Raw genomic sequence first — 57671 nt, 5'->3', positions numbered from 1 at the left:
GCCGCTTGTGGTTCGAGGGCAACGCGTACTTGAGTAAACTCTTTTAATAATGACAGTGATGGCTTGCTGCTTAAAATCCAACGTAGTACGTCGGTATCAAACATGTTCCAGCTGCTTTCAGGTAATACACGAATACCTTGCTTAGGACGAGAAGAAATTAATCCTTTAGCAGAGAGCATTTTTACCGCTTCGCGGGTGGCGCTGCGACTTACATCATATTTTATACATAAATCGGCTTCAGAAGGCAGGCCTTCGCTTACAGGGTAAACACCACGCACAATAGCAAAACCCAAATCGTGGGTTAATTGTTGTGTTAAATTTTGACGGGGTTGGCTTTTCATTGCGCAGGATTCCGAGTTGATATATTGCTTTATTATATATCATATATCATATTAATGTACTCAAGGATATGATATAAACTTTTAATTAGCTAAATATTTTAACACAGCAATAACAGCTTAGTTTGGCTCTTTATAGTGTAAGTATAAGTTTATAAAGAGTTTAAATGAAATTGAAAATGCGCTGTATGGAGAGTTGAATTTGAACACCCTCGCTCAATATCATAGTCTTTCTGGTAAAGTTATTTTTATTACTGGTGGTGCATCAGGCATCGGCAGAGCAATGGTTAAGTCCTTTGTAAACCAAAATGCAAAAGTAGCATTTATAGATATTGATGATAAGGCAGCGCAATCGCTTATTCGTGATTTACCCAATGCAAAACTATGGTATAGGCAAGTTGATGTAACTGACTCTCATGCACTTCAGCAATCACTTGTGGATGCATGCGCCGCTTTTGGTGCTATTAATGTACTAGTTAATAATGTAGCGAACGACCGCCGGCAAGCGAGCGAAGACGTTACCGTGCAAGATTGGGATCAGTGCTTACAAATAAACTTAAACCCTGCATTTTTTGCCTCTCAAGTTGCTATGTCTTTTATGAAAGGCGATGGAGCCGGCAGTATCATTAATTTTAGCTCTATTAACGCGATTATGGGCCAGCCACAAATGGCAGGCTATGTAACCGCAAAAGCAGGGCTAATTGGTATGACTAAGGCATTGGCTCGCGATTACGGCGAGTTTGGTATTCGCGTTAACGCTATTTTGCCAGGGTGGGTGGCCACCGACCGTCAACTAGCAAGCTGGTTTACCGAAGAAGAGCAAGTTAAGTGGATGGAAGCCATGGCGCTTAAAAAATTAGTAACACCTGAAGATGTTGCTAATTTGGCACTCTTTTTAGCCGCCGATGAAAGCAGTATGATCACCGGGCAGAGTATTAAAATCGACGGTGGGAGGCTTTAAAGCTTGGCTAATTCATCTCTTTTTATTGCTGTTGACTGGGGCACGAGCCATTTACGTGCTTATTTGTGCGAAGTACAAGCGCAATCAACACTTAAATTATTAGCACAACGTGATGGCCCTGGCGTTGTTAAGGCGAATCAAAATTTTGAGCAAACCCTAATCGACACCATTGCAGTGTGGAAGCAAGAATATGGCAGTTTACCTATATATATTGCAGGGCAAATTACCTCAAGCATCGGCTGGCACGAAACGCCTTATTTAGAATGCCCAATTAATCCCGAAGGGCTACTTAATGCTGCGGTTAGCTTTGATTGCGATGGGCATACAATTAAAGCGCTACCAGGCACAAAGTGTACGCTGCAAAATAGCTTATTTGATGTAATGCGCGGCGAAGAGCTGCAAATTTTAGGGTTTTTAAAACAAAATCCAGAGTATCAACAAGGTAAAATATTATTATGTTTACCTGGTACACATACTAAATGGGTGCTTATAAACAACGGCGAAATCATTTGCTTTAAAACAGCCATGACCGGCGAGTTATATGATTTGTTATGTCATCAAAGTGTTTTAATTCCTAACGACTGTGCAGAAGGTGAGTTTGACTTTAAAGCATTTGAGCAAGGCTGTGAGCTAACTTTAGGTAGTGATAGCGGTAACTTGGCACATGGTATTTTTAGTGTGCGTACACGCCAGCTTTCAAAGGAGTTAACGCCAGTACAAGCCAAAGCCTATTTGTCGGGTGTATTAATTGGCAGCGATGTACGAGCAGCTCGCCATGCTAGCGAATGGCAATTATTGAGTGATACACAAGTTGTAGTGATTGGCACAAAGCAGCTGAATAAGTGTTTTACTACGGCGCTTAATCAAATAGGTGTGAAGTGTGTTGAGTTTGATATTAAAACAGCGACGCTTAGCGGTTTTAATTATTTATTTAATTTAGAGTCAAAAAATAAACCCCTCTATAAAAATTAAATTATAAAGGGGTTAACAGGAAGCTATTATAACTTAATAGTTAAGCGCTTTTAGCTGCTTGGTTATGCTCAATGTAATCATTGAGCGCAGCAACTTGTGCCTCATTAAAACGTAGTCCTAATTTGCTGCGGCGCCATAAAATATTGTATGCGTTTTCTGCCCACTCTTCATTTAGCAAGTAATCTACTTCTGCTGCAAATAAACCATGGCCAAAATCTTGGCCTAAATCACTCAACCCAGTTGCACTACCTAATATATTTTTAGCACGAGTACCATAAGTGCGTACAAAGCGTTTAAGTGTTATTTCAGGTAGCCATTCATATTTTGCTTTTAGCTCTGATTTAAGTGCTTCTACAGAGCTAAAATCACCACCAGGGAGCGAGCTATGCTTGGTCCACGCTTTGCTCATTTGTGGGTAAAAGTCTTCAAGCTTATTAACCGCAGCTTCGGCAAGTTTGCGATAAGTTGTAATTTTTCCACCAAACACACTCAATAGAGGTGCTTGCTTAGCATCACTCGAAAGCTCTAATTTATAATCGCGAGTAACGGCTTGTGCATTAACTGATTCGTCATCAAGTAATGGGCGTACGCCTGAAAAGGTATGTACTATGTCTTCGCGTTTAATCGGTTGTTTAAAGTAGGTATTAGTAATATCAATTAAGTAATCAATTTCTTCATCACTAATTTTAACGTCTTGTGCTTCACCTGTGTGTTCTACATCGGTTGTGCCAATAAGTGAGAAGTCATCTTCAAACGGAATAACAAACACAATACGCTGATCTTTATTTTGTAAAATATAAGCTTGTTTCTCATCGTGAATGCGAGGCACTACAATGTGGCTACCTTTTACAAGGCGAATATTTTGTGGTGATTTTTCTGTTAGGGCTTCATCAAATAATTTAGCTACCCAAGGACCCGCAGCATTAACAATGCCTTTGGCAGAAATGGTGTATTTAGCTTTGCTCTTTTGCTGCTCAAGCGTTACCTGCCATTTACCTTGCTCACGTTTAGCATTTACACACTTAGTTTGTGTGGTAATAACGGCGCCTTTTTCCTGCGCTGCAAGGGCGTTTAAAACGACTAAGCGAGAATCGTCAACCCAGCCATCAGAGTATTCAAACCCTTTGGTAATAGAGGGTTCTAAAACACTATTTTCGCCAAATTTAATGCTTCGAGAACCCGCTAGTGTTTCGCGTTTCGCTAGGTTGTCATACATAAACAAACCAATGCGAATCATCCACGCAGGGCGTAAATGCTTTTGATGCGGCAATCTAAAGGTTAGCGGCCACATAATATGAGGTGCGTTTTTAAGTAGCACTTCTCGCTCTGCTAGGGCTTCTTTTACTAATCTAAATTCGTAATGCTCAAGGTAGCGCAGACCACCGTGGATCAGCTTAGAACTGTTTGAAGATGTTGCACAGGCAAGGTCTGATTGTTCGCACAAGAGTACTTTTAATCCTCTGCCTGCTGCATCAGCTGCTATTCCAGTGCCGTTTACACCGCCACCGATGACTAGTAAGTCATATTCGTTATCTGCTAATTCCACCGAGCTAACCTTTTTATTTGTAATATAAATAAGATATAAGCATCATAAAGCTGCTGTTTTCATTTGACAATAGAAAACCCAGATTTTTATTCGTTAATTTTGACGCCAATCCATTTTCAATTTAAAGCAGTAAAGCATGCTTTTTAAATCTAGCATTTAGCTAAGTTAAAAAAGCAAAGTGGTTAAAGTATTGGCCTTAACCACGTAGTATTTACTATGGGCAGTTTTTATTCGTTAAGCATACTTGAGCTACGCAGTGCTGCCATTTTGCGTATAGGTCGTTACGCTCGTCGGCACTCATGGTTGGCTCAAAACGACGGTCGCATGTCCACATTTTAGATAACTGCTCAGTCGACTCATACACACCTGTTTGTAAGCCTGCTAAATATGCTACGCCTAAAGAAGTGGTTTCGGTCACAGTTGGGCGCTCAACTGTTGCGCCTAAAATGTTTGATAAAAAGGTCATAACCCAATTATTTTTTACCATACCGCCATCTACACGAAGCACACTTGGGCGAAGACCATCACGCTCCATCGCTTTTTGTAAATCTTTGGTCTGGTAACCAACTGATTGCAGCGCTGCGGCAACTATGGTGCTAATACCCGAATCGCGTGTTAGCCCTAAAATAGCGCCACGTGCATTAGGGTCCCAATAAGGAGCACCTAAACCCGTAAACGAAGGCACTAAAAATACACCATGATCGAGGGGGACATCTTTAACCATCGACTCACTTTCGCCAGCATGGCTAAGTAGCTTTAAGCCTTCAACAATCCACTGCATCGTTGCGCCAGCCATAAATATACTGCCTTCAATGGCGTAAGTTGGCTTGCCGTTTAATCTATAAGCAACAGTGGTCAGTAAGCGGTTTTCTGAGGTCAGTGCTTTTTCGCCAGTGTTAAGCATTAAAAAACAGCCAGTACCGTAAGTACTTTTAGCCATGCCTTGTTCAAAACATGCGTGGCCAACAAGCGCAGCTTGTTGATCGCCTGCAATACCACATACGCGAATTGGCGCGCCAAAAATATCAGCGCTGGTTGAACCAAACTCGTCAGCTGAATCCATTACTTCTGGCAGCATAGATTCTGGAATATCGAATAACTCTAGAAGCTCTTGATCCCACTGCTGGGTGTGAATATTAAATAACATGGTGCGCGATGCATTGGTTGCATCGGTGCGGTGCTCTTTGCCGCCTGTTAGCTGCCAAAGTAGGTAAGTGTCAACCGTACCGAAGGCGAGCTCACCTGCAAGGGCTTGTTCGCGTGCGCCTTCAACGTTATCTAAAATCCAACGAATTTTAGTGGCCGAAAAATAAGGGTCGAGCAATAAGCCTGTTTTATCGCTTATCGTTTGGCAAAGCTCATCAGTTGTTAGGCTTTCGCAATAGTCACTGGTGCGACGGTCTTGCCATACAATAGCGTTATAAATTGTTTTGCCTGTTTTTTTGTTCCACACCAAAGTGGTTTCGCGTTGGTTGGTGATGCCAATGGCAATAATTTCTTCAGGCTTTACATCGTTTTTAGTTAACACTTCGCGACTAGTGCTAAGCACTGTTTGCCAAATATCGTTAGGGTCGTGTTCTACCCAACCATTTTGTGGAAAATGCTGCGAAAATTCTTGTTGTGCTGTACCAAAAACGTCTGCATCTTTTGTAAACAAGATGGCCCGAGAGCTTGTGGTTCCTTGATCAATTGAGAGTATGTATTTGGACATGATATTTGTGTTATTTATCTTATCTTATATATGACTAGATTGCCTTTAACCGAAGTTAATGGCAATGGTTTTTTCTTAAAATAGCAGATTAAAAAATAAACACGCTAATATTTTCTGGTAACTCCTTTATATAAAAGGCGTTTTATTTTTGCATTATTTTAAGGGCGTATGCGGCTATTGATTAAAACAGCCGCTTAAAGTTTATTATTACTTGGTGTGAGGTTTAGCTTGTTGCCAATCCATACCGGTAGAAAAGCGATTATCAAACCCGCGCCACTGTGGCAGCGGCTTACCATCAACAACAGCTTGGTCGCCGTTTTGTGGTAAATCTAAGTATTTACACTCGCTGGCTATGCCTTTTACGTGGCAATCCATCATGGCAAGTACAAAGTGTTTGTTGATTTCGTTTAGTGTACGCATAGACCACGAAGGCTCGTAGTAATGGCCTATATCTAGCTCACTGCTGCTTTGTGCAATAGCAGGGGCTGGGTGTGGTGCAATATTGTGGCGTGCATTTTTGTAAGTAAGCATGTACTTATCTTTGCTGCCTGTTTGTTCATAAAGACTTTTAATGCCTTCGTAGCCTGAAATGTCATCTAGGTTACCGGCTACATAAAGCGAAGGTACTTTAATATTTTCCATTGCTTTGGCATCAAATATAGCGTGCTGTCCGCCCCATGGTGCAAAGGCCACCATCGCTTTTATACGCGGGTCTACTTTTGGGTTTTGGTATTGCCCACCAGCGCAGCTGTTTAGCAATTGCTGTACTTGTTTAATTTGAGCTGGGTCTTTCATACCCGTAAACATAGCTGTAGTTTGCTCATTAAAAGCGTAACAACCACCTATTGTATTTACAGCGCCATAGCCACCCATTGAGTAACCAATTACGCCTGCGCTTTTGTTGTCTACTTGCTTGCTTGCAAAGTTGTTTTGCTCATTAAAGTAATTAATAACAAACTGCTGATCGCGTGAGCGATTTATAAGCGTGCTAAAAAAGCCAGAGAACGGCGCATTTTTAAAATCAACATCGGCGTTGGTTGAGTCAGTATGATCAATAGCTACCACAATGTAACCGTTCGACGCTAAATGCTCGCCAAGGTAGTACATAATTGTACGGTAACCGGTATAACCGTGCGAAAGCACTATCACAGGGTAGTGCTCTTTATTATTAATGGCGACATCACGCATTGCATCGGCTTGCAGAGTAAACTCTTTACCTGAGCGAGTTTGATCGGTGTAGCTGGTAAGTGGCGCTTTTGCTGTATTTGCAGCCGGATACCACACCTCTACTTTTAAAGGACGATCTTTTTGACCTTGGGTAGCGGGGTCAAATTGCGCAGGGTTAACTAAATCAAGTGTTTTCACACCTACATTGTAGCCACCTTTAGCTGCAAGTTCTGGGAGTACTTCGCTAGTGATTGGCGGATATAGCTGCTCTGGTTTATTAGATTCAGCAACAGCTACACTGACAGATAAACTGCACGTAGCAAGTAATATGGCTTTTGAAAGCGCCTTGAGTGTGTGTGTCATTGTGTGTCCTTGTTGTGTATTTTTATTTTTTAATTAGTCAGTTCAGCCGACTCGACGGCATTGCTATATTGCAGTTGCCATTGTGCTCGCAAGGTATCCATTATATTCATAACTCGTAAGCTAGTACTTAGTGGCAACACGCTGCTTTGGGTTTGTTTTTGTAATATACACTGCGTGACATGTGCAATTTCAAACTTAAAGTTTTCATCGTCGCTAAAGTTGTATTCAAAGTATTTAGGGTCTTGGCCACTTATATGTAGCTTTAGTGTTTTTGCACCTACAAACTGAGGTATTCGAATATAGCCAAGCTCACCATTAATACATGCTTCTGTTGGGCCATTTTGCTGCAGTGCGCTGGCAAGAGATGCAAATTGCCCGTTACCGTAATCAACTATAGCAGTGCTTCGCTCATCAACGCCGGTTGTGCTTTTATGTACAAAGGATTTGATATGTTCAGGGGCTTTATTAAATACCACATCAGCAATCGAAATAGGGTAAATACCTAAATCGAGCAGGGCGCCACCCGCTGTTACAGGATTCATTAATCGGTGAGTGTCGGCAAAGCTGCCAGGTAAACTAAAGTTGGCATTAACACTGTGCACATTACCAATAACACCTTCACTTAGGAGCTGTTGTAATTTTACTATAGCTGGTAAAAACCGCATCCAAACACCTTCCATTAAAAAGCAGTTTTGTTGCTTGGCAAGCTTAGTGAGGCTTTGTAACTGCTCAGCATTAACGGTAATTGGTTTTTCGCTTAGCACGTGCTTATTGTGTGTTAAGCATTGAGCGATAGTTTTAAAGTGTTGATCGTGCGTATTGGCAATATATACGGCATCTATATTTGGGCACTGCATAAGAGCTTGATAGCTCTCATAGCCTTGAATATTGTACGGTGTGGCAAATCTTTTAGCGCGCTGCATACTCGTTGATGCAGCGCCAATGAGCTGTGCATCACTGCAATGCGCAATGCTTTTAGCAAAGGTGTGAGCTATATTGCCACACCCAATAATTCCCCAATTAACCTTTGCCATGCTTATTCCTTAAGTTTATTTAAAAAGACGTAATTTGTAATCCTGAACCCGCTGAACATACGTAAATATCAGCATTTAGGCTAAAACGCTCAAAGTAATGCTTTTCTACCGCAGCTTTAATTAGTGGTACTTCCGCATCGCGACACAAACATACAATTGCGCCACCAAAACCACCCCCTGTCATACGTACTGCGCCGCGATCGCCCATCGCTTCTTTACAAATTTCTACTAGGCCATCGGTTGCAGGTACGGTTACTTCAAAATCGTGTTTAAGTGATTGGTGCGATGCTGCCATTAGCGTACGAAGTGCATCCATATCATTATTTTGTAGTGCAGTTGTTGCTGCAATTACACGGTCGTTTTCGCTAATTACGTGGTGTGCACGTTTATATTCGTTTTCGCTTAATGTTGCTTTTACTGCTTGCAGGCCAGCCATGGTGGCTTGGCGAAGTGTTTCTACACCCATTTTTACAGCAGCTTGTTCGCAGTCAATGCGGCGCTGGTTGTACTCGCTATCAACCAACTTACGCGGGTAGTTAGAGTTAACAATAACAATATTTAAATCATCAGGAACTTTAACTGATTTGGTTGCTAAGTTTTCACAGTCGATTAATAGTGCATGACCGTTCTCGCCTTTAGCTGAAATAAGCTGATCCATAATGCCGCATTGGCAATGCATAAAGTCATTTTCGGCTTCTTGGCCAAATAGCGCAATTTGCTCTGGCGGTAAACCAAGCTGTGCAATATGGTTAAACATACCGCCAACTGCAACTTCTAGTGCTGCCGATGATGACAAGCCACTACCTTGCGGTAAGTTACTGTCAATTAGTAGATCGGCGCCACGCAGTGTGTAGCCCGCTCTTTTAAGAGCATAAGTCACAGCACGAATGTAGTTACCCCATTGCGACTGGCCTTCAGTGATTTCTTCATCAACACTAAAGCTGTCTTTTTCGCCTGGGTAATTTAAAGAATGCACAGTAATAATATTGTCGTCGCGCTCTTTAAACATTACTTGGGTACGAAACTCTAACGAACACGGTAAAACAAAACCGTCGTTGTAGTCGGTAAATTCGCCAATGAGGTTTACACGCCCCGGTGCTGCAGCAATACCTTGAGCAGGCGCGCCATACAGTGACAAAAATTGTTGTTGGAATTCGTTAAGCTTCATCTGTGTGTCCTGCTGTATCTTTATAGTGTGTTGTACTGGCTGCTTTTAAAATAGAAGCAGCGGTTTCTGCGCTTAAATCGCGTTGGCTTTCGCCTAGCATTTCGTAGCCTACCATGTGTTTTTTAACAGTAGCAGAGCGAAGTAGCGGCGGATAAAAGTGTGCATGCAAACGCCAATGTTGCTCATCAGAGCTTCTATTAGCAGGTGCATTGTGCCATCCCATTGAGTATGGGAAGCTGCAATTAAATACGTTGTCGTACTTAGTGGTTAATACTTTAAGTGCCTGAGCCAAAGAGTCGGTTTGCGCATCGTTTAGCTGGCTAAAGTTTTGAATGTTATCTTTAGTTACTAGCATTGTTTCAAACGGCCACGCTGCCCAAAATGGCACAACAACAAGCCAATGTTCGTTTTCAAATACAACACGTGTTTGATCTGCTTGCTCTTTTTGCGCGTAATCGGCAAGCATGGCTGTGCCATGCTTTTTATAATAGGCAAGCTGCTGGTTATCTTCGGCTTCTATTTCGGTTGATAAATGCGAGTGAGCCCATACTTGGCCGTGAGGATGAGGTTGCGAACAACCCATGATCTCGCCTTTATTTTCAAAAACTTGTACACATTCGTACTGCTGTGCAAGCTCTGTATAATTTTGTTTCCAGGTTTTTACTACTTCGTGCAATGCGTTTTGGCTAAGCTCTGGTAGTGTTTTATTATGCTCTGGAGAAAAACAAATTACGCGGCATTCGCCACTGGCTTCGTCGGCAATAAATAAATCGCTGTCTGACTCTAAGCTTTGTAATTGCTCGCTGGCATTAGGCGTTAATGCGCCAAAGTCATTTCTAAATACGTGTGTGTATTTGTAATCAGGGTTACTGTCGCCATTTGCACGGGTATTACTTGGGCAAAGTGGGCAGCTGTCATCGTGTTTTGGTAATACGTTTTCGTTAACGGCTTCTGTTGCGCCTAACCATGGGCGGTTATTACGATGTGGTGACACTAATACCCAACGACCCGTTAGCGGATTTTTACGTCTGTGAGTACTTTCTAATAAAGCCATGTTAACTCTCCAACCCACTTGGGTAATTAGTTTGCCAGCGCCATGTGTCGTTTGTCATGTCGCTAAGTGTTAGTTCTGCGTGCCAGTTAAGTGTGTTTTGCGCTTTTGTGGCATCGGCGTAGTTACAGGCAATATCACCTGCTCGGCGCGGCGCAATCTTATACGGAATATCTTTATTGGCTGATGCGCTAAATGCGTTGATCATATCAAGCACAGAATAACCTTGCCCTGTGCCTAAGTTGTAAGCATGAAAGGCGGTATCTGTTTTATGCTGCATAAATGCCGCAACATGACCTTTAGCTAAATCTAAAACATGAATATAGTCGCGCACGCCTGTGCCATCTTCGGTGTCGTAGTCGTCACCAAAAATATTGACCACGTCACGTTTACCTACTGCAGTTTGAGCAATAAAAGGCATTAAGTTATTAGGAATACCATTAGGGCTTTCACCTAATAAACCACTTGGGTGTGCACCTACTGGGTTAAAGTAACGAAGCGCAATACCCATAAATTGACTGTTGGCATTACATACGTCTTGCATGGCTTGTTCAACCATGACTTTAGTCCAACCATAAGGATTAGTTGCGCGTATAGGATGCTTTTCGTCAATAGGGAGGTAGTCTGGCTCACCGTATACTGTAGCCGATGAGCTAAATATAATATGGTTAACGCCTGCCTCTTGCATGTTTTGTAGCATGCTTAATGTGCCCGACACATTATTTTGATAATAACGCAGTGGTTGCTCAGTTGATTCGCCAACGGCTTTTAAAGCCGCAAAGTGAAAAACAGCTTCGGCTTTAGTATGTTTTAGGGCGAGTTTAAATTGTTGCTCGTCTTGAATGTCACCCAATATAAACTCAAACCGAGTGCCAGTAATCTTTTCGAGTTGGTCAAGTACCCGCGAACTAGCATTAGACAAGTTATCATAAATAACAGGTGTAATACCTGCTTCATGCAATGCAATACATGTGTGGCTACCTATGTAACCCATGCCGCCAGTGACTAAAACTTTCATGTTTATTCTCGAAAAGTGTATTTATATGATAAATACTACTATTAAGGTGGTTTAAAAACAATAGTTATGATTGTTGGATAATTCAAATAAAAGCATAAAAAACATTCAGATTAAACACTCGCCTGCCTCTAAATAGCATGCTTTTGTTTTAACTAACAAAGGCTTAGCTTTATAAATTGATTAGATAAACTGTTTCGATTATTGACCTAATTTCAGCGGTAGGGGGGCTGCTAATATAGCGAGAACAAAGTTAGGAGAGAGCAACATAAATAAAACAGTTTTACTTACCGGTGCTACCGATAGCACTTGCTAGAAACGCAAAGATGTTATTAACCCAAGTACTGTATTTATGAAATCTGTGGGTGGCTTTGTAAAGTTTTAGAAAAAATCCTTATGGTTGATCTAAAGAGCTCACTTGTCAGTGAGCTCTTTTTTTAGCTGGATTACTGCTCTTGCTGCAAGCGCTCGTATAGCCAATCTTTTAATTCTGTACGTTCATGTTTTAGCTGATGCATTTGCTCATCGCTTATGGGCGCATCTTTGAGCTCTAACACTCTAATTTCTTTATCTAGCTTGTCGTACTTATCTGCTTTTTTTGCAAATTCAGTATCGCTTTCATTTAACTCGGCAATTGTCCTTAAGTACTCTGGAAAGTCATTAGTTAATGAGTGGTCTTCGCCTAACATATTCGCTCCTTAATAGGATATAAATGAGCTCACAAGTAAGTGAGTTGTATAAGTGAATTACTGCCTTTCATATAATACACTGGGGCTTACATAGATATAATTCAACCATTGAGCCGCTAATTTGATGTAGAGCAAACAATCTGTTTATTTTGCTCAGTAAGGCATTTCACCAAAGTATTTAACAGAGCGATCAATAAACGCACGTACTTTAGGGGTCAATAATTTATTGTTGGGGTATACAGCCTAAATAGGAGTGTTAACTACTCGCGAAAAGCTTATAGCTCGATATTATTGCTCAAGCTGCAAGGTATCTCTGGCTAGAGAAAATAAATTTAAATATCATCATGATTTAATACGTTAATAAATCTCTTAAGCAGAGTTCGGGTTAAGTAAACCAGTACCCACTAGAGACTTTAAAGAGCTTTTAGCAAAAAGAGTTAATTTTTAACGCTTTTTGCTAATTTATGTTGACTAATTAATAGTGGTAGAATGCAGCGCTTAGTACCACTTGTGTGAAGTAAGTGGTCAATAATTTATAAGGTCTGTTGTGTAATGCTGTTGATGATCGACAACTACGATTCGTTTACTTACAACTTAGTGCAATATTTTCAGCGTTTAGATCAAGACGTTTTAGTAAAACGTAATGATGAGCTAAGCATTGCGCAAATAAAACAGTTAAACCCGCAGCACATCGTGTTATCGCCGGGGCCATGCACGCCTAACGAAGCGGGTATTTCGTTAAATGTTGTTGAGCAACTAAAAGGGCAATATCCTATTTTAGGGATTTGCTTGGGGCATCAAACTATCGCGCAAGCTTTAGGGGGAGATGTAATACGTGCTAAAAAAGTAATGCACGGTAAAACATCACCCATAGTTCATACTAATAAAGGGGTGTTTAAAGGCTTAGCTAACCCGTTAACAGTATGTCGTTATCATTCTTTAGTGGTTAAAGATCAAACTCTACCTAAAGAACTTGAAGTAACCGCATGGACTCAGACTGAGCAAGGCGAGTTTGACGAAATTATGGGGTTACTTCATAAAGAACTAGCAATCGAAGGTGTGCAGTTTCACCCCGAAGCTATTCTAACTGATCAAGGCTTAGAACTGCTTGATAACTTTTTAACTCGCTTCTAATGTTATAATACACAGAGCATTTAATACTTTATTAATGGATGTCATGACTGAACTTGTAGCGCAACAGCGTACTGCCAAAATACTAAGCCAACGGGCTCATGACTTATTGCTTGGGCACAGCTTTGCGCATCAGCAAATTGGTTTCATTCATACATTAGATATAGATTACGGCGAACCCATGAAGCAACGCACTTTGCTTCAGGTTGAAGTGGCCGCACAGAATAAACGCCAGCAAAGCAGTACTGCACATCATAAGTACCGCGCTCAAGCGAGTGAGCAACTGCACAAAACAATTGAAACAGCTATATATAAGCAGCTCGAAGATATAGATGGTGTAATTCACAGCACTATAGGTATTGAAGATGGTATTGCCAATATACTCGATATATTAGCTGTAAAGTCGGCGTCGGTAGGACGTTTAGAGCCACTGGTTAATGATATAAGCTGGTTGGGTAGAGAATTAGTAACGCTCGTTAATTTACCTTACTATCGTAATCAGCGTAGTAAAAATACGTCTGTAAAAGTAGATAAACCATCGCTTGCCCTTCGTTATATTGGCCTTGATAACTTACAGCTTGTTATTCCTACATTTGCTGCCCGTCATTGGATGCCACATAGCACCGAACCATTTTCATTATTAAAACGCCGGCTACGCGACAGCGCGATGGCAAACGCGATTGCTGCGCAAAAAATTGCACAAATTAATAATGTGAATGACGTACATGCATTTACCCTTGGTATGCTTTTAGATGTAGGGCGAATTGCATTAGTGCGCTTGTACTTAAAAACGTTTGAGAAAGTATTGCAACGCAAAGTGCAGTTAGCCCGAAATGAAAACCAAAAAGATTTACACACCGCATTATTAGAGCTACAGCCCGACCCGCTATTTTTAACCACTCTACTTAGCAATAAGTCGATAGAAGTAAGCGCCAAAGTAATAGACAAAATGGCTTTTAAATATTTACCGTTTAAAGGTGTCATGCAGCAGCTAGTAAATGGGGTAGATAAAGGCGATACATTACTGCCATTAACAGAAGTAATGCTAAAGGCACGTTGCTACTCTCAATATCTTAATTTAAAAGAGCATCAACTTATTGAGGCTGATGAAACTCTAAGCTGGTTTTCGTACTTTAAGTTCACTAAAACGGAACTAAAAACCCTCCAATCGAGTAATTTTACCAATTTAGCTATTCAAATTGACTAAAAATCTGAATTTTTTGTTAATTTTTTTGCGACTAACCATTCATTCTCACTCTATTGTTATATTGCATATTTGCCGATTAAAGCATGCGCGCCTTGGTGCTCATGCGGTTAGTTGTTTAAAAATAAGCATAAATAGCTATGCAAATAGTTATTCACTATCTATGAAATAATATCTTTAGCCCTTTATTCTCAAGGGATACATGAAAGTTTTTAACGAGACAGATATAAGTAATTCTGAAATAATGTGCGTCTGAAAATTGAACCACAAAGCAATTTTGCGCAATTATCAGATTTCTGATCTTGCCTATAAAGTTGGTTACAAATATTAACCAAACACCTATTTTGATGTTTTGTGTTGCTCACAATTAAGAGGAAATAAAATGACAGTCAATCGCGAATTATTTGATCACGTAATGGTTCCTAACTACGCACCTTCAAGCGTAATTCCTGTTCGAGGCGAAGGTTCTCGCGTATGGGATCAAGAAGGTCGAGAGTTTATCGACTTTGCTGGTGGTATTGCAGTTAACTGTCTTGGCCATTGCCACCCTGCATTAGTAGGCGCATTAAAAGAGCAAGGCGAAAAAATCTGGCATCTATCAAATGTAATGACCAATGAGCCGGCACTTCGCCTAGCTAAAAAAATGGTTGATGCGACATTTGCTGAAAAAGTTTACTTTGCCAACTCAGGCGCAGAAGCAAACGAAGCAGCGCTTAAATTAGCGCGTCGTTTTGCACTTGATAAGTTTGGCGCAGAAAAATCACAAATTATCGCGTTTAACAAAGGTTTCCACGGTCGTACATTCTTTACCGTAACTGTTGGTGGCCAAGCTGCATATTCAGATGGTTTTGGTCCTAAGCCTGGCGACATTGTACATTGTGATTACAACGACCTAGCTGCTTTTGAAGCGCTTATCAGCGACAAAACATGTGCCGTAATGATGGAACCTCTTCAAGGTGAAGGCGGTATTGTTTCACCAACTGACGAGTTTGCTCAAGGCGTTCGCGATTTATGTACTAAACATAACGCACTGCTTATTTTTGATGAAGTTCAAACTGGTGTTGGCCGTACTGGCGATTTATACGCATACCAAGGCTTAAACATAGTACCTGATATTTTAACTTCAGCTAAAGCACTTGGCGGCGGTTTCCCTATTGGCGCTATGATCACAACAACTGAAATTGCACAGCATCTTAAAGTAGGTACTCATGGTTCTACTTATGGCGGCAACCCGCTTGCGTGTGCTGTTGCAGAAGCTGCATTTGATACAGTAAATACCCCAGAAGTACTTGCTGGCGTAAAAGCTAAAGCAGCATTATTTAATGAACTACTTACTGCGGTTAACGAAAAATACAACGTATTTAGCGAAATCCGTGGCCAAGGTTTATTAATTGGTGCAGTAGTGAACGAGCAATATAAAGGTCGTGCAAAAGAGTTTTTAGTGGCAGGGACTGAGCAAGGCCTTATGTCATTAGTTGCTGGTGCAGATGTAATACGTTTCACTCCATCTTTAGTAATTCCTGAAGCGGACATTCGCGAAGGTATGGCACGCTTTGAAAAAGCAGTAGCAAGCGTAGTAAACGCATAAGCGGCTTAAGCCAACCAATTAAGGGCAAGCACCGCTTGCCCTGCAATTCCTATTTACCGTTATTTATAAGGGAGCAAGCGGACTCATGATGATCCTTCGCCCAATCCAGCAAAATGATTATTCAGCATTACTGAAAATTGCCCACGAATCAGGGCATGGTTTTACGTCTTTGCCATTAAACGAAGAACTATTGCAAAAAAAGATCGACCATTCAGTAAGCTCTTTTGCTAAACAAACGTCACAACCTGGTGACGAAGGCTACCTGTTTGTTCTTGAAGATAGCGAAACCGGTGAAGTTGTAGGAACATCTGCAATTGAAGCTGCGGTAGGGCTTGATGATGCATTTTATCATTATCACTTAAGTAAAGTGATTCACTCTTCGCGCACATTAGACGTATACAAAGCGGTTGATATTCTAACGCTATGTAACGACTACACAGGTGCTACAGAGCTTTGCACATTGTTTTTAAAAGATGGTTATCGTAAAAATTGTAACGGTAAGCTACTTTCAAAAGCGCGCTTTATGTTTATAAAACAGCATCAAGAGCGTTTTGCGCAAACAGTAATCGCAGAAATGCGCGGTGTGTCTGACGAAAACGGCAGTAGCCCTTTTTGGCAGTGGCTTGAAGAGCACTTTTTCTCAATGGATTTTCCAACAGCCGATTACCTAACAGGTATTGGCCAAAAGGTTTTCATTGCTGAACTAATGCCTAAATACCCAATTTACGTAAACTTGCTAAGTAAAGATGCGCAAGCCGTAATAGGTAAAGTACACGACAACACTCGCCCAGCAATCGAGTTATTAAAAAGCGAAGGCTTTACGTTTAATGGCTACGTAGATATTTTTGACGGCGGCCCAACGGTTGAAGCAAAAGTAGATAACATTGCGACTATTCGTAATGCAAATCACTTTAACGTTGAAATTGGCGAAATGACTGGCGACACCATGGTGTTACTAGCTAACGAAAAGCTTGAAGATTTTAGAGCAACCGTTGCACCAATGACATTTGACGAGCGCGCAAAAAGCCTTATTTTATCGCAAGAAATAGCAGATGCACTGCATTTGCAAACTGGCGATATTGTTAGTGCAACCACGATTTAATTTAGGAGAAAGTATATGACTCATCCTGCACAATTTATAAATGGTCAATGGTCACAAGGCCAAGGCACAGAATTTAATTCAGTAAACCCTGCAAATAACGACGTTATTTGGCAGGCTTCATCGGCAACTGCGGCGCAAGTAGACACCGCAGTAAATGCAGCGCGCGAAGCGTTTTATGCATGGGCTGATAAAAGCTTTACTGAGCGTTTAGAAATAATTAAAGCATTTGCAGCGCAATTAAAAGAAAACAGCGAAGAGCTCGCTATTACTATTGCACAAGAAACAGGTAAGCCACTGTGGGAAACTCGCACAGAAGCGGGTGCTATGGTTGGTAAAATTGCCATTTCTGAAAAAGCATTTTTAGAGCGCACTGGCGACGTAGAAAACGCAATGCCACTTGGCCGTGCGATGATTCGTCATAAGCCACATGGTGTTGTAGCCGTATTTGGTCCGTATAACTTTCCGGGTCACTTACCTAATGGCCACATTGTGCCAGCGCTTTTAGCAGGTAACACGGTTGTGTTTAAACCGTCTGAACTTACTCCTAAAGTAGCTGAGCTTACGCTTAAACTGTGGGAAAAAGCAGGTTTACCAGCAGGTGTCATTAACCTTGTACAAGGTGAAGTAGAAACGGGTAAAGCCCTTGCTGCTCACAAAGGTATTGATGGCTTGTTCTTTACGGGTTCTTCGCGTACTGGTCATATTTTACATGAACAGTTTGCGGGTCAACCTGGCAAAATTTTAGCGCTAGAAATGGGTGGTAATAACCCACTTATTATTACTGACGTTGAAGACACTAAAGCGGTTGTTCACGATATTATTCAATCAGCGTTTATCTCAAGTGGCCAGCGTTGTACGTGTGCACGTAAACTATTTTTACCAACAGGTAGCAAAGGCGATGTGATACTTGAGCGTTTAATCACAGCTACTAAAGCGATTAAAGTAGGCAACTACGACGATGCAGACCAGCCATTTATGGGCTCTATGATCTCATCAGCGGCAGCTGCGGGCATGGTTAAAGCGCAAAACGAACTTGTTGAGCTTGGCGCTCAAGTATTAGTAGAACTTGAGCACACAGCCAATACCGGCTTTGTAACACCAGGTATTATTGAGTGTACAAATATTAGTGACTTCCCAGATGAAGAGCATTTTGGACCACTTCTAAAAGTATTCCGCTTTGACGACTTTGACCAAGCCATTGATAAAGCAAACGATACAACCTTTGGTTTATCGGCTGGTTTATTAAGTGATAGTGCAGCAGATTACGACCATTTCTTACGTCGTATTCGTGCAGGTATTGTTAACTGGAATCGCCCAATTACTGGCGCATCAAGCGCAGCACCGTTTGGTGGTATTGGCGCATCGGGCAACCACAGAGCAAGTGCGTATTACGCAGCTGATTACTGTGCATACCCAGTTGCTTCGGTAGAGCTTGAAAAAGTAGCTATGCCAGCAACACTAAGCCCAGGCTTAAAAATAGATTAAGTAGTAATACTACTTAATTATTATAAAAGCAGCTTCGGCTGCTTTTTTTGTATTGCTATCGTACAAGGCTAGTAATTATCGGCTCTTTCTGCTTAAATCAGCATAATTAAATATATTTAGGTGGTTCGCATAATGGTTTTAGATAGGCAAGGGTACGATGATTTGATCATGTATCTAACTCAAAATTTAGCATTGTTTGAGAAGCCAGGCGAAATAAAACCAGGTGCCCCAACAGTAATGGAATTAATCGAAGACGTTATTGCACAAAATGTGATGCTCATTTGCGAGCAGCACACAAACCTCAACACAGAGCAGCGTAGTCAAATTGTACGCGAAGTTGATGGCATAGTTTACGATTTAGAAGAAGTCCTCAGCAGCATCACCTCACAGCCTGTCACGGTTGAACAGCATGCCTTTATAGATGAATTTGCAGGTTTAGTAAAAAACCTCTTTGATAGCGCTTTAACACAACAATCTTAGCCATTTTATAGCCCTGCGTTGCATTTTCATTTGCAACTACGGCTAACTTGCTTACAATCAAGAAAATATTTTTTTGAGATATAACAATGCAAGCAAATGTAAAATGGGTTGAAGGCGATACGTTTATTGGTCGTTCTAATTCTAACCACAATGTTGTGTTTGATGGCGGCAGCGATAGTGCAGCACCAAGCCCAATGGAAATGGTTTTAATGTCAGTTGGCTGTTGTTCATCAGTTGATGTGGTTAGTATTTTAAAAAAAGCCAAACAAGATTTTTCAGATGTACAAGTACAACTAAGTGCAGAGCGCGCCGAAACAGCCCCACGTGTGTTTACCAAAATCAACTTACACTTTGTTGTTAAAGGCAATAATGTGTCTGAAAAGCATCTTGCACGCGCGGTTTCACTCTCTGCTGAAAAGTATTGCTCAGTTGCATTAATGCTTGATAAAACAGTAGAAATTACGCATAGCCACGAAGTTGTGCAAGATCAAGCAAAATAACGCTTTTTCCACGAGGGAAATTCGTATAAAATCCGCGAACTTTTCATTCTGCAGGTGCAGAACCCACTAATTTATAGGTTGGTTTATTATGAACAAACCCTTCGATAAACTTAAACTTCATGGCTTTAACAATTTAACCAAAAGTTTAAGCTTTAGTATTTATGATATTTGTTACGCAAAGACCGAGCAACAACGTAAAGAATATATTGAATATATCGATGAGCAGTACAGTGCAGATAGACTAACCGACATTTTAGGTGAAGTTGTTGATATTATTGGTGCTAACATTTTAAATGTAGCGCGCCAAGATTATGAACCGCAAGGCGCAAGTGTAACTATTTTGGTTTCAGAAGAACCAGTAGAAGAGCAGCAAAATTACGATGCTGACGAAGCACCAGGCCCATTACCTGATTCAGTTGTTGCGCACCTAGATAAAAGCCACATTTGTGTACACACATACCCAGAAGCTCACCCTGATGATGGTATTTGTACATTCCGTGCTGATATTGAAGTGTCTACTTGTGGCATTATTTCGCCACTTAAAGCGTTAAACTTCTTAATTCATAGCCTTGAATCAGACGTAGTAACAATTGACTACCGCGTTCGTGGTTTTACCCGCGACATAAACGGTGTTAAGCACTACATTGATCATGCTATTAGCTCGATTCAAAACTTCATGACAGAAGATACAAAAGAAGCGTACCAAATGATGGACGTGAACGTGTATCAAGAAAACCTGTTCCATACCAAAATGATGTTAAAAGAAACCGATCTAAACACGTATTTGTTCGGCCTTTCTACGGCAGATTTATCAGAGGGCGAAGAAGACGAAATTCGCTCAAAGCTGACCCGTGAAATGCAAGAAATATTCTATGGCCGTAACCTGCCAGATACAGAATAATAGCAACGAATTAAATTAAAAATGGCGCTCAGTGAGCGCCATTTTTTTATGCTTTATTTTACAAGCAATAGCTGTGTTTGTCGGCCATTTAAATACCAGACACCGCTTTTATCAAAAATAGCATCTTCCTCTAGCATTATTCTTATTTCTTTATTCCACTGTTTTATAAACACAGCATTGTTAAGCTCAATTGAGTAAGCCGTATTTAAATGCAGCGGATAGTCACCATCTCCCGGTACACCTTGCTGAGAATCCCACATACCTAATGTAGTGCCAGCAGCGTGGCCATGATAGCCAAGAGGATGAGTATAAATAGTGGGTTTTAATCCCTGATCAATAGCGGCTTTTCGTGCTGCAGCTAAAACCTCATTACCGGTTTTACCTACCGCAAATTGACTGGTAAATATGTCTTGTAGTTTATTACCGCTTTTTAGTGCTTCAACTAAGTAACTAGGCGCACTCGTTTCGTTTTCTTTGAGCACATACGCATGCTGCTGCGTGTCGGTATTTAAGCGTAAATAAGTAATCCCAAAATCGACATGAAGCAAGTCACCGGCTTGTATAACGTTATCATCGTAGCCATTGGTAAAGCTTTCTTCATGATCGAACGACTTCGCATCGGCGCGCTGAATAGCAATACTTGGGTGAAACCATGTTTGTAGTTTTAGCTCTTTTACGCGCTCTCTAAACCACCATACCAAGTCATCGCTAGTTGTTTCACCAACCGTAATTGTTTTACCCGAAAACCCCTCTGCAATAATATGATGGGCAATAGCCACAATATGTTTATACATTTTAACTTCTTCAGGAATGCGTTGCTCTAACCAGGCAACAGCAAGCGGCTCTGCAGAAATTATTTTATTGTGATAAGTGGCGGGCAAGTTAGCCATTAATGTTTTGTAATCGCCTAGCACAAGGCCATCGGCATGTGCCCAGTCGGTAGAAGTATTAAGCGCAATGTTGCGAGGTTTGTATTGCTCAATAAGTGTATTGAGTGCTTCCCACTGGCTTGGTTGTGTTTGCTTATCCCACCCTTTTTTAAATACGTTACCTATTTTATAAGGCGCAATAGCGTAAGCATCAATACCACCTTGTTTATTAAGTGCAAATAACAAAATAGTGGTGCGTCTGGCTGAAAGCCATGTTGCAGGCAGCATTGTTTTTAATATTGGATCTTCGTTATATTCACGACTTATAAGTAGCCACATATCAGTGTTGTGCTGCTTCATTAATGAGGGCATTAAGGTATTAACTCTAAGCTCAGTTATTTTATCGATAAAAGCAGCGCGCTCTTTCATCGATAAAATAGCGGGAGCGTCATCGGCTTTAACAAAGAGGCTTAAAACAAGCGTAGTTAGCAAGCTTACGTAAAGTAGGAGTTGTTTAGTAAAGTGCATAATTGTTTTATTTTTAGGCTAGTTAATTTATAACATGCCTGAAGAGCGACTATAAAAAAACAATTTGAGATAAACAGCACACAAAAAAGCCCAGCTAAAAAGTAGCCGGGCTTTGTATAAATAGTTTTATTACTTAAGCATACTGTATAAAAGTGCAAATACAGCAAGCGAGCCAACCGCTAATATAAATAGCGTGCTAAAGCGATTTCGGTATTTATTAAGTGCAGGTACTTTATACACTGCAATCATTGGCATGATGAATAAAATCATCGCAATGATAGGGCCCGATAACTGATCCATCATGTCTAAAATACTTGGATTTTTAACAGCACAAAACCAAATAGCTAAAAACATGATTAACACACCAATTTTATCGGTAACGCCAGCGCTTAAGCCTGTTTGTTTAGTTACTAATCCTGTAAAGCTTTCGCGTGCACCTAAAAAATGACCCAAAAACGACGATGTAATAGCAATAAAGGCAACAAGTGGCCCAAGTGTGGCAATAAACGAGTTATCAGTAATATTAGCAAGGTAGGATAAAACCGATACGTTAGCCGCTTTAGCCGCTGCCATTTGCTCGCCTGTAAGCGACAGCACGCAAGAGAACACAAATAACAGTACAAAGGTAATAAGTAGCAAGCTAGTGCGCTTTAAAATCGCCTCAGACTTACGTGTAGCTTGTTCGCCGTAATGACCGCGTTGCACATTTACAAAGCTTGAGATAGCCGCTGCGTGGCTAAACGAAAACACAATTATAGGAATCGATAACCACAACGTTTTACCAAAGCTGCCTATTTCAGGCACAGTCATATCTGGCATTTGCCAGCTAGGGATTAAATAAAGTGATAAAAAGAACAATATGCCCACAAGCGGATACACTAAAATAGCAAAGGCACGTAGCATTAAGCGCTCGCCGCCCATCATCAAGCTAATCATACCTGCAACTAATACACCCGAAAGTAGCACGCGAGAAGGTGATTCCATCCCCATTTGATTAACCATAAAACTATCAACGGTATTGGTTAAACCCACACCGTAAATAAGCAAAATTGGGAATATAGATAAAAAGTATAATAAGGAAATTAACCGGCCCGCAGTCACACCAAAGTGCTCTTCAACTACATCGGTAAAATCGGCATCTTTATTTTTTGATGAAAGTACAAAACGCGCTAATCCACGGTGCGCAAAAAAGGTCATTGGGAACGCTAAACACGCCATAATAATTAACGGCCAAAAACCGCCAATACCAATGTTAATAGGTAAAAATAAAATACCCGCACCAACGGCGGTACCAAATAAACTTAATGTCCACTGCGTATCGTGCAGGTTCCATTTAGTTTTTGTATTTGAATTTTTGCTTGAATTTGTGTGTGTGTTTGGTGATGCATTTGAAAGCGTTGCATCTTGAGATGTTGTCATGTGTGTGTGCTCATCCATTATTTAAATAATAACTGCGCCGAAGGGTATAGTTTTTAGAGACATTTTTCATGTTTTGAAGAGATTTTTAGACTAATTAATTAGACTCAATTGGAGGGTAAGTGTCATGAATACGAAACAGCGGTGTAAAAGTGAGCAAAAGCCTTAAATGGCAAGCCACATTATAGAGTTACTGTACGGGTAGGTTGGTTAGTTGGAGCGAAACCTAACACGCTATAGTGTCACGCGAGCAGCAAAGCCGAGATAGGCGGTTTTCATAACGTAAAATAGGGACTGGTCATTTTTATTGGTTTTCATTTAAAAATCAAAGTCTGCTCTCAAAAGCTGTTAAGTAGAAGCCATTAATCTCAACTTCATAAGAGATTTTTATTAAACTCCGTTATACTTCCTACAATTGAATATGCCAAACGAAGTAAATAGGCCGCTAACTGCAATGAGCAAAGAAATTCTTTTCCATACTACTTTTGCGCACGAAACCAGTAAAACATGGGTTGTATTTGTCCATGGAGCAGGTGGTAGTTCGGCAATCTGGTTTCGTCAGCTTAAGGCCTATAAAAAAGAATATAATGTGTTGTTGCTAGATCTTCGTGGTCACGGTAAATCGAATAACTTAGTACAAAACTTTGTTGATAATAATTATTCATTTAATAATGTCTCTAAAGACATTATCGATGTGTTAGATCATAACAATATCACCAGCGCACACTTTGTTGGCATTTCATTGGGCACTATTATTATTCGAAATATTGCTGAAATTGCGCCGCAATATGTTTCTAGCATGGTGCTAGGTGGAGCGGTTACTCGTTTTAATACTCGCAGTAATACATTGGTTTATTTAGGTAATACTTTTAAACACTTCTTGCCTTATATGTGGCTGTATCGCTTATTTGCTTTTATTATGATGCCTAAAAAGCGCCATAAAGAATCTCGACTTTTGTTTGTTCGTGAAGCAAAACGCTTGTGCCAAAAAGAGTTTATAAAATGGTTTAAATTAGCCATGGATGTAAATCCTTTAATGCAATACTTCAAAGAAAAAGACATTGATATACCTATTCTGTACATTATGGGTAAGGAAGATCATATGTTCCTTGGCCCTGTTAAAGAAATGGTTAAGCGTCATAAAAACAGCGTACTGCAAACTATTCACCATTGTGGCCATGTCTGCAATGTGGAGCGCCCTGACTTATTCAATCAGCACTCGCTTGCTTTTATCGCCCAGCAAAATCGTTAAGGGTTGTAGAAGGAATAGGATCGGTACATTCTTTTTTGATTTTCGCCCTAAACTCAAAACAAGACCTAAAGGAATAAAACTCCATTTTTATATCAAAGCGTAGGTTGGGTAGAGCGAAGCGAAACCCAACAAGCCATAGCGTCATTCGAGCGGTAAAGCCAAGAGGCGACTTTATTTCTTAAACTTGCTTATTCAATAATGTTCAATTGATATACACTGGTTAGGTAACGTATTGATAAGGATATTAAGTTGTCGCAAGTTAAAACACTCCCCATTACAGCCATGCGCTGGCTTTCCCTTTTATTGTGCGCAATTACCGCCGCAACAATTACTGTATTTTTAAGCAAAATCGGTCTTGTACAAAAGGCATATTCAAGTTTAGGCGCTATTTTACATGCCAGTCCTGTTTTACATTACAGCTGTGCATTTTTAGCAGGTATTGGCATAAAGCTCCTGCTTGATAAGTTTTATATATCGCACCCTAAACGCAGTATTGTATTTAGCTGGCGATATCCGCCTGTGACAATTGCTGTATTAGCATCATACTTTCTGACTGCTTTTTATATGCTAAGCACAGCACCAAAATTTGATGAAGCTGCGTTATACGCACAAAGCTTTATGAGCTTAAAATACCTAGCACTTACGTTTATTGGCATGCTCATAACCGTCATTTATCAGGCAAAGCTTTATACCCAAAAGCCAATTTTTACTGCTGTATTAGTTGCTCTATCGACTATGTATGTAGGTTTTGCTGTTGGTCTTGCTTATATAGCAGCAGCTTTTTATGTATTTATCAACCTAGCAGCTAGTTATTTAATTTTAGCGATTTACTTATTGTGCGATGAACACAGGCAAAGCAAACAACAAAACTTTACTTCTGAAATTGAGCCGATTGAAACTAAAGAAAGCCCAGAACTAAAAACGTTAGACGATTTCAGAGAATGGTTCAAAGATGATTCAACTATCAAAAGTATAGAAATGTTAGAGCCCGACCTACAGGTGTATGCAAAGCGTATCACCGAGCGGCTAAAAAATGGTGGTGATAAGTATGAAAAAGATTTAGCACAACACATAGCGCTATGTGGGCCTTATGGTTGCGGTAAAAGTAGTATCGTCGAAAGTATTATGAATGGTTTGGCAAAAAAACCTGAAAAAGAGAGTGTTTGGATACACAGCGATATATCTACTTGGGGCGCAGCAACTGGTAGCGTTGCGCATGTTGTATTGAGCCATATTATCGACGATATAAGTCAGCACATTGATATGTGCGCTTTTCGTGCCTTACCGAAGCATTACACCGAAGCGTTAAAGTCAGGCGGTAGCTTTTTCCAGTTTGCATCCACCTTACTCGCAGGCCCTGTTGATACAGATACACGCTTTCAAAAACTTAACGATGTACTAAAAAAAACAAACCATAAATTATTGATTACTCTGCAAGATGTTGATCGTGGTACTGATGAAGAAAGTGAAAAACGTTTAAATGCTATAGCCGCGCTACTAGATAGATTGAAAAATAGAAACTTAAGTCATATCAATTTTATCGTTGCGATGGGTAATACTAAAATTGAGCATATTGAGGTGTTGAGTAAGATAGCTGACTATGTTGAGACGATTGTAGAGCAAGATTTTAGAGATAAGTTATGTAAGTGGGCTGAATTAAGTACTAAAGAGATATTTAATAAAGAAATGGTTTTAACAAATGAACCATTTATTACTAATTTTAATAGATACAAAAAATTAACCTCTGATATTTTTAGTGAAAAGCGTTACCTCCCTGGAATTATTGCTAGCAATTTAATTATTTCAATGCGCATGCTCAAGCGTGTTATGCGCCGAGTTGATAAGTGTTGGGTAAATGAAAAACTTCTAGGAGAAGTGGCATTTGATTCTTTAATGTTACTAATGACTTTAAGAGAACTAAAACCAGTATTATTCAATCAGTTTATCAGTAACTATCCGAGGCTACTAAATGGTACAGGTTCCAATATAAATCCAGTTGAAGGCGGTAGAAGTATTAAAGAAATGTTACACGACCTAGTTACTAATAACTCCTCCCCCATTGAAAATAAAGCATTAACTTCACTTCTTGAGTGTTTAGTTGATTTACCTGACCACTTGATGGAAGCTAAAGGTAATTTCGCTAAAAAAGATGGGAGAGGTTATCTTCAAGGAGTCGGTAATTCGCAAGATACAGTGAATTATTTAAATAGAATTTTATTAGAAACCGTTCCTAAAAATGAACTAAGAGATCAGGAAGTGTTGAAATGTTTTAAAACGATATCCCCTGAAAACGTAGCAGAGTTAGCTAATTATATATGCTCAGATCATCGGTGGTTAGTTAGTTTTGAGCGTTTTAATGGTGTTTTTGGAGTTGGTGATGACATTGAAAGTAAGAATAAGAGAAAGTTGTTAGCCTTTGCTGTTTTAGACAATAAGCAGGCTGAAAAGGCAGGTCTATTTTTACACCTCAGTATTTTAGAAGATCCATTATTACGAACTGTCATTTGTGAAGGCCATTTTAAAGAAGTACTAAGTAAACTAGTCGGGATTGAATCAGCTCAACCTTTGTTATTCAGGATCCTTACTTGGCATTACGATTATCTTTTTATAGACCAAGAGTTACCTAGTTTATTTGTTAAAAAGGATTCTAATGGTCATTATTTTGATGTTGAAGAGATAGAAGAACGCCGGAAGATCGCTGAGAAAGCCAAAAGTTTTACACAGGGCATAGATTTTAGAAAGTTTTTACTTGAAAACTTAGACGAACTAAGTATGAATTCAATTGAGTTAACAATACATTATTTGGTATTTACACAATTCGATGACTCAAAATTCAATTTTGATGAAAAGAGAATGGAAAATATTTTAAGTATTTGTCTAGCTAGTGTTTCAGCAAATGCGACATTACTCCTTATAAATAATGCTAAGTTTGCTGAACCTGAAGCTATTTATTTTCGACAGCACCTACTAAAAGTTACGACAGATGAAAAGGTATACTTAAAAAACAAAATTCAATGTTTTCAACATCAAGATATTACAGAAGATCAGAAATTTAAAGTCATCGATAATTTAGGTTTATCAGAAGAGTAAGTTAGAGTTGAGCTTAGGCGAGATTCCGACTTATGTTTTTAGCTTAGGTTTCAAACCTCTGTGTAGCGAAGCGACTCTGTGCTCTCGGTGGTGAAATTGTTTTTTAATAGAATCCAGAGCATAATTAGTTACAGGAGCACTATTCGTGGTTTAAGCTATCTTATTACGAGTGAAAATCCAGACTTATTGGCGTCTGCTTAAAGCTCATGATTTAAAGATGTTGGGTTTCGTTTCACTCAACCCAACCTACGCTAAACCGTGCTTACTCTTCTATCGCACTTACAATAAAATACGGATTCAAGTACTCGTCTTTGGTGTTATAAATAAGCGGGCTGCCATCAAGTTGGGTCACTTTAGCACCGGCTATTTCGGCGATTGCATGGCCTGCGCCTGTATCCCATTCGCAAGTTGGGCCTAAGCGCGGGTAAATATCGGCGCTGCCCTCAGCCACTAAACACAGCTTTAGAGAGCTGCCTTTAGACACCATTTCAACATCGTCAAAGCGTTTTACAAACTCGGCTAAATCGGGTGATGGATGCGAGCGACTGCCAACAACACGTATTAACCCTTTGTTAGGTTTAGTCGTTACTTTAAGCTCAATTCGCTCATCGCCTTTATCTTTAAATGCGCCAATTGCTTCGGCGGCTAAGTACGATACGCCAAGGGCAGGTGCATCTACTACGGCTAAAATAGGAGTGCCGTTTTTAATTAGGGCGATGTTTACGGTAAATTCACCGTTCTTTTTAATAAATTCTTTAGTGCCGTCGATTGGGTCAACTAACCAGTAGCTTTTCCACGTTTGGCGTACATCCCAGCTTATGTCGGCGTTTTCTTCACTGAGTATTGGAATGTCGGGTGTGAGCTGTTGAAGCCCTGCCACAATCAGTTTATGAGCTGCTAAATCGGCGTCGGTTACGGGGCTTTCATCGGCTTTGTACTCAACGTTAAAGTCCTTTTCGTAAATTCCCATTATCGCTTGGCCTGCTTTGCGGGCAAGGATGAGGGTTTCTTCTAGCAGTTCGGTTTGATTCATGGGGTTAACCTATATTATGTGCTTTTGTTTTAGATACGTTATCAGTTGTGTAACCGATTGGTCTAGGGTGTTTTTACTTGTATCTAAAATTATTTCTGGATTGTTTGGCACTTCGTAGCTTGAATCGATACCCGTGAAGTGTTTTATCTCTCCAGCGCGGGCTTTTTTGTATAAGCCTTTTGGATCGCGGCTTTCGCATACATCCAGTGGGGTATCGATAAATACTTCAATAAATTCGCCTTCATCTACTAAGCTGCGCACCATGTCACGTTCTGCTCTAAAGGGCGATATAAATGCAGTAAGTACTAACAAGCCGGCGTCGGTCATTAGTTTTGCGGTTTCGCCTACGCGGCGTATGTTTTCAATGCGGTCTTCGTCGCTAAAGCCTAGGTCTTTGCATAAACCGTGGCGTACGTTGTCGCCATCAAGCAGGTAAGTGTGCGTACCTTGTTGATTAAGCGCTGCTTCTAGTGCGTTTGCTACGGTGCTTTTACCAGAGCCTGAAAAGCCGGTAAACCATAAAATAGCGGGCTTATGTTTTTTTTGCTCACTACGCTGTGCTTTTGTAGTTGCGTAGTTATGCCAAACTATATTTTCATCCATAGTGAGAGTCTCTTATGCTGTGAGCGCAGGTATTAAAACGGAAATACCAGCGGGATCAAGGTTAATACCGTGATTGAATAAATAATAGAAAGGGGTAAGCCCATCACTACGTAATCTTTTAAGCGATAGTTACCCGCGCTATAAACCATTAGGTTAGTTTGATACCCAAATGGCGATATAAAGCTGGCTGATGCGCCAAAGGCAACCGCCATAATAAACGGTAGCGGGTCGACATTAAAACCAACCGCGAGCGAGTAAGCAACAGGGAACGACAAGGCAGCTGCTGCGTTATTAGTAATAAGCTCGGTAAATAATACGGTCATTAAAAATATGGCAATAAATGCGCCGTAAGGGCCAAAGTCGCCAAGTACCATAAACATGGCGTCGGATATTTGCCCGGCAAGTCCGGTGCCTATCATTAACTTGGCAAGGCCAATGGCACTACCTACTACCACTAATAACTCGATAGGAAAACGGCGTTTTACTTCGTTAAGTTTAATGGTGCCACTGAGCATTAAGCCAATCAGTAATACTAATAAGCCTTTAACCAGCGGCACTATGCCAATAATGCTTAAACCCAGCACTGCGGCAAAGCTTAGTAGCACAATGTTTGATTGTTTAGGTGCAAGGTGAGCTTGTAAGTCAAACCCTGAAATATACACAAACTCGCGCTTTAAATTAGGCAAGGTGTAAAAGTTTTTGCCTGGTGCGAGTATTAGTGAGTCGCCAGCTTGTAATTGCACTTGCCCAAGGCCGCCTTGTAAGCGGTCGTGCCCACGGCGAATGGCAATAACAGCAGCATGAAATTGCTCTCTAAAGCGGGCTTCTTTTACGGTTTTGCCAATAAATTTTGAAGACTGACTTACGACTACTTCTACTAAGTGTTCTATGTCTTTTTGATGATTCTCGTGCACGACTTTTAGGCCGTCGAAACGGGTAAGTAATGGCACCGATTTTATGTCACCTACAAACAGCAGCACGTCATCTTTTTGAATAATTTGCTGCGGGGTGACTGCGCAAATGCGGCTGCCATCGCGAATAATTTCCGCGAGGAATAAGTCTTTTAAATCACGCAGGCCGTTTTCTTCAACGGTTTGGCCTATTAATTTTGAATTTGCTTGTACTTTGCCTTCTAGGTAAAAAGGCACGACTTCTTGATCGCTTTTACCGTTGTCGGGTAAGTATTTAAGCATTACTAAAATGGTAATTAGGCCTACGCTTAGCGCGCCTAAACCCACTAAGGTAAAGTCAAAAAAGCCCAGCGGTTTCATGCCCGCATCGACTGCAAAGCCATTGACGATTAAGTTGGTTGATGTACCAATAAGCGTAATAGTGCCGCCCAAAATAGCGGTATACGACAGCGGTAATAATAGCTTTGAAGGGGAGTGATTAGGGTTGTCTTTTATCGCGGTAATAAGCGATGCAACAACGGCGGTATTGTTAGTAAACGACGATAAAAAGGCGGTTGATAACCCCAATTTTGTTACCGATTTTACTAAACTACCTTTAGATAGCGATTGCGCTAACTTTTGAATTAGGGTGGTTTTTTCTATTGCGGTCGACACTAACACCAATAGTACCAAGGTGATAAGCGACGGGTTTGCATAATTAATTAACATGCTTTCAAGATCGATTAGCCCTGCTAAGTAGCTGGTGCCAATGGCGCTTACAAATAACCATGCTGGATTAATACGGGTGCCAAAAAGGCACCCGACTAAGGTAAGCATAATGCCTGTTAAAACGAGCTGTTCTACCATGCTTTTTAATTCCTAACAGGCTAAAGTCAACTTATAACTTAGAAATATCAAGCGCTTGCCAATGCGGAAAGTGCTTGCGTACTAAGCTGTTAAATTCAACTTCAAATTCGCTAAAGTTACTTTGCTGTGCTTGGCTTTGCAGTACTTGTTCAATCATGCCCGCAGCAACCGTTAGGTTTGATAAGCGATCGATTAGGATAAACGAGCCTGTTTCATGATTGCTGTGGTACTCGTCTGCCAAAATAGTTTCGGTTAGTTCAAGCGTTACAATCGCAATTTCGTTTAACTGCAGTGAGTCGCTAGTGCCGTGCTCAAGCGTGTTTACATCAATCGTGTAATCAATTTTTGTAACAATAGCTGAAGTGTTTTTGCTGCCTAGCTTTAGGTTATAGCTTTTACCTAATACTAATGGCGACTCATGCATCCACACAATTTTAGCTTGCAGCTGGTTAGTAACAACGGCCGTTGAATTTGCAGGTACTATTACATCCCCTCGGCTAATATCAATTTCGTTATTTAGGGTAACGGTAATTGCTTGGCCTGCTTCGGCGCTGTCCAGGTTGCCATCAAAGGTAACAATTTCTTTAATGCTTGATGTTTTGCCCGACGGTAATACTTTTATTGCATCGCCTACGTGTATCTTGCCTGATGTAAGTGTGCCCTGAAAACCACGGAAGTTTAAGTTAGGACGCACTACATATTGCACTGGTAGGCGCGCTTCAAAGCCTGTATCTGTTTCGGCTGCTGGCGAATCTTCTAGTAATTCAAGTAGCGGCTTGTCGGTGTAATACGGTGTATGTGCAGAGCGTGTTACTACGTTGTCGCCTTTAAGCGCCGACATAGGCACAAACTTAATGTTTGATACGTTAAGTTGCTCAGCAAATTTAAGGTAATCGGCCTTAATTTTTTCATACACGGTTTCGTCAAAATCAACGATATCCATTTTATTAACGGCAACAACAAACTGCTTAATGCCCAGCGAGTCACAAATAAAGCTATGGCGCTTAGTTTGTACTTGTACGCCGTAACGCGCATCAACCAAAATAATGGCGACATCGCTTGTTGATGCACCCGTTACCATGTTGCGCGTGTATTGCTCGTGCCCAGGTGTGTCGGCAATAATAAATTTACGCTTAGCCGTTGAAAAGTAACGGTACGCTACGTCAATGGTAATGCCTTGCTCGCGCTCAGCTTGTAGGCCATCAACTAATAAAGCAAGGTCAAGATCTTCACCTGCATTACCTACTTTTTCGTTATCTTTATGAAGGGCTGCTAGCTGATCTTCATAAATTTGGTGGCTGTCGTGCAGTAGGCGGCCAATCAATGTTGATTTACCGTCATCTACGCTGCCACACGTAAGCATACGCAATAAGCTTTTGTCTTGTTGGCGTGCTAGGTAGGCGTCTATGCCTATTTCTTTTACTTCGTTAAATGTATCGTTATTTTGGCTAGACATTAAAAATACCCCTCACGTTTTTTCTTCTCCATTGAGCCGGCTGAATCATGGTCGATAACACGACCTTCACGTTCAGATGACGTAGATAGCAGCATTTCTTCAATAATTTCGGTTAAAGTACTGGCTGTTGACTCAACTGCACCGGTAAGTGGGTAGCAGCCTAATGTACGAAAACGTACAGATTTCATTTGCGGTACTTCACCTTCGTTAAGTGGCATACGCTCATCGTCAACCATTATTAGGGTGCCATCGCGATCAACAACAGGGCGCTCTTTTGCTAGGTAAAGCGGTACCATGTCGATGTTTTCTTGGTAAATGTATTGCCAAATATCAAGCTCAGTCCAGTTAGATAACGGGAAAACACGAATGCTTTCTCCCGGATTAACTTGGCTGTTATAAGTGTTCCAAAGCTCAGGACGTTGGTTTTTAGGGTCCCAACGGTGGTGTTTGTCGCGGAACGAGTAAACACGCTCTTTTGCGCGTGACTTTTCTTCGTCGCGGCGTGCGCCACCAAATGCAGCATCAAAACCATATTTGTTAAGTGCTTGCTTTAAGCCTTGGGTTTTCATTATGTCGGTATGTTTACCCGAGCCATGCGTAAACGGGCCTACACCCATTTCAATGCCTTCTGGATTTTTGTGTACCAGTAGGTCAAAACCGTATTCTTTAGCTATACGGTCGCGAAACTCAATCATTTCACGAAACTTCCAATTGGTGTCTACGTGCAATAACGGAAACGGAATTTTTGCAGGGTAAAATGCTTTACGCGCTAAGTGCAAAAGTACCGACGAATCTTTACCAATAGAGTAAAGCATTACTGGGTTCTCAAACTCAGCGGCGACTTCGCGCATGATTTTGATACTTTCAGCTTCAAGTTGCTGAAGGTGAGTTAAAGCCATTGTTAGTCGTCCTACTAAAATGATTAAAAGTTACAAATTTAAAATTCGGTTATGTATTTGATACATCTGTTAGCGGCTGTGCAAAGCTGCTTGTTTGCTCGTTTTTCCCAAACCACGCTAGTTGCGAGTGCAGGGCGGCTACTTCACCAATAATGAGTAGCGCAGGCGATATAATGCTGTTGCGTTCAATTAAGTCGGCAAGTTCGCCTAATTGGCCTGTTACTACACGCTGATTTTTGCGTGTACCGTTTTCGATAATGGCAACAGGTGTGTCGGCTTTACGGCCATGTTTTAAAAGCTCGCTTTGTATGTGCGGCGATTTAATTACGCCCATGTAAATAGCAAGCGTTTGATTTGCTTTTGCCAGCGATTGCCAATCAAGTTCTTGGCCGTCTTTTTTACAGTGGCCAGTTACAAATTGAATGGCTTGTGCGTGGTCACGATGCGTAAGTGGAATACCCGCATAAGCACTACAACCTGCAGCGGCTGTAATACCCGGTACAATTTGATAATTTACGTTGTTAGCAGCCAGTACTTGTACTTCTTCGCCACCACGGCCATAAATAAACGGATCGCCACCTTTAATGCGGCACACTTTTTTGCCTTGTTTAGCAAGGTCGACCAGCATTTGGTTGGTGTCGTCTTGAACAACACTATGATCGCCTAAACGTTTGCCTACACAAATAAGGTCAGCATCACGACGCACTAATTCCATAATTTCGTCAGACACTAAAAAGTCGTATACAACCACATCGGCTTGTTGCATAAGTTGCAGTGCTTTGAGTGTTAAAAGCTCTGGATCGCCTGGGCCTGCACCTACTACATATACTTCGCCTTCAGGTTCTGCTTTTGCATCTAGCATTTGCTCTAATTGCTGCTGTGCGGCTTGAGTATCACCGGTTTGCACTTTACTCACGACAGATGAGTCGAACACGCCTTCCCAAAATTGGCGGCGGTCTGAAAAATGTTTAAAGCGTTTTTTTACTTTGTCTCTAAAGCCGCCTACAAGTGTTGCAAGTGGCCCAATATGATGCGGAATAAGGGTTTCGAGCTTTTCGCGTAAGCGACGTGCAAGTACCGGCGCTGTGCCTGCACTTGATATAGCAATCGTAATTGGGTCGCGGTCAACAATGGATGGGAATATAAACGTACATTTAGGTTGGTCATCAACCACGTTTACAAATAAATTGCGGGCATTGGCAAGTTCAAATACGTTGTTGTTTACTTCATCGCGGTCGGTTGCTGCAATAACAAGCATTTTGCCATCGAGATGCGACTCATCAAAATAAGCATCAATAAGCGTTACTTCATTATTATGCGCATGCTCTTTTAGTTCGTCGCAAAACCAAGGCGCTACTAAAGTAACGCTCGCTCTCGCTTTTAAAAACGCGCGACATTTGCGTAATGCGACCTCTCCACCGCCAACAACCAATACTGGTTTGTTGTCGAGTTTGGTAAAGATAGGTAAATACTGCACGTTAATAAGACCCCTAAACAAATTCAAATATAAGAAAACGCTTTATTCTGATAAGCAGAATATAGCGGCTATCAATAAGTAAAAAATAATTAAAACCAAGTTGATATAACCAAAAGTTATAATAGGTGGGCTTTTTAGGCCTAAGAGTTAGTTAACAAGGGATTGCGCCGAGTTACAAGTAAAATAAACAGCTTATAGTGTTTGGTTATGAGCTATAGCGAGTTTGGTTTAATTTGTTAATATGGAAGCATATTCTATTCTGTACTTATACCAATTGCATTAATTTAGTGATCTATTATAGCGACGAGAAAATAGCTCAATAACAAGGCTAAAATTATGATACATAGTTGTTCTATATAAATAATTTTTAACGTAGTTAGTGAGTTATTTAATACGCTAAAATGATTATGTTTTTAATAAAATTGGTATTACATAAGCAACGGAGCTCTAATGACACAACACCAAAAAGATGCCGCATTAGCAGTCGCACTGATGGATTTAACAAGCTTAAACACCAGCGATACCACCAAAAGCATTCAAGCGCTTGTTGATAGTATAAACCCGACGCTGGGCACGCCTGCCGCAGTATGTGTTTATAGCGACTTTGTTGATGATGCAAAAATAGCACTCGCAGCACGTGAGCTTAACCACGTAAAAGTTGCAACGGTCACTAACTTTCCAACAGGTGATGCGCCACTGAGTGATGTAATTAACGAAACACTTATTGCAATAGAGCGCGGCGCTGACGAAATTGATTTGGTTATTCCTTACAAAAAACTCATAGCGTGCGATGTTCAAACAGTACTTAGCTATGTAAGCGAAAGTAAAAAAGCATGTGGGTCGCGCGCCCAGCTAAAAGTAATAATAGAAAGCGGTGAGCTTAAAACTGAAGCACTTATAACGCAGGCTACTCAATTGGCAATTGAAGGTGATGCCGATTTTGTAAAAACCAGTACGGGTAAAGTGGCCATTAATGCAACCCTTGAATCAACAAAAATTATGCTAACAGCCATTAAAAACTCGGATAAACGTGTGGGCTTTAAAGCTGCCGGTGGTGTTAAAACTGTTGCCGATGTCAGTCATTATTTAGCGCTAGCACGCGCAATAATGGGTGATGATTATTTACAAGCAAATACATTTAGGTTTGGTGCTTCAAGCTTGCTGAATGATGTTTACAAGGTGTTGAATGAAACGCAGCAGTGATGAGGAAAAACGTCAGTTAGAGCATGATGCTGCTAAATTGTTTTTACGTTGCTATGAGCAGCAGTTGGGTGTTCATATGCGCAACATTTGGCATAATGAGCCTAATAAACCTGACGTTAGTTGTTATCAAGAGAGTGAACAGCTTGATATAGAAATTGCTCATTTATATGCCAGCGAAACAGAAGCGATGGCTGTTTTAGGACGATCGTTGTCAATGCAAATGCAACGAGATTTGGCAGATATGGCACAAAAGCCAAGTGAACACAGATTGCGGGCTGCATTAGAGCGGTTGCTGAAACAAAAAGCGAAAAAACGTTATTATTCAGAGCGTACTTGGCTTGTTATTCGTAACGCCAGTACTATTTGGCACAAAGCTGACTTTGAAGCTGTGATCAATGACCTTAACTTTCCAAGAACCTATCAATTTGAGCAAATTTGGTTAGTGTGTGATTTTTATCGTGGTGAGTTATTACGTATAGATTGAAAAACGGCTCTAAGTAACAGCCGTTTTTCATTTTAAACTTAAAGCTAATATTTATTAATTAAACTTGAACATGTTGCCTATACTTTCGAGGCTTGATTTGTTCGTTTTAGCAATACAACCACTATCATCAAGTGACTTTTTAGTTGTTTCATCAGCTAAACCCGTTACCTTTAGTTTTTTGTCTTGCTGGTACTCACGAAGTGCGATAACTGTTTTACGATCGTACTCAACATCCTGTGTTTCAAATTCTTCGTAATCAGGCTGGTTTCTTAGGTAACCCAAACATACCAAGCTTAGGCGCGACATTGCTAAATCCATCTTTTCATAATGTGGCATTCTATGAGTGGGTACATCAACTGTTACAGCGCTCTTGCTGGCTGTTTTTGCTTGTACAGCTGCCGGTGGCGGCGCAGTGTAACCCGATGCTAAAGTGTTATTACTGTTATAGCGATAGTAAGTATCTGGAATTTTAGTTTCTAAAAACTCAACCGCTTTAATAATAACTTCACGAAGGGCTTTTTCTTTAGGGGTATCAGACCATCCACTAATATTACCGCCAACAAGTGCGCCACCAAAGTTAGTTGCGGCTCCAGTAAAGTCAAAATCTTTACTGCCCCCTTCAACACTTGTTGCTGCTAAAATTCGTGATGTGCGTGTATCTATTAGACGAAGGTCAATTGCCATATGAGAACCTGAAAAACCAGCTGATACAGAGCTAAATACATCGCCCATAAAGCCGCCACTGCCAACACTTGCACCAGAGCTATCGTCATCAAATTCAGTTACCGCTGCAATAACGACTATTTCAGCGCCTTCAATCTCACCATAAGCGGCACCCGATGATGCACTAACGCGACCTGAGGCTGCTAGGTCTTGTTCTGATAAAACAGCATCAAGCGCTTGGCGCTCTAAAACAATAAAGCGATTTGTTGATACGAGTGCCGTAGTTAATTGATCAGCCATACCGTCGCCTATTTCTTTACGCCACCATTTTGAGTTGTTTGATTTGTCGGTAAAGCGTGCAACAGCAATACGAGCTTTAGGCCCATTGTATTGTTCTTGGGCGACAGTGTTTATGTCTGGTGAATTTTGACCTGACGTAACATTTGTGGAGGTGCTTTGACAAGCGCTCAGAGTGGTAGTTAATAGTGCCGTTAATAATAGTTTTTGTGGTGCTTTTAACATATGACTGTCCTTAATTAATACGCTCAAGGGAAATATGGTGCATTTCCTTTAATATTTAAATTCATGTTAATTTAGTTAAATCAGTAGGTTAATAATAGTACTGGTGCGAAACATTTAGTCACACAGGCGAAATTTATCTGGATTGTTCACGAAACTGTTTTGGGGACATATCATATTTTGCTTTAAAGCACCGGGCAAAGTAGCTTTGTGAATTAAAGCCAACTTGCTGTGCTACTAGACCAATTGCAAGCTCACTATTTTTTAAAAGCTCTTGTGCAAATTCTAAACGAATATTTCGAATGTAATCGCTTGGTGTTAGGTTGTACAAGGCTTTCATTTTTAATTGTAAAGCGCGAGGGCTAAGATAAAGCGCAGCTGCAAATTCTTCCACGCTAAATGCTTCGTCTTGGTAATGCTCTTTTACTGTCGTTTTTACACGCTCGGTAAATACATAATCTTTACTTTGCGCCATTTGTGGGTCGAGCTGGGTTGTTTGTGATAAAGCAGGTAGTTGTTGTTTTAAATGTTGATTAAGTACTTCTCTAATCGTTAATAACCCTTGAACGCGGCTGAGTAACAGCTGCGGCTCAAAAGGTTTACTCAAATAGTCATCAGCAAGTAAGTCTAGGCCCTTTAATTTACTATGCGTATCTGCCTTTGCTGAAAGTAATAACACCGGAATATGGCTAATAGCCGTGTCGCTGCGCAGTGCTTTAATAAACTGATAGCCATCCATAACAGGCATCATTACATCACTTATTACCAAGTCAGGCATTTCGTTTTTACATAAAGCTAAACCTAGCTCTCCGTTAGCTGCACTTATACACGTGAAGCTACTAATAAATAGTGACATTATTAAATCACGCATTTCATCGTTGTCTTCAATAATAAGAATCTTATTACTTTTTACTACACATAAATTATTGCTTTTAGATACAGCAAGAGCAGTAAGGTTAGAGGTTTCGTCTATTTGATTTATTGGGAGTGAAACAGTAAAACAACTTCCTTTATTTAATTCACTTTTAAGTTCAATAGTTCCTCCATATTGCTCAACTAGCTGCTTCACCAGCGCTAAGCCAATACCGCTACCGCTTTGATTACTCGTATCTATGCGTGTAAATCGTTGAAAAATGGTCTCAAGGTGCTCTTTATCTATACCAACACCAGTATCTGAGACTGTGATGATTAATTTTTGTTTTTGAGTTAATAGCTGAAGTAATACTTTGCCAGTGTTTGGAGTGTATTTTTGGGCGTTACTCAATAAGTTACTGATAATAGAAATTGTATGATTTAGCTCTAATTTAATGGGAATAGTTTTTTGTGTTAAATCTTCAAACTCGAACGTAATATTTTTTTGTTTAAATAAAGGGGTGAAATCTTCAATTAATTGTTCAACTACCGGCTTTATAGCATAGGGTGTGACGTGTTTCACTGCTGTGCTTGGGCGCTGACTGAGCTGTAAAAGTTGGTTTATTTGATCCAATAGCTTATAGCTATTACGTTGAATCATCGCTAGTTTTTGTTGGGTGTCTGAATCCTTATGGCTTTTTTGTAAACTCTCAAGTGGCGCTAATATTAAGCTCAATGGTGTTTTAAGTTCATGGCTAACATTATCTAATAGTTGGGTTTTTAAGTTGCTAAGTTCTTTCTCTTTTAAGTTTGCTTGCTCTGCAACGTTAGCTCTATACCTTGCTGTTATAATTAACCACATTATAAATAATACGATAATGATGTAAGTGACATAGGCAACATTGTTCTTCCACCAAGGTGGAGTAACTTTAAGCGCAACCATTGTTTTATCATCACTCCATTGACCGTATTGATCTTTAACTTTTACAATAAAGTGATAGCTTCCAGCGGGAAGTTGAGAATAACTAACTTGCCTCTGGTTTTTGTTTGCGTATAAAAACTGCTTATCTAACCCAGCTAACTTGTAAGCATATTGGTATTGAGAAGGGGGCTCTGCACTGTTTAAAGCAGAAAATTTAAAGCCGATAACACCATCTTCTTCTTTAAAAAAGAGTCTGTCTGTATAGCTTATAAGCTTAGCCGTTTGGGTCTTGTTTTTTATATATTGCTGCGTCGCGACTGACTGGTTATAAATAAGTAAGTCTGTAATAACGGGTTCTGGGGGTTGAGTTGCTAGGGTTAGTTTTAACGGATCAAATTGATTAAAACCGTTAATACCACCAAAAAATAGCTCGCCGTCATCTGCTTGAAAAGCGGCACCTAAAATAAAAGAATGATGCTGTATACCGTTTGCGGGTAAAAAATGCTGCATTTGTTGGGTTTGAGGAGCGTAACGGGTTAGGCCTTGGTTGCTGCTTAGCCACAAGTAACCGCTGCTATCTTGTTTAATTGCAAAAATATTATCGTTAAGTAAGCCATCAAACTCTGTAATGTTTATTACTTTGTTTGTTTGGATATTTAACTTATTGAGCCCGCCAAAAGTACCTACCCATAAAGTGTTTTTATCTTGTAAATGCAAGGATGTAACCATGTCATGCGTTAAACTATTAGGCTTTTTAAGATCGCTTTGGTAATGGGTGAATGTTTCATCATGTAAAGAAAGTTTATTTAACCCTGCGCGGGTTCCTGCCCATATAGCGTTGTTGTCGCTGTCATAAGTAATACTAAAAACAGTATTATTTGAGATACTATTTTTACCTGCGCTGTATTTAAAATTTGTAACCTGTAAAGTATCGGGATTAAATCGCGTTAAGCCTTCGTTACTGCCCAGCCATAAATTACCACTTAGATCACCTTCGATTGCATAAATACGGTTACTACTGAGTTGATGGCTTTGCACAGTAAAAGCCGAAAAGTTATCATTAATTGGGTTGTAAAGCAGTAAACCACCTCCGTATGTGCCTATCCATACGCGTTTATTGGCATCTTCATAAAGACTAAATATATTGTTATTAGTTAAGCCTATATCTTGATTTTTATCTGTTTTATAGCGTTTAAATCCTGTGTCAGTTTGTTTGTTAAGTCCGTCGCGCGTACCCACCCAAAGTAAGTTGTTACTGTCTTTGAGTATTGCTCTTACAAAGTCATTCGAGATAGAAGCTGGGTTATTGCTTTGATGTTTTTGATGACCAAACTGAGCCTGCCTTTTATCATAGCGATGTAATCCATAGCCGTCTGTACCAATCCAAATAATGCCTTGAGGGTCTTGGTAAAGTGACAATAGGTGATCGTTAGCTAAGCCATGTTTTAAATCTGGAGAGTGAGTAAGTTGATGAAACTCGCTACTTAATAAATTATCTGTAGCTTGGTAATAAAGACCATGACCATAAGTGCTTACCCATAATTTTTTTTCATCATCAAAAAGTATATCTGTGACCCAAACATTTTTGAGTTGCTCAAAGTTATAAAATGCGAGTGTGTTTGAGTCAAAAACACTTAGACCAGTCTTACCTCCTATAATAAATTTGCCGTTTGCTGCTTTTTTTAATTGCCAGAGCTGTTCAGGGCTATTAGGTATATGTTCGAACTGATGTGTTTGTGTATCGAACTTAATCAGCCCGATACTACTTGCTAACCAAAGGTTTTTTTGATCATCAAAAAGCACATCCTTAAAAACAACATTTAAGTGATTCGTGCCCTGATAAGAAAATAATTCGGTAGTACCTGTGTATGTATCTAAACGAGTAAGTTGCCCTTTATCGTGACCAATCCAAATGATTTGTGGCGAATTAGAAGAAATTGATGAAATACGTTCGTTTGTAATAGGAGGGGTTGAATACTGGTTAAAAACACTAAAACTTCCTGTTTCAGTATTTAATAAGTTGAGCCCATTACTTGTTGTAGCAAACCAAATGTGGTCGTTTCCTAAATTCAGGCAGTCTGTAATCCAATTCCCCGAAATACTAGGGTGTGAAGGATTGAATTTATAGTGCTTAAATTCATACCCATCAAATCGGTTTAAGCCACCTTGGGTAGCAAACCAATGAAACCCTTTTTCATCAGTGGTACTGCAGGTGATTGAATTTTGTGATAAACCTTGTTCATTTGTATATGTATCTAAATACAATGGCAGAGCATAAGAACTAATATGAAATAATAATAAAAAGCTAATAATTTTATATCTTATGATTGTTTTTATTGCTTTCACAGACTTCCCATCTAATTGTGAGTCCCTATAATTTTGACAATCATAAACTGCTTTTTAATCAATGTTAAGATTGATTTTTTAATGCAATGCCGAGATTTTCCAATGTGGGTATCTTTTAGGCTTGTGTTAATGGACTGCGTAAGTATAATAGGCATCCACTTTGCAGGGGCGTAGTTCCAATTGGTAGAACAGCGGTCTCCAAAACCGATGGTTGGGAGTTCGAATCTCTCCGCCCCTGCCAGTTTTACTTGTGGTTTGAGTAGTCTGAGATTAAAAACCGGTTTAAATTAAGTCTGTTTTTAAGTTTAGATTTTAATGGATTAACCTTACCGTAGTGTAGGGTTGTTGTGTCTGTAGTTAAGGTAATAATATTATGAGCACGAATGTAGAAACACCATCAAGTGCGATGGAGTCAGTAAAGTGGTTAGTAGCAATCGCGCTACTTGCAGGCGCAGTTGTTGGTAATCACATGTATGCAGATCAATCTGTACTACTACGTGCTATCGGCGTTGTTGTTGCAATAGCGGCCGGATTAGCAATTGCCTCGCAAACATTTAAGGGACGTAACTTTCTTGCTTTCGCTAAAGAAGCTCGAATTGAAGTACGCAAAGTTATTTGGCCAACGCGCCAAGAAACTACCCACACGACATTAATTGTAATGGTTGCAACAGTGATTATGGCACTTATCCTTTGGGGATTAGATGGCATTTTATTCCGCGCTGTAGGCTTTTTAACTGGATTGGAGATCTGATCCCATGTCGGATGAGAACGAGAACAAAGAAATTAAGTTACGTTGGTATGTAGTACAAGCCTTTTCTGGTTACGAAAAGCGTGTAGCTCAAACGTTAACTGAACACATTAAAATCGAAGGTCTTGAATCGAGCTTTGGTGAGATACTAGTACCAACTGAAGAAGTTGTTGAGATGCGCGCTGGCCAAAAGCGTAAATCTGAGCGTAAATTCTTCCCAGGTTATGTATTAGTACAAATGGATATGAATGACGCAAGCTGGCACTTAGTGAACAGCACTGAACGTGTAATGGGCTTTATTGGTGGAACGTCTGATCGTCCTGCTCCAATAACTCCTAAAGAAGCAGAACGCATTCTTAATCGCCTTCAAGAAAATGCTGAAGCACCTAAACCTGCTACATTATTTGAACCAGGTGAAGTTGTTCGCGTTACAGACGGACCATTTGCAGATTTCAGTGGTGTAGTTGAAGAAGTTGACTACGAAAAGAGCCGCGTAAAAGTATCTGTACTTATTTTTGGTCGTTCTACGCCAGTTGAGCTTGAATTCGGTCAAGTTGAGCAAGATAAGTAATTGATTAAAAAAGCTTCGCTAATTTTTATTTAAATTTTGGCATGAAGCTTGAAAAAGGCCGCTGATTAACTTATAATCAGCGGCCTTTTTGTATTAAGGTAAAATTTATTTTTACTGTGCAAAAAGTACGAAACCAATTTTTAAACTGGGAAGCCGTTAGAGTACGCGTCCTCGCGCGCACAAGGCTGAGACCCACCAAATGAGGTATTTATAATGGCTAAAAAAGTTGAAGCTCTAATCAAGCTACAAGTTGCCGCTGGTATGGCTAATCCTAGTCCTCCAGTAGGTCCTGCACTAGGTCAACACGGTGTAAACATCATGGAATTCTGTAAAGCGTTTAACGCACGTACAGAGTCTATCGAAAAAGGCGCTCCAGTTCCTGTAGTGATCTCTGTTTACGGTGACCGTTCATTTACGTTCGACATGAAAACGCCACCTGCTGCTTACTTACTTAAGAAAGCTGCTGGTATCAAGTCAGGCTCAGGCCGTCCTAACACTGATAAAGTAGGCACAGTAACTCGTGCTCAACTTGAAGAAATTGTTGAGACAAAACGAACTGACCTTACAGCTGCCGATATGGACGCAGCGGTTCGCACTATCGCAGGTTCTGCGCGTGCGATGGGCTTGAACGTAGAGGACTAAGAAATGGCTAAATTAACTAAACGTATGCGTACTATCCGCGAAAAAGTGGAAGTAACAAAAGATTACGAGATCAATGAAGCAGTTGCTCTTTTAAAAGAGTTAGCGACAGCTAAATTCGTAGAAAGTGTTGACGTTGCCGTTAACCTTGGTATCGATGCTCGTAAATCTGATCAAAACGTTCGTGGTGCTACTGTACTACCTAACGGTACTGGTCGTGACGTTCGTGTTGCTGTATTCACACAAGGCGCTAATGCAGAAGCTGCAAAAGAAGCCGGTGCTGAATTAGTAGGCATGGAAGATCTTGCTGAACTAGTTAAAAAAGGCGAGATGAACTTTGACGTTGTTGTTGCATCACCAGACGCTATGCGTGTTGTTGGTCAACTAGGTCAAATCTTAGGCCCACGTGGTCTAATGCCAAACCCTAAAACTGGTACTGTAACGCCTAACGTTGCAGAAGCAGTTAAAAATGCTAAAGCAGGTCAAGTACGTTACCGTAATGACAAAAATGGCATCATCCATACTACTATTGGTAAGGTTGATTTCACTGCAGAGCAATTACAACAAAACCTTGAGTCTCTAATTGTTGCGCTTAAGAAGGCTAAACCTTCTCAAGCTAAAGGTGTTTACTTGAAGAAAGTAACTATCTCTACAACAATGGGCGCAGGCGTTTCTGTTGACCAAAACACTTTAAGCACAACTGTAGCTTAATCAGTGTTTACATGGCGTGAAATTTGTACTATAATTTCGCGCCATTTTGTTGATTAATTTATTAATTGGCAAAGTAAAGAATTCGGGTTGAAGTCCATAATTTCGTTAAGCCTTCGGGGTTAACGATAAATTGGGCTTCCGTCCAAGACCGTAGGTGGCTTCGGCCTTAATATTCACCTACGTAGACGGTGTAGACCCCAGATAGATTTTTCCTAATCCTTCTGGCTCTCGCCGTAAAAAGCATCTCTACCTTGTTTGGTAGGGAAGAGTAGAACAGGGGAATCCGATAATCGGTATCCCCATTAAACCAGGAGTAACACCCATGGCTTTAAATCTTCAAGGCAAAAAAGCAATAGTTGCTGAAGTCAACGAAGCAGCCAATGGTGCTCTATCTGCAGTTGTTGCAGATTCTCGTGGTGTAACAGTTGGCGCAATTACTGCCCTTCGTAAAGAAGCTCGTGCAAATGGTGTTTGGATGAAAGTTGTCCGTAACACTTTAGCAAAACGTGCTCTTGAAGGAACAGATTTTGAGTGTCTTTCTGATTCATTTGTTGGTCCAAGCTTAATCGCTTTCTCATCAGAGCACCCAGGTGCTGCTGCGCGTATCTTTTCAGATTTCGCGAAAAAGAATGAGAAATTCGAGCTTAAAACGGCCGCTTTTGAAGGAAATGTTGTTGATGCAGCAATGCTTGCTACATTACCTACATACGACGAAGCTGTTGCACGCTTAATGAGTGCTATGAAAGAAGCGTCTGCTGGCAAATTGTGTAAAACAATTGAAGCAGTACGTGTACAGAAAGAAGAGCAAGCTGCTTAATTTTAAGCTGTTTAATCTCACTTTCGGTGTAAAATTTATTTGGACGTAATGTCCGTTAATTATTAGGAAATTTGTAATGTCTGTATCTAAAGACCAAATCCTTGACGCAATTGCTGAAATGTCAGTAATGGACGTTGTTGCTCTTATCGAAGCAATGGAAGAAAAATTCGGCGTAACTGCTGCAGCTGCAATGGTAGCTGGTCCAGCTGCTGAAGCTGCTGAAGAGAAAACAGAATTTGACGTAATCCTTACTGGCGCTGGCGCTAATAAGGTTTCTGCAATCAAAGCTGTTCGTAGCGCAACTGGCCTTGGCCTTAAAGAAGCGAAAGCTCTTGTTGAAGCTGCTCCTACACCTGTTAAAGAAGGTGTATCTAAAGAAGAAGCTGAAGCACTTGCAAAAGATCTTACTGAAGCTGGTGCTGAAGTTGAGGTTAAGTAATTTAGCTTTTGCTAAGTTCGCTGCCTGAGAAATCAGGCAAGGGCTGGTGATTATTTAATCACCGGCCTTTTTGCGCTATAGAGTGATGCACTCTTTTAGTTCAAATAAAATCTGATTTTTTCTTTACTTTCAACGCTTTATAGTTTGCTAGTGTTAAAGTGGGATCTAATTAGAACAACAGTTAAATGTTGTAAAATCTTGGCATAGCTGCCAGTTAAGTCTGTTCTTACAAGAACAGGTCGGGTCAAAGATCAGCAAGCTGAGGAACCCCATGGCTTACTCTTATTCTGAAAAGAAACGTATCCGTAAGGATTTTGGTAAACGTCCACAAGTTTTGGATATACCTTTTTTACTGTCTACACAGTTAGAATCGTTTAAAAAATTCTTAGTGCCGGACGCTGATGGCGATCATGGTTTGGAAGCTGCCTTCCGTTCTGTGTTCCCTATTAAAAGCTACTCGGGAAATTCTGAGCTTCAATACGTAAGTTACCGTATTGGTGAGCCAGTTTTCGATGTAAAAGAATGTCAAATTCGCGGTGTGACTTATTCTGCTCCACTTCGCGTGAAACTGCGTCTTGTTGTTATGGACAAAGAAGCACCAGGCACAGTTAAAGACATTAAAGAGCAAGAAGTTTACATGGGCGAAATTCCGCTCATGACAGATACCGGTACTTTTGTAATCAATGGTACAGAGCGTGTTATCGTTTCTCAGCTACACCGTAGCCCTGGTGTATTCTTTGATAACGACCGCGGTAAAACCCATTCATCGGGTAAAGTATTATATAACGCACGCGTTATACCTTACCGTGGTTCATGGTTAGACTTCGAATTTGATGCAAAAGATAACTTATATGTACGTATTGACCGTCGTCGTAAATTACCGGCGTCTATCATCCTACGTGCACTAGAGTATTCTAGCGAACAAATCCTAGATATGTTCTTCGATAACACTACGTTTGAAGTAACGAATGGTAAAGTTCTTATGGAACTTGTACCTTCGCGTTTACGTGGTGAAACTGCCGCTTTTGATATCAAGAGCGAAGACGGTGAAGTATTTGTTGAAAGAGGTCGTCGTGTTACGGCTCGCCACATCAAGAGCATCGAGAAGAAAGGCATTAAGCAATTAGAAGTACCACATGAGTACATCATTGGCCGTATTGTAGCTAAAAACTATGTTGATGAGTCAACTGGTGAAGTTATTGCAAATGCAAATGACGAGCTAACTCTAGAGCTAATGGCTGAATTGGTTAAAGCCGGTTACACTAAAATTGATACGTTATATATCAATGAAGTGGACAGCGGTGCTTACATGTCAAATACTTTGAACATTGACTCTGCAAGCAGCCGTTTAGAAGCACTAGTAGAAATTTACCGCATGATGCGCCCAGGCGAGCCACCGACGAAAGACGCGGCTGAAGCCTTATTCCAGAACTTGTTCTTCTCTGAAGAACGTTATGACTTATCTACTGTAGGTCGTATGAAGTTCAATAGCCGTGTTGGTTACGATACAGACACAGGCCCTGGCACATTAAGCAAAGAAGACATCGTGTCTGTTATGAAAGTATTAATTGCTATTCGTAACGGTCAAGGCGATGTTGATGATATCGATCACTTAGGCAACCGTCGTATACGTAGTGTTGGCGAAATGGCTGAGAACCAATTCCGTGTTGGTCTAGTACGTGTTGAACGTGCTGTACGTGAGCGTTTAAGCTTAGGTGACCTTGACGCGATAATGCCACAAGATCTTATTAACGCTAAGCCTATTTCGGCAGCGGTTAAAGAGTTCTTCGGCTCGTCTCAGTTATCACAGTTTATGGACCAAAATAACCCACTATCAGAAGTTACGCATAAACGTCGTATCTCTGCATTAGGTCCGGGCGGTCTAACTCGTGAACGCGCAGGCTTTGAAGTACGTGACGTTCACGTAACTCACTATGGTCGCGTATGTCCAATCGAGACTCCTGAGGGTCCAAATATCGGTCTAATTAACTCGTTGTCTACGTACGCACGTACAAATGACTACGGTTTCTTAGAAACACCTTACCGCAAAGTGGTAGACGGTGTTGTAACTGATGAAGTTGATTATTTATCAGCCATTGAAGAAGGTCAGTTTGTTATCGCACAGGCGAACTCAAACTTAACTGAAACCAATGAGTTTGTTGATGAACTTATCCCATGTCGTCACAAAGGTGAATCTACCTTTATGGGTCGCATGGACCAGCAGTATATGGATGTATCACCACAACAGGTGATCTCTGTAGCGGCAGCACTTATCCCGTTCCTAGAACACGATGATGCTAACCGTGCATTGATGGGTTCAAACATGCAACGTCAAGCAGTACCAACATTGAAAGCGGATAAGCCGTTAGTAGGTACTGGTATTGAGTTAACACTAGCGAAAGATTCTGGTGTAACTATCGTTGCTAAACGTGGTGGTGAAGTAATGTATGCTGACGCAAGTCGCATCGTTGTAAATGTACATGAAGAAGAACGCATTCCTGGTGAAGCGGGCATCGACATCTACAACTTAACCAAATACACACGTTCAAACCAAAATACATGTATTAACCAAAAACCAACTTGTATGGTTGGCGAACCGGTTACTCGTGGTGACGTGTTAGCAGATGGTCCTTCGACTGACTTAGGTGACTTAGCCCTTGGTCAAAACCTTCGCGTGGCATTCATGCCATGGAATGGTTATAACTTCGAAGATTCAATCTTGTTATCAGAGCGCGTAGTTGAAGAAGATCGTCTAACGACTATCCATATTCAAGAACTACAGTGTGTTGCCCGTGATACTAAATTAGGTCCAGAAGAGATCACTGCAGATATCCCGAATGTGGGTGAGTCTGCGCTAGGCAAGCTTGATGAATCAGGCGTTGTATATATTGGTGCTGAAGTTAAAGGCGGCGATATCCTAGTAGGTAAAGTGACTCCTAAAGGCGAGACACAGCTTACACCTGAAGAGAAGCTACTGCGTGCTATCTTCGGCGAAAAAGCGTCTGACGTTAAAGACAGCTCTTTACGTGTACCAAATTCTGTAACTGGTACTGTAATTGACGTGCAAGTTTTCACCCGTGATGGTGTTGAAAAAGATAAACGCGCATTAGAAGTTGAAGACATGCAGCTTCGCGAAGCGAAGAAAGACTTCAACGAAGAGTTCCGTATTTTAGAAGCTGGCGTTTTAGACCGTGCACGTAAGCTACTTATAGCTGCTGGTTTTGATGAAGATAAACTTGCATCTCTAAATGCTGAAAAAGTACTTACGCAAAGCCTTGCTGAAGAAGACAAGCAAGCTGAGCTTGAGCAACTAGCTGCACAGTACGATGAACTTAAAGCTGAATACGATAAGAAGTTTGAAAACAAACGTCGTAAAATTACCCAAGGTGATGACTTAGCACCAGGCGTACTTAAGATTGTTAAAGTATACCTAGCTGTTAAACGTCGTATCCAACCGGGTGATAAAATGGCGGGTCGTCATGGTAACAAAGGTGTTATCTCGACTATCGTACCAGTAGAAGATATGCCTTACGATGACAAAGGTCGTACGGTAGATATCGTATTGAATCCACTAGGTGTACCATCACGTATGAACATCGGTCAGATCCTTGAAACACATATGGGTCTTGCTGCACGTGGTATCGGTGAACGTATTGAAGAGATGATGAAAGAGCAACGTGAGCTTCATGAGCTACGTGACTTCATCAAGCAAGCATACGAAATTGGCGAATCTCGCCAAGTTGTAGATATTGCTAGCTTCACTGATGACGAAATTCGTCGTCTAGCTGAAAACTTAAAAGGTGGTTTACCAATAGCTACTCCTGCATTTGATGGCGCGAAAGAAAGCGAAATCAAAGACATGCTTGAGCTTGCGGGCTATCCTCGTAGTGGTCAGGTTACACTTTATGATGGCCGTACTGGCGATCAGTTTGAACGTCAAGTAACTGTTGGTTACATGTACATGCTTAAACTTAACCACTTGGTTGACGATAAGATGCACGCACGTTCTACTGGTTCTTACAGCCTTGTTACTCAGCAGCCGCTGGGTGGTAAAGCACAGTTCGGTGGCCAGCGTTTTGGTGAGATGGAAGTATGGGCACTTGAAGCTTATGGTGCTGCTTACACTCTACAAGAAATGCTAACAGTGAAATCGGATGACGTGAACGGTCGTACTAAGATGTATAAAAACATCGTTGATGGTAACCATAAAATGGAACCAGGTATGCCAGAATCGTTCAACGTATTGTTGAAAGAAATCCGCTCACTGGGTATCAACATCGAGTTGGAAGAAAATTAAGCCAATTAGATGCTGCAGTTAACGCTGCAGCATCTGTTACGGCTGAATAGAATGTAGGGACGAGATTATCCGTCCTCAAGATTAACTCCGACAGGAGAGCTAAGGTGAAAGACTTACTTAAGTTTCTGAAGCAACAAAATAAGACCGAAGAATTCGATGCAATTCGCATTGGTCTTGCTTCACCAGACATGGTTCGTTCATGGTCATACGGTGAAGTAAAGAAACCTGAGACTATTAACTACCGTACTTTCAAGCCTGAGCGCGATGGCTTATTCTGTGCCCGTATTTTCGGCCCAGTGAAAGATTATGAGTGTTTATGTGGTAAATATAAACGCCTTAAACACCGTGGTGTGATCTGTGAAAAGTGTGGCGTTGAAGTAACACTCACTAAAGTGCGACGCGATCGTATGGGTCATATCGACCTTGCGAGCCCAGTTGCACATATATGGTTTTTAAAATCATTACCGTCACGTATTGGCTTAATGCTAGATATGACGCTTCGTGATATTGAACGTGTTCTTTACTTCGAATCATTCGTAGTAACTGAACCTGGTATGACAACGCTTGAGCGTGGTCAGCTATTAGGTGAAGAAGAATACTTAGATTCACTAGAAGAGCACGGTGATGAGTTTGAAGCTAAGATGGGTGCTGAAGCAGTTTTAGACTTGCTTCGTGAACTTGATCTTGCTCAATTAATTGCTGAGATGCGTGAAGAGTTACCAACAATTAACTCTGAAACTAAGCGTAAAAAAATCACTAAACGTCTTAAGTTAATGGAATCGTTCCACCAATCAGGTAATAACCCTGAGTGGATGATCATGACAGTACTTCCAGTATTGCCACCTGATCTACGCCCATTAGTACCATTAGACGGTGGTCGTTTTGCGACATCTGATCTAAATGACCTTTACCGTCGTGTTATTAACCGTAATAACCGTCTTAAGCGTCTACTAGATTTAGCAGCACCAGACATTATTGTACGTAACGAAAAACGCATGTTACAAGAAGCGGTAGATGCGCTACTTGATAACGGTCGTCGTGGTCGTGCAATTACAGGTTCTAACAAACGTCCTCTTAAATCTCTTGCTGATATGATCAAGGGTAAGCAAGGTCGTTTCCGTCAGAACTTACTTGGTAAGCGTGTGGATTATTCAGGCCGTTCTGTAATCACAGTTGGTCCTACACTTAAGCTTCACCAATGTGGTCTTCCTAAGAAGATGGCACTAGAGCTATTCAAACCATTCATCTATGGCAAATTAGAACGTCGCGGCATGGCTACGACAATCAAAGCTGCTAAGAAGATGGTTGAACGTGAAGTTCCGGAAGTATGGGATGTACTTGACGAAGTAATTCGTGAACATCCAGTATTACTTAACCGTGCACCAACACTTCACCGTTTGGGTATCCAAGCGTTTGAGCCTGTGCTTATCGAAGGTAAAGCGATTCATTTGCATCCATTAGTATGTGCGGCGTACAACGCCGATTTCGATGGTGACCAAATGGCGGTACACGTACCGTTAACAATCGAAGCGCAGCTTGAAGCTCGTGCATTGATGATGTCAACAAACAACATTCTATCTCCTGCGAATGGTGAGCCAATCATCGTTCCTTCACAGGATGTTGTATTGGGTCTTTATTACATGACTCGTGACCGCATTAACGCTAAAGGCGAAGGCGCGATATTTAAAGATCCAAAAGAAGCAGAAAAAGCATACCGCAGTGGCAATGCAGACCTTCACGCAATTGTGAAAGTACGTATTAGCCAATCAGTTAAAAACGAAGACGGCGTAGTAGAAGATACTATTACTGTTATCGATACAACTGTTGGTCGTGCAATTCTGTCTCTAATTTTACCTAAAGGCATGCCGTTTGCGTCAATCAACCAGCCGCTAGGTAAAAAGCAGATTTCTGGCTTATTGAATGAGTGTTACCGTCGTCTAGGTCTTAAAGATACAGTTATCTTTGCTGACCAAGTTATGTACACCGGTTTCCATTATGCAATGAAGTCAGGTGTTTCTATCGGTATTGATGACTTAGTTATCCCGCCGGTTAAAGCACAGATAATTGAATCAGCTGAAGCTGAAGTTACTGAAATCAACCAACAATTCCAATCAGGTCTTGTAACGGCTGGTGAAAAGTACAACAAAGTTATCGATATCTGGTCACGTGTAAACGAAAACTTATCACGTGAGATGATGTCTAACTTGTCGAAAGACACAGTTATCAATGCACAAGGTGAAGAAGTAGAGCAACCGTCATTTAACTCAGTGTTTATGATGGCCGACTCAGGTGCTCGTGGTAGTGCTGCACAGATTCGTCAGTTGGCGGGTATGCGTGGTCTAATGGCACGTCCAGATGGTTCAATCATCGAGACTCCAATCACAGCTAACTTCCGTGAAGGTCTAAACGTACTTCAGTACTTCATCTCAACGCATGGTGCGCGTAAAGGTCTTGCCGATACAGCACTTAAAACAGCAAACTCGGGTTACCTAACGCGTCGTCTAGTAGACGTTGCACAAGATTTGGTAATCAATGAAGATGACTGTGGCACAGAAGATGGCTTAACAATGAAACCGCTTATTGAAGGTGGTGATGTTGTAGAAGCACTTCGTGAACGTGTTCTAGGTCGTGTTGTTGCTGAAGATATTGTGATTCCAGGTACTAATACAGTGCTTGTTGAACGTAATATCATGCTAGACGAAAAACTGTGTGATCTCTTAGAAGAGCATTCAGTAGATGAAGTTCGTGTACGTTCTGTTATCACTTGTGATAATGACTTTGGTGTTTGTGCTAACTGTTATGGTCGTGACCTAGCACGTGGTCATATCATCAACGCTGGTGAATCAGTGGGTGTTATCGCGGCACAGTCAATTGGTGAGCCGGGTACACAGTTAACAATGCGTACCTTCCACATCGGTGGTGCGGCATCTAGAGCGTCTGCAGAAAATAATGTACAAGTTAAAACTAACGGTACATTAAAACTTCATAACTCTAAGTACGTATTAAACACAGACGGTAAGATTGTTATTACCTCTCGTTCTACGGAAATTACTATCATTGATAGTCATGGTCGTGAGAAAGAGCGTTATAAAGTACCTTACGGTGCGGTATTAACAGTGCAAGACAATGCTGAAGTTCTAGGTAACGATATCGTTGCTACTTGGGACCCGCATAGTCACCCAATCGTTCTTGAGCATAAATCAAAAGTATCGTTCAGCGATATCGATGATTCAAATACTGAAGCACAGACTGATGAGCTAACTGGTTTAACCCGTGTAGTTGTAAAAGATCTTGCTAAAGTAAATACGAAAGAACCAAAGCTTATCATCGAAAGTGAAGAGCGCGGTCTGCAAGAAACACGTCTTCCTTCATTCACGACGATTGAAGTTATTGACGGCGTTACAGCAAACCCAGGTGACGTGTTAGCACGTATTCCGCAAGAAGGTTCGAAAACTCGTGATATCACGGGTGGTCTACCACGCGTAGCCGACTTATTTGAAGCTCGTAAGCCAAAAGAACCAGCTATATTAGCTGAAGTAACTGGTACAATTAGCTTCGGTAAAGAGACTAAAGGTAAGAAGCGTTTAGTTATTACTCCAGCTGAAGGTGATCATTACGAAGAGATGATTCCTAAATGGCGTCAACTTAACGTGTTTGAAGGTGAGCAAGTGTCTAAAGGTGAAGTTATCGCCGATGGTCCTGAATCACCGCATGACATCTTACGCCTACGTGGTGTGACTCATGTTGCTAACTATATCGTTAACGAAGTGCAAGAGGTTTACCGTTTGCAAGGCGTTAAGATCAATGACAAGCACATTGAAACAATTATCCGTCAAATGTTACGTAAATGTACCATTATGCACGGCGGTGATACTGACTTCTTAGCCGGTGAACAAATCGAAGTGGCGCGCGTTAATATCGCAAACCGTGACCTTGAAAAACAAGGTAAGATACCAGCTAAGTTTGAAATCCAGTTAATGGGTATCACAAAAGCATCACTAGCAACAGAATCTTTCATCTCTGCAGCGTCTTTCCAAGAGACAACACGTGTTCTTACAGATGCGGCAGTGAATGGTAAGAGCGATGAGCTTCGCGGTCTTAAAGAAAACGTAATTGTGGGTCGTTTGATCCCAGCCGGTACCGGTTTTGCGTATCATCAAGAACGTATGGCTCGCCGTAAACAAAGCAAAGTAGTAGTAGAAGAGCAAACAGTAAGTGCAGAAGAGGCAACTCAAGCACTTACAGACGCTCTAAATGCTGATTTGTCTGGAAATCAATAAACTGTTCTTAATCAATAGATTAAGTGATCGCAAGTCAGTTATATGCTGTCTTGCGGTTAGTTTAGGTTGACAGGTTAAACTTTGCTCATTAAAATTCCGCCACCCATTTACTTGTGTGCTTAATGCAGGCTCGTAAATAAAGGGCGGATTTTTTATTTTTTTCAGTAGTAATTTTAATTTCAGGAGCTATTTAAATGGCAACTATTAACCAGCTAGTGCGTAAGCCACGCCGTAGCAAGGTTACGAAAAGTAACTCAGCTGCACTAAAAGCGTGTCCGCAAAAGCGCGGTGTATGTACTCGCGTATATACAACTACACCTAAGAAACCAAACTCGGCGTTACGTAAAGTAGCACGTGTACGTTTAACTAACGGTTTCGAAGTAACTTCATACATTGGCGGTGAAGGTCATAACCTTCAAGAGCATAGTGTAATCCTAATCCGTGGTGGTCGTGTTAAAGATTTACCAGGTGTGCGTTTTCACACTGTTCGTGGTGCACTTGACTGTGCAGGCGTTAGCGATCGTCGTCAAGCTCGTTCTAAATACGGTGCAAAACGCCCTAAAGGCTAATTGTTTTCCGTTAGTAAGGCCAAGCACTAAATATTTATAATTATTGTTTTGGGTGATTGACTCGAAAGAGCAAACCTGAATAAACCGGAGATACAAAATGCCTAGAAGACGCGTAATCGGTCAACGTAAAATTCTTCCAGATCCTAAGTTCGGATCGGAACTTCTTGCTAAATTCGTTAACATCGTGATGTTAGACGGCAAGAAATCTACTGCTGAAAAAATTGTTTATGGTGCGCTAGACGTGGCTGCTGAGAAATCAGGCAAGTCGCACCTAGAAATCTTTGAAACTGCACTTGATAACATCCGCCCACAGGTAGAAGTTAAATCTCGCCGTGTTGGTGGTTCAACTTATCAAGTACCAGTTGAAGTACGTCCAGTTCGTCGTAACGCATTAGGTATGCGTTGGTTAGTAGACGCTGCACGTAAGCGTGGCGAAAAATCTATGGGCTTACGTTTAGCTCAAGAAATCGTTGACGCTTCTGATAATAAAGGCACTGCGGTTAAGAAACGTGAAGACGTTCACCGTATGGCTGAAGCGAATAAAGCATTCGCTCATTACCGTTGGTAATCTGTCTTTAACCTTTAAGAGGATCATATGGCACGTACAACTCCACTTGAGCGCTATCGTAATATAGGTATTGTCGCTCACGTAGATGCAGGCAAAACCACCACAACAGAACGTGTTCTGTTCTACACGGGTCTTTCTCATAAGATCGGTGAAGTACATGATGGCGCTGCAACTATGGATTGGATGGAGCAGGAACAAGAGCGTGGTATCACAATCACTTCTGCTGCAACAACGTGTTTTTGGAAAGGGATGGATGCTCAATTTGACGCCCATCGTATCAATATTATTGATACTCCAGGACACGTAGATTTCACTATCGAAGTAGAGCGTTCTTTACGCGTATTAGATGGTGCGGTAGTTGTTCTTTGTGCTTCATCTGGTGTACAGCCGCAAACTGAGACAGTTTGGCGTCAAGCGAACAAATACGAAGTTCCGAGAATGATCTTCGTAAATAAAATGGATCGCACGGGCGCTGACTTCTTAGCTGTGGTTAGCCAGGTGAAATCTCGTCTTGGAGCAACGCCTGTTCCAATTCAGTTGCCTGTAGGCGCTGAGGACGACTTTAAAGGTGTTATTGACCTTATAAAAATGAAAGTGATTAACTGGAACGAAGCGGACCAGGGTATGACTTTCTCTTATGAGGCAATACCGGCAGAACTTCTGGAATTAGCTGAAGAATGGCGCTCTCACTTAGTTGAAAGCGCTGCTGAAGCAACAGAAGAACTAATGGATAAATACTTAGAAGGTGAAGAGTTAAGTGAAGCAGAAATTAAAAATGCTTTACGCCAACGAACATTAGCTAATGAGATTGTTCCAGTTACTTGTGGTAGCGCATTTAAAAACAAAGGTGTTCAAGCTGTGCTTGATTGCGTTGTTGAATATATGCCCTCACCAGAGCAAGTGAAACAAATCCAAGGTATCTTAGAAAATGGTACTGAGGAAGAACGTCCAGCTAATGATAAGGCGCCGTTTGCTGCACTCGCTTTTAAGATTGCAACAGACCCGTTTGTTGGAACCTTGACCTTTTTCCGTGTTTACTCTGGTACTGTTAAACAGGGTGACACGGTATATAATCCAGTAAAAAGTAAGCGTGAGCGACTTGGCCGTATCGTACAGATGCATTCAAACTCTCGTGAAGAGATCAAAGAAGTTTTCGCAGGCGACATCGCGGCAGCTATTGGTCTTAAAGACGTAACAACAGGTGAAACACTGTGTGATCCGAATTCTATTATTACGCTTGAGCGTATGGAATTCCCTGAACCAGTAATCTCTATTGCGGTTGAGCCTCGCACTATAGCTGACCAAGATAAGATGGGTATCGCGCTGGGTAAACTAGCTGCTGAAGACCCTTCTTTTCGAGTACAAACTGACGAAGAATCAGGCCAGGTTATAATCTCTGGCATGGGTGAACTTCACCTAGATATCATCGTCGACCGTATGAAACGTGAATTCAGTGTTGAATGTAACGTTGGTAAGCCGCAGGTCTCATACCGAGAAGCTATTCGTTCAACTGTTAAGGTTGAAGGGAAGTTTATACGTCAGTCAGGTGGTCGTGGTCAATATGGTCACGTTTGGATTAAACTTGAACCGATGGATATTACGGATGATGAGTCACCAATTTACGAGTTCGTTAACGAAACCGTAGGTGGTTCTGTTCCTAAAGAGTTCGTCCCTGCGGTAGACAAAGGTATCCAAGAGCAAATGTCTCAAGGTGTACTGGCAGGCTACCCATTACTTGGCGTTAAAGCGACTTTATATGATGGTTCATTCCATGATGTAGATTCGAATGAAATGGCATTTAAAATAGCAGGTTCACTGGCAATGAGAGATGGGGCGCTTAAAGCTAACCCTGTACTACTAGAGCCAGTAATGAAGGTTGAAGTACTCACTCCTGATTCAAATATGGGTGATGTAGTTGGCGACTTAAACCGTCGCCGCGGCATAATCGAAGGCATGGAAGATGCATTAGGTGGACTTAAGCAAATTAATGCGCAGGTTCCTCTTTCTGAAATGTTTGGTTATGCAACTGCTTTACGATCTGCAACACAGGGCCGTGCCTCATACTCTATGGAGTTTGTGAAGTACGCTGAAGCCTCTAAAAACGTTGCAGATACAATAATTTCAGCTCGCGCTGTTATATAATTTTAGCTTGTCTGGCTCAATAGTGAGTCAGGCTTTAATTTCTTTATTAGGAATTTTTTAAGATGGCAAAAGAAAAGTTTGAACGCGTAAAACCGCACGTAAACGTTGGTACAAT

The 57671-nt window shown here is 41.0% G+C and carries 44 protein-coding genes, 1 tRNA gene and 1 pseudogene (1 of these 46 running past the window's edge); 26 read left to right on the top strand and 20 right to left on the bottom strand.

From position 1 onward, the window contains the following. Positions 1–341 carry the 5' end (the start) of a FadR/GntR family transcriptional regulator gene (locus GQR38_RS13300; protein ID WP_007580047.1) on the bottom strand. Its footprint begins 361 nt before the window's first position, so 341 of the gene's 702 nt are visible here — the first part of the coding sequence; it begins with the start codon at positions 339–341; its stop codon lies off the left edge, out of view. Between the two features lie 199 nt (positions 342–540). On the opposite strand from GQR38_RS13300, the gene GQR38_RS13295 reads away from it, so the two are divergent. Then, positions 541–1299 (top strand): SDR family NAD(P)-dependent oxidoreductase, encoded by a 759-nt coding sequence (locus GQR38_RS13295; RefSeq protein WP_002958845.1) that lies wholly within the window; start codon positions 541–543, stop codon positions 1297–1299. Positions 1300–1302: 3 nt separating this feature from the next. Beyond that, the gene (locus GQR38_RS13290) at positions 1303–2271 is read left to right on the top strand and encodes a 2-dehydro-3-deoxygalactonokinase (protein WP_165722204.1); all 969 of its coding nucleotides are present in this window, start codon (positions 1303–1305) and stop codon (positions 2269–2271) included. A 40-nt stretch (positions 2272–2311) separates the two neighbouring features. On the opposite strand, the gene glpD is transcribed toward GQR38_RS13290, so the two are convergent. The 9 genes and pseudogenes from glpD to GQR38_RS20545 all read right to left on the bottom strand — a co-directional run. Continuing rightward, on the bottom strand, positions 2312–3817 hold the full coding sequence (glpD, locus tag GQR38_RS13285) for a glycerol-3-phosphate dehydrogenase (RefSeq protein WP_165722202.1): 1506 nt from the start codon (positions 3815–3817) through the stop codon (positions 2312–2314). Between the two features lie 214 nt (positions 3818–4031). Next, on the bottom strand, positions 4032–5528 hold the full coding sequence (gene glpK, locus GQR38_RS13280) for a glycerol kinase GlpK (RefSeq protein ID WP_033010428.1): 1497 nt from the start codon (positions 5526–5528) through the stop codon (positions 4032–4034). A 207-nt stretch (positions 5529–5735) separates the two neighbouring features. Continuing rightward, positions 5736–7058 (bottom strand): dienelactone hydrolase family protein, encoded by a 1323-nt coding sequence (locus tag GQR38_RS13275; protein ID WP_165722200.1) that lies wholly within the window; start codon positions 7056–7058, stop codon positions 5736–5738. A gap of 29 nt (positions 7059–7087) precedes the next feature. Next, positions 7088–8092, bottom strand: coding sequence for a Gfo/Idh/MocA family oxidoreductase (locus tag GQR38_RS13270; RefSeq protein WP_165722198.1), 1005 nt, complete (start codon positions 8090–8092; stop codon positions 7088–7090). Between the two features lie 19 nt (positions 8093–8111). Beyond that, entirely contained in the window at positions 8112–9260 is a 1149-nt protein-coding gene (galK, locus tag GQR38_RS13265) for a galactokinase (protein ID WP_165722196.1), read from the bottom strand. Beyond that, positions 9250–10314, bottom strand: a complete 1065-nt coding sequence (locus GQR38_RS13260; RefSeq protein ID WP_010555021.1) for a UDP-glucose--hexose-1-phosphate uridylyltransferase — start codon at positions 10312–10314, stop codon at positions 9250–9252. The genes galK and GQR38_RS13260 overlap by 11 nt, the downstream gene beginning before the upstream one ends. Before the next feature lies 1 nt (position 10315). Beyond that, a complete protein-coding gene (gene galE / locus GQR38_RS13255) occupies positions 10316–11329 on the bottom strand; it encodes a UDP-glucose 4-epimerase GalE (RefSeq protein ID WP_024589574.1) in 1014 nt (337 codons plus the stop codon). A 443-nt stretch (positions 11330–11772) separates the two neighbouring features. Further along, positions 11773–12015 (bottom strand): YdcH family protein, encoded by a 243-nt coding sequence (locus GQR38_RS13250; protein ID WP_024600067.1) that lies wholly within the window; start codon positions 12013–12015, stop codon positions 11773–11775. A 153-nt stretch (positions 12016–12168) separates the two neighbouring features. Next, positions 12169–12264, bottom strand: a pseudogene (locus tag GQR38_RS20545) (LysR family transcriptional regulator); the annotation flags it as partial. A gap of 303 nt (positions 12265–12567) precedes the next feature. On the opposite strand from GQR38_RS20545, the gene GQR38_RS13245 reads away from it, so the two are divergent. From GQR38_RS13245 to speD, 8 genes are all read left to right on the top strand, one after another. Beyond that, positions 12568–13149 carry an aminodeoxychorismate/anthranilate synthase component II gene (locus tag GQR38_RS13245; protein ID WP_165722195.1) on the top strand — a complete coding sequence of 194 codons (582 nt, stop codon included), beginning with the start codon at positions 12568–12570 and terminating at the stop codon, positions 13147–13149. Between the two features lie 43 nt (positions 13150–13192). Beyond that, positions 13193–14353: an HDOD domain-containing protein gene (locus tag GQR38_RS13240; protein WP_165722194.1), complete on the top strand. Its 1161-nt coding sequence runs from the start codon at positions 13193–13195 to the stop codon at positions 14351–14353. A 379-nt stretch (positions 14354–14732) separates the two neighbouring features. Then, on the top strand, positions 14733–15938 hold the full coding sequence (locus tag GQR38_RS13235) for an aspartate aminotransferase family protein (protein ID WP_024600070.1): 1206 nt from the start codon (positions 14733–14735) through the stop codon (positions 15936–15938). Positions 15939–16023: 85 nt separating this feature from the next. Further along, positions 16024–17040: an arginine N-succinyltransferase gene (astA, locus tag GQR38_RS13230; protein WP_165722192.1), complete on the top strand. Its 1017-nt coding sequence runs from the start codon at positions 16024–16026 to the stop codon at positions 17038–17040. A 15-nt stretch (positions 17041–17055) separates the two neighbouring features. Beyond that, positions 17056–18525, top strand: a complete 1470-nt coding sequence (gene astD, locus GQR38_RS13225) for a succinylglutamate-semialdehyde dehydrogenase (RefSeq protein WP_024600072.1) — start codon at positions 17056–17058, stop codon at positions 18523–18525. Between the two features lie 132 nt (positions 18526–18657). Beyond that, positions 18658–19005 carry a DUF3802 family protein gene (locus GQR38_RS13220; protein WP_007580087.1) on the top strand — a complete coding sequence of 116 codons (348 nt, stop codon included), beginning with the start codon at positions 18658–18660 and terminating at the stop codon, positions 19003–19005. Positions 19006–19091: 86 nt separating this feature from the next. Further along, the gene (locus GQR38_RS13215; protein WP_002958863.1) at positions 19092–19505 is read left to right on the top strand and encodes an OsmC family protein; all 414 of its coding nucleotides are present in this window, start codon (positions 19092–19094) and stop codon (positions 19503–19505) included. 88 nt (positions 19506–19593) lie between these two features. Next, complete coding sequence (gene speD, locus GQR38_RS13210) at positions 19594–20406, top strand: adenosylmethionine decarboxylase (protein WP_007376266.1); 813 nt, start codon at positions 19594–19596, stop codon at positions 20404–20406. A 53-nt stretch (positions 20407–20459) separates the two neighbouring features. On the opposite strand, the gene GQR38_RS13205 is transcribed toward speD, so the two are convergent. Together GQR38_RS13205 and GQR38_RS13200 are read right to left on the bottom strand one after the other, a co-directional pair. After that, positions 20460–21803 carry a M24 family metallopeptidase gene (locus GQR38_RS13205; RefSeq protein ID WP_165722190.1) on the bottom strand — a complete coding sequence of 448 codons (1344 nt, stop codon included), beginning with the start codon at positions 21801–21803 and terminating at the stop codon, positions 20460–20462. 129 nt (positions 21804–21932) lie between these two features. Beyond that, the gene (locus GQR38_RS13200) at positions 21933–23222 is read right to left on the bottom strand and encodes an aromatic amino acid transport family protein (RefSeq protein WP_007580094.1); all 1290 of its coding nucleotides are present in this window, start codon (positions 23220–23222) and stop codon (positions 21933–21935) included. A 451-nt stretch (positions 23223–23673) separates the two neighbouring features. On the opposite strand from GQR38_RS13200, the gene GQR38_RS13195 reads away from it, so the two are divergent. Then, positions 23674–24471 carry an alpha/beta hydrolase gene (locus GQR38_RS13195; protein ID WP_007580097.1) on the top strand — a complete coding sequence of 266 codons (798 nt, stop codon included), beginning with the start codon at positions 23674–23676 and terminating at the stop codon, positions 24469–24471. A 249-nt stretch (positions 24472–24720) separates the two neighbouring features. Beyond that, the gene (locus GQR38_RS13190; protein WP_165722188.1) at positions 24721–27561 is read left to right on the top strand and encodes a P-loop NTPase fold protein; all 2841 of its coding nucleotides are present in this window, start codon (positions 24721–24723) and stop codon (positions 27559–27561) included. Between the two features lie 262 nt (positions 27562–27823). Here the strand turns inward: GQR38_RS13190 and cysQ are convergent, their stop codons facing one another. The 6 genes from cysQ to cysG are packed head-to-tail and all read right to left on the bottom strand — an operon-like array spanning position 27824 to position 34786. Further along, positions 27824–28594 carry a 3'(2'),5'-bisphosphate nucleotidase CysQ gene (gene cysQ / locus GQR38_RS13185; RefSeq protein ID WP_165722187.1) on the bottom strand — a complete coding sequence of 257 codons (771 nt, stop codon included), beginning with the start codon at positions 28592–28594 and terminating at the stop codon, positions 27824–27826. A gap of 9 nt (positions 28595–28603) precedes the next feature. After that, on the bottom strand, positions 28604–29197 hold the full coding sequence (gene cysC / locus GQR38_RS13180; RefSeq protein WP_007378439.1) for an adenylyl-sulfate kinase: 594 nt from the start codon (positions 29195–29197) through the stop codon (positions 28604–28606). A gap of 32 nt (positions 29198–29229) precedes the next feature. Beyond that, a complete protein-coding gene (locus GQR38_RS13175; protein ID WP_165722185.1) occupies positions 29230–30954 on the bottom strand; it encodes an SLC13 family permease in 1725 nt (574 codons plus the stop codon). A gap of 31 nt (positions 30955–30985) precedes the next feature. Further along, a complete protein-coding gene (cysN, locus tag GQR38_RS13170; protein WP_007580108.1) occupies positions 30986–32410 on the bottom strand; it encodes a sulfate adenylyltransferase subunit CysN in 1425 nt (474 codons plus the stop codon). Continuing rightward, on the bottom strand, positions 32410–33309 hold the full coding sequence (gene cysD / locus GQR38_RS13165) for a sulfate adenylyltransferase subunit CysD (protein ID WP_008133447.1): 900 nt from the start codon (positions 33307–33309) through the stop codon (positions 32410–32412). Before cysD ends, cysN begins: the two co-directional genes overlap by 1 nt. A gap of 49 nt (positions 33310–33358) precedes the next feature. Continuing rightward, positions 33359–34786, bottom strand: a complete 1428-nt coding sequence (gene cysG / locus GQR38_RS13160) for a siroheme synthase CysG (protein ID WP_165722183.1) — start codon at positions 34784–34786, stop codon at positions 33359–33361. Between the two features lie 450 nt (positions 34787–35236). On the opposite strand from cysG, the gene deoC reads away from it, so the two are divergent. Next, positions 35237–35989 carry a deoxyribose-phosphate aldolase gene (deoC, locus tag GQR38_RS13155; RefSeq protein ID WP_165722181.1) on the top strand — a complete coding sequence of 251 codons (753 nt, stop codon included), beginning with the start codon at positions 35237–35239 and terminating at the stop codon, positions 35987–35989. Further along, the gene (locus GQR38_RS13150; protein ID WP_101216814.1) at positions 35973–36473 is read left to right on the top strand and encodes a hypothetical protein; all 501 of its coding nucleotides are present in this window, start codon (positions 35973–35975) and stop codon (positions 36471–36473) included. The genes deoC and GQR38_RS13150 overlap by 17 nt, the downstream gene beginning before the upstream one ends. A 54-nt stretch (positions 36474–36527) precedes the next feature. Here the strand turns inward: GQR38_RS13150 and GQR38_RS13145 are convergent, their stop codons facing one another. Continuing rightward, positions 36528–37658, bottom strand: coding sequence for a CsgG/HfaB family protein (locus tag GQR38_RS13145; RefSeq protein ID WP_165722179.1), 1131 nt, complete (start codon positions 37656–37658; stop codon positions 36528–36530). A gap of 133 nt (positions 37659–37791) precedes the next feature. Continuing rightward, positions 37792–41775, bottom strand: coding sequence for a two-component regulator propeller domain-containing protein (locus GQR38_RS13140; RefSeq protein ID WP_165722177.1), 3984 nt, complete (start codon positions 41773–41775; stop codon positions 37792–37794). Positions 41776–41939: 164 nt separating this feature from the next. Here GQR38_RS13140 and GQR38_RS13135 point away from each other — a divergent pair. The 12 genes from GQR38_RS13135 (at position 41940) to fusA (ending at position 57556) form a co-directional block, all read left to right on the top strand. Then, positions 41940–42016 (top strand) — tRNA-Trp (locus GQR38_RS13135). A gap of 132 nt (positions 42017–42148) precedes the next feature. After that, on the top strand, positions 42149–42526 hold the full coding sequence (gene secE / locus GQR38_RS13130) for a preprotein translocase subunit SecE (protein ID WP_002958877.1): 378 nt from the start codon (positions 42149–42151) through the stop codon (positions 42524–42526). A 4-nt stretch (positions 42527–42530) separates the two neighbouring features. After that, positions 42531–43094, top strand: a complete 564-nt coding sequence (nusG, locus tag GQR38_RS13125; RefSeq protein ID WP_007580122.1) for a transcription termination/antitermination protein NusG — start codon at positions 42531–42533, stop codon at positions 43092–43094. A 213-nt stretch (positions 43095–43307) separates the two neighbouring features. After that, positions 43308–43736, top strand: coding sequence for a 50S ribosomal protein L11 (gene rplK, locus GQR38_RS13120; RefSeq protein WP_002958879.1), 429 nt, complete (start codon positions 43308–43310; stop codon positions 43734–43736). A 3-nt stretch (positions 43737–43739) separates the two neighbouring features. Continuing rightward, on the top strand, positions 43740–44444 hold the full coding sequence (gene rplA / locus GQR38_RS13115) for a 50S ribosomal protein L1 (protein ID WP_007580124.1): 705 nt from the start codon (positions 43740–43742) through the stop codon (positions 44442–44444). Positions 44445–44766: 322 nt separating this feature from the next. After that, complete coding sequence (gene rplJ, locus GQR38_RS13110; protein WP_002958881.1) at positions 44767–45261, top strand: 50S ribosomal protein L10; 495 nt, start codon at positions 44767–44769, stop codon at positions 45259–45261. A gap of 76 nt (positions 45262–45337) precedes the next feature. Continuing rightward, positions 45338–45700: a 50S ribosomal protein L7/L12 gene (gene rplL, locus GQR38_RS13105; RefSeq protein ID WP_002958882.1), complete on the top strand. Its 363-nt coding sequence runs from the start codon at positions 45338–45340 to the stop codon at positions 45698–45700. 271 nt (positions 45701–45971) lie between these two features. Continuing rightward, entirely contained in the window at positions 45972–49997 is a 4026-nt protein-coding gene (rpoB, locus tag GQR38_RS13100) for a DNA-directed RNA polymerase subunit beta (protein WP_024609121.1), read from the top strand. Positions 49998–50101: 104 nt separating this feature from the next. Next, positions 50102–54277 carry a DNA-directed RNA polymerase subunit beta' gene (gene rpoC, locus GQR38_RS13095; RefSeq protein WP_007580130.1) on the top strand — a complete coding sequence of 1392 codons (4176 nt, stop codon included), beginning with the start codon at positions 50102–50104 and terminating at the stop codon, positions 54275–54277. A gap of 194 nt (positions 54278–54471) precedes the next feature. Then, positions 54472–54846 carry a 30S ribosomal protein S12 gene (rpsL, locus tag GQR38_RS13090; RefSeq protein WP_002958885.1) on the top strand — a complete coding sequence of 125 codons (375 nt, stop codon included), beginning with the start codon at positions 54472–54474 and terminating at the stop codon, positions 54844–54846. A 97-nt stretch (positions 54847–54943) separates the two neighbouring features. Continuing rightward, positions 54944–55414 carry a 30S ribosomal protein S7 gene (gene rpsG, locus GQR38_RS13085; protein WP_010555004.1) on the top strand — a complete coding sequence of 157 codons (471 nt, stop codon included), beginning with the start codon at positions 54944–54946 and terminating at the stop codon, positions 55412–55414. A gap of 27 nt (positions 55415–55441) precedes the next feature. Beyond that, positions 55442–57556, top strand: a complete 2115-nt coding sequence (gene fusA, locus GQR38_RS13080) for an elongation factor G (RefSeq protein WP_007580132.1) — start codon at positions 55442–55444, stop codon at positions 57554–57556. The last annotated feature ends 115 nt before the right edge of the window (positions 57557–57671 follow it).

Origin of the sequence: Pseudoalteromonas sp. c7(2019), from assembly GCF_011378625.1 — a bacterium.
GTDB lineage: Bacteria > Pseudomonadota > Gammaproteobacteria > Enterobacterales > Alteromonadaceae > Pseudoalteromonas > Pseudoalteromonas arctica.
Note: the sequence above shows the minus strand (reverse complement) of the source record. Positions and strands in the feature narration are given on the sequence as shown.

What these genes read in the sequence shown, in the direction of transcription:
- glpK (WP_033010428.1), bottom strand. Translation starts at nt 5,528, where the DNA reads ATGTCCAAATACATACTCTCAATTGATCAAGGAACCACAAGCTCTCGG.
- GQR38_RS13275 (WP_165722200.1), bottom strand. Translation starts at nt 7,058, where the DNA reads ATGACACACACACTCAAGGCGCTTTCAAAAGCCATATTACTTGCTACG.
- GQR38_RS13270 (WP_165722198.1), bottom strand. Translation starts at nt 8,092, where the DNA reads ATGGCAAAGGTTAATTGGGGAATTATTGGGTGTGGCAATATAGCTCAC.
- galK (WP_165722196.1), bottom strand. Translation starts at nt 9,260, where the DNA reads ATGAAGCTTAACGAATTCCAACAACAATTTTTGTCACTGTATGGCGCG.
- GQR38_RS13260 (WP_010555021.1), bottom strand. Translation starts at nt 10,314, where the DNA reads ATGGCTTTATTAGAAAGTACTCACAGACGTAAAAATCCGCTAACGGGT.
- galE (WP_024589574.1), bottom strand. Translation starts at nt 11,329, where the DNA reads ATGAAAGTTTTAGTCACTGGCGGCATGGGTTACATAGGTAGCCACACA.
- GQR38_RS13250 (WP_024600067.1), bottom strand. Translation starts at nt 12,015, where the DNA reads ATGTTAGGCGAAGACCACTCATTAACTAATGACTTTCCAGAGTACTTA.
- GQR38_RS13245 (WP_165722195.1), top strand. Translation starts at nt 12,568, where the DNA reads ATGCTGTTGATGATCGACAACTACGATTCGTTTACTTACAACTTAGTG.
- GQR38_RS13240 (WP_165722194.1), top strand. Translation starts at nt 13,193, where the DNA reads ATGACTGAACTTGTAGCGCAACAGCGTACTGCCAAAATACTAAGCCAA.
- GQR38_RS13235 (WP_024600070.1), top strand. Translation starts at nt 14,733, where the DNA reads ATGACAGTCAATCGCGAATTATTTGATCACGTAATGGTTCCTAACTAC.
- astA (WP_165722192.1), top strand. Translation starts at nt 16,024, where the DNA reads ATGATGATCCTTCGCCCAATCCAGCAAAATGATTATTCAGCATTACTG.
- astD (WP_024600072.1), top strand. Translation starts at nt 17,056, where the DNA reads ATGACTCATCCTGCACAATTTATAAATGGTCAATGGTCACAAGGCCAA.
- GQR38_RS13220 (WP_007580087.1), top strand. Translation starts at nt 18,658, where the DNA reads ATGGTTTTAGATAGGCAAGGGTACGATGATTTGATCATGTATCTAACT.
- GQR38_RS13215 (WP_002958863.1), top strand. Translation starts at nt 19,092, where the DNA reads ATGCAAGCAAATGTAAAATGGGTTGAAGGCGATACGTTTATTGGTCGT.
- speD (WP_007376266.1), top strand. Translation starts at nt 19,594, where the DNA reads ATGAACAAACCCTTCGATAAACTTAAACTTCATGGCTTTAACAATTTA.
- GQR38_RS13205 (WP_165722190.1), bottom strand. Translation starts at nt 21,803, where the DNA reads ATGCACTTTACTAAACAACTCCTACTTTACGTAAGCTTGCTAACTACG.
- GQR38_RS13200 (WP_007580094.1), bottom strand. Translation starts at nt 23,222, where the DNA reads ATGACAACATCTCAAGATGCAACGCTTTCAAATGCATCACCAAACACA.
- GQR38_RS13195 (WP_007580097.1), top strand. Translation starts at nt 23,674, where the DNA reads ATGAGCAAAGAAATTCTTTTCCATACTACTTTTGCGCACGAAACCAGT.
- cysQ (WP_165722187.1), bottom strand. Translation starts at nt 28,594, where the DNA reads ATGAATCAAACCGAACTGCTAGAAGAAACCCTCATCCTTGCCCGCAAA.
- cysC (WP_007378439.1), bottom strand. Translation starts at nt 29,197, where the DNA reads ATGGATGAAAATATAGTTTGGCATAACTACGCAACTACAAAAGCACAG.
- GQR38_RS13175 (WP_165722185.1), bottom strand. Translation starts at nt 30,954, where the DNA reads ATGGTAGAACAGCTCGTTTTAACAGGCATTATGCTTACCTTAGTCGGG.
- cysN (WP_007580108.1), bottom strand. Translation starts at nt 32,410, where the DNA reads ATGTCTAGCCAAAATAACGATACATTTAACGAAGTAAAAGAAATAGGC.
- cysD (WP_008133447.1), bottom strand. Translation starts at nt 33,309, where the DNA reads ATGGCTTTAACTCACCTTCAGCAACTTGAAGCTGAAAGTATCAAAATC.
- deoC (WP_165722181.1), top strand. Translation starts at nt 35,237, where the DNA reads ATGACACAACACCAAAAAGATGCCGCATTAGCAGTCGCACTGATGGAT.
- GQR38_RS13150 (WP_101216814.1), top strand. Translation starts at nt 35,973, where the DNA reads ATGAAACGCAGCAGTGATGAGGAAAAACGTCAGTTAGAGCATGATGCT.
- GQR38_RS13145 (WP_165722179.1), bottom strand. Translation starts at nt 37,658, where the DNA reads ATGTTAAAAGCACCACAAAAACTATTATTAACGGCACTATTAACTACC.
- secE (WP_002958877.1), top strand. Translation starts at nt 42,149, where the DNA reads ATGAGCACGAATGTAGAAACACCATCAAGTGCGATGGAGTCAGTAAAG.
- nusG (WP_007580122.1), top strand. Translation starts at nt 42,531, where the DNA reads ATGTCGGATGAGAACGAGAACAAAGAAATTAAGTTACGTTGGTATGTA.
- rplK (WP_002958879.1), top strand. Translation starts at nt 43,308, where the DNA reads ATGGCTAAAAAAGTTGAAGCTCTAATCAAGCTACAAGTTGCCGCTGGT.
- rplA (WP_007580124.1), top strand. Translation starts at nt 43,740, where the DNA reads ATGGCTAAATTAACTAAACGTATGCGTACTATCCGCGAAAAAGTGGAA.
- rplJ (WP_002958881.1), top strand. Translation starts at nt 44,767, where the DNA reads ATGGCTTTAAATCTTCAAGGCAAAAAAGCAATAGTTGCTGAAGTCAAC.
- rplL (WP_002958882.1), top strand. Translation starts at nt 45,338, where the DNA reads ATGTCTGTATCTAAAGACCAAATCCTTGACGCAATTGCTGAAATGTCA.
- rpoB (WP_024609121.1), top strand. Translation starts at nt 45,972, where the DNA reads ATGGCTTACTCTTATTCTGAAAAGAAACGTATCCGTAAGGATTTTGGT.
- rpsL (WP_002958885.1), top strand. Translation starts at nt 54,472, where the DNA reads ATGGCAACTATTAACCAGCTAGTGCGTAAGCCACGCCGTAGCAAGGTT.
- rpsG (WP_010555004.1), top strand. Translation starts at nt 54,944, where the DNA reads ATGCCTAGAAGACGCGTAATCGGTCAACGTAAAATTCTTCCAGATCCT.
- fusA (WP_007580132.1), top strand. Translation starts at nt 55,442, where the DNA reads ATGGCACGTACAACTCCACTTGAGCGCTATCGTAATATAGGTATTGTC.